This is a genomic window from Aromatoleum buckelii, assembly GCF_012910785.2.
Taxonomy (GTDB): Bacteria; Pseudomonadota; Gammaproteobacteria; order Burkholderiales; family Rhodocyclaceae; genus Aromatoleum; species Aromatoleum buckelii.
The window spans coordinates 1-57,040 of record NZ_WTVH02000001.1 but is presented as its reverse complement, the minus strand read 5'-3'; the positions used below and the strand labels follow the sequence as shown (position 1 = coordinate 57,040).

Annotated in this window: 49 protein-coding genes and 4 pseudogenes; 22 read left to right on the top strand and 31 right to left on the bottom strand. The window is 62.3% G+C overall.

All coding sequences use genetic code 11. The annotated features are described in order from the left end of the window. Positions 1-218: 218 nt before the first annotated feature. Entirely contained in the window at positions 219-1,613 is a 1,395-nt protein-coding gene (locus GO608_RS00260) for a Fic family protein (RefSeq protein WP_169200639.1), read from the top strand. Between the two features lie 70 nt (positions 1,614-1,683). Here GO608_RS00260 and GO608_RS00255 read toward each other — a convergent pair. Next, positions 1,684-1,968: pseudogene (locus GO608_RS00255) on the bottom strand (type II toxin-antitoxin system RelE/ParE family toxin). Positions 1,969-2,266: 298 nt separating this feature from the next. Between GO608_RS00255 and istA the strand changes: the two are divergent. After that, positions 2,267-3,826, top strand: coding sequence for an IS21 family transposase (gene istA / locus GO608_RS00250; RefSeq protein WP_169200634.1), 1,560 nt, complete (start codon positions 2,267-2,269; stop codon positions 3,824-3,826). 22 nt (positions 3,827-3,848) lie between these two features. Further along, entirely contained in the window at positions 3,849-4,583 is a 735-nt protein-coding gene (istB, locus tag GO608_RS00245; RefSeq protein WP_169200633.1) for an IS21-like element ISAzo4 family helper ATPase IstB, read from the top strand. A 556-nt stretch (positions 4,584-5,139) separates the two neighbouring features. Here istB and GO608_RS00240 read toward each other — a convergent pair. After that, positions 5,140-6,357: an RNA-guided endonuclease InsQ/TnpB family protein gene (locus GO608_RS00240; protein ID WP_169200651.1), complete on the bottom strand. Its 1,218-nt coding sequence runs from the start codon at positions 6,355-6,357 to the stop codon at positions 5,140-5,142. 21 nt (positions 6,358-6,378) lie between these two features. On the opposite strand from GO608_RS00240, the gene tnpA reads away from it, so the two are divergent. After that, positions 6,379-6,795 carry an IS200/IS605 family transposase gene (tnpA, locus tag GO608_RS00235; RefSeq protein ID WP_169200650.1) on the top strand — a complete coding sequence of 139 codons (417 nt, stop codon included), beginning with the start codon at positions 6,379-6,381 and terminating at the stop codon, positions 6,793-6,795. Between the two features lie 73 nt (positions 6,796-6,868). Here tnpA and GO608_RS00230 read toward each other — a convergent pair whose 3' ends face one another. Genes GO608_RS00230 through traJ form a run of 7 tightly spaced genes read right to left on the bottom strand, consistent with a single transcriptional unit; the run spans position 6,869 to position 17,888 of the window. Then, positions 6,869-10,474: a zincin-like metallopeptidase domain-containing protein gene (locus tag GO608_RS00230; RefSeq protein WP_169200206.1), complete on the bottom strand. Its 3,606-nt coding sequence runs from the start codon at positions 10,472-10,474 to the stop codon at positions 6,869-6,871. A 4-nt stretch (positions 10,475-10,478) separates the two neighbouring features. After that, the gene (locus tag GO608_RS00225; RefSeq protein ID WP_169200207.1) at positions 10,479-10,718 is read right to left on the bottom strand and encodes a conjugal transfer protein TraD; all 240 of its coding nucleotides are present in this window, start codon (positions 10,716-10,718) and stop codon (positions 10,479-10,481) included. Positions 10,719-10,720: 2 nt separating this feature from the next. Then, positions 10,721-12,805 carry a DNA topoisomerase 3 gene (locus tag GO608_RS00220; protein ID WP_169200208.1) on the bottom strand — a complete coding sequence of 695 codons (2,085 nt, stop codon included), beginning with the start codon at positions 12,803-12,805 and terminating at the stop codon, positions 10,721-10,723. 14 nt (positions 12,806-12,819) lie between these two features. Next, positions 12,820-13,359 carry a conjugative transfer signal peptidase TraF gene (traF, locus tag GO608_RS00215; RefSeq protein WP_169200209.1) on the bottom strand — a complete coding sequence of 180 codons (540 nt, stop codon included), beginning with the start codon at positions 13,357-13,359 and terminating at the stop codon, positions 12,820-12,822. Then, positions 13,356-15,260: a type IV secretory system conjugative DNA transfer family protein gene (locus GO608_RS00210; RefSeq protein WP_169200210.1), complete on the bottom strand. Its 1,905-nt coding sequence runs from the start codon at positions 15,258-15,260 to the stop codon at positions 13,356-13,358. Before GO608_RS00210 ends, traF begins: the two co-directional genes overlap by 4 nt. Further along, positions 15,257-17,479: a TraI/MobA(P) family conjugative relaxase gene (gene traI, locus GO608_RS00205; protein ID WP_169200211.1), complete on the bottom strand. Its 2,223-nt coding sequence runs from the start codon at positions 17,477-17,479 to the stop codon at positions 15,257-15,259. Before traI ends, GO608_RS00210 begins: the two co-directional genes overlap by 4 nt. Before the next feature lie 34 nt (positions 17,480-17,513). After that, a complete protein-coding gene (gene traJ, locus GO608_RS00200; RefSeq protein WP_169200212.1) occupies positions 17,514-17,888 on the bottom strand; it encodes a conjugal transfer transcriptional regulator TraJ in 375 nt (124 codons plus the stop codon). Between the two features lie 375 nt (positions 17,889-18,263). Here traJ and GO608_RS00195 point away from each other — a divergent pair, with 375 nt between their 5' ends. From GO608_RS00195 to GO608_RS00180, 4 genes and pseudogenes are all read left to right on the top strand, one after another. Next, positions 18,264-18,671, top strand: a complete 408-nt coding sequence (locus GO608_RS00195; protein WP_011255043.1) for a TraK family protein — start codon at positions 18,264-18,266, stop codon at positions 18,669-18,671. Continuing rightward, positions 18,671-19,396 carry a nucleotide-binding protein gene (locus GO608_RS00190; RefSeq protein WP_011255042.1) on the top strand — a complete coding sequence of 242 codons (726 nt, stop codon included), beginning with the start codon at positions 18,671-18,673 and terminating at the stop codon, positions 19,394-19,396. The genes GO608_RS00195 and GO608_RS00190 overlap by 1 nt, the downstream gene beginning before the upstream one ends. Further along, the gene (locus GO608_RS00185; protein WP_011255041.1) at positions 19,396-19,830 is read left to right on the top strand and encodes a conjugal transfer protein TraM; all 435 of its coding nucleotides are present in this window, start codon (positions 19,396-19,398) and stop codon (positions 19,828-19,830) included. The genes GO608_RS00190 and GO608_RS00185 overlap by 1 nt, the downstream gene beginning before the upstream one ends. 203 nt (positions 19,831-20,033) lie before the next feature. Beyond that, positions 20,034-20,801, top strand: a pseudogene (locus GO608_RS00180) (IS5-like element ISAzo36 family transposase). Positions 20,802-20,934: 133 nt separating this feature from the next. Here the strand turns inward: GO608_RS00180 and GO608_RS00175 are convergent. From GO608_RS00175 to GO608_RS00100, 16 genes are all read right to left on the bottom strand, one after another. Continuing rightward, on the bottom strand, positions 20,935-21,510 hold the full coding sequence (locus GO608_RS00175; protein WP_011255039.1) for a putative antibiotic biosynthesis monooxygenase: 576 nt from the start codon (positions 21,508-21,510) through the stop codon (positions 20,935-20,937). A 34-nt stretch (positions 21,511-21,544) separates the two neighbouring features. Beyond that, complete coding sequence (locus GO608_RS00170) at positions 21,545-23,476, bottom strand: TRAP transporter permease (RefSeq protein ID WP_241762892.1); 1,932 nt, start codon at positions 23,474-23,476, stop codon at positions 21,545-21,547. A gap of 235 nt (positions 23,477-23,711) precedes the next feature. After that, positions 23,712-24,692 (bottom strand): TAXI family TRAP transporter solute-binding subunit, encoded by a 981-nt coding sequence (locus GO608_RS00165; protein ID WP_011255037.1) that lies wholly within the window; start codon positions 24,690-24,692, stop codon positions 23,712-23,714. Positions 24,693-25,000: 308 nt separating this feature from the next. Next, the gene (locus tag GO608_RS00160; RefSeq protein ID WP_011255035.1) at positions 25,001-26,221 is read right to left on the bottom strand and encodes a CaiB/BaiF CoA transferase family protein; all 1,221 of its coding nucleotides are present in this window, start codon (positions 26,219-26,221) and stop codon (positions 25,001-25,003) included. Beyond that, positions 26,218-27,405, bottom strand: coding sequence for a CoA transferase (locus GO608_RS00155; RefSeq protein WP_011255034.1), 1,188 nt, complete (start codon positions 27,403-27,405; stop codon positions 26,218-26,220). Before GO608_RS00155 ends, GO608_RS00160 begins: the two co-directional genes overlap by 4 nt. Positions 27,406-27,434: 29 nt before the next feature. Next, a complete protein-coding gene (locus GO608_RS00150) occupies positions 27,435-29,018 on the bottom strand; it encodes a UbiD family decarboxylase (protein ID WP_011255033.1) in 1,584 nt (527 codons plus the stop codon). Between the two features lie 49 nt (positions 29,019-29,067). After that, entirely contained in the window at positions 29,068-29,667 is a 600-nt protein-coding gene (locus GO608_RS00145) for a UbiX family flavin prenyltransferase (protein ID WP_169200214.1), read from the bottom strand. Positions 29,668-30,002: 335 nt separating this feature from the next. Continuing rightward, positions 30,003-30,926, bottom strand: coding sequence for a DMT family transporter (locus GO608_RS00140; protein ID WP_169200215.1), 924 nt, complete (start codon positions 30,924-30,926; stop codon positions 30,003-30,005). Positions 30,927-31,118: 192 nt separating this feature from the next. Further along, entirely contained in the window at positions 31,119-32,267 is a 1,149-nt protein-coding gene (locus GO608_RS00135) for a porin (protein WP_211159581.1), read from the bottom strand. Positions 32,268-32,743: 476 nt separating this feature from the next. After that, positions 32,744-34,258 (bottom strand): UbiD family decarboxylase, encoded by a 1,515-nt coding sequence (locus tag GO608_RS00130; RefSeq protein WP_169200216.1) that lies wholly within the window; start codon positions 34,256-34,258, stop codon positions 32,744-32,746. Positions 34,259-34,318: 60 nt separating this feature from the next. After that, positions 34,319-35,128, bottom strand: coding sequence for an ABC transporter permease (locus GO608_RS00125; RefSeq protein WP_211159582.1), 810 nt, complete (start codon positions 35,126-35,128; stop codon positions 34,319-34,321). Beyond that, entirely contained in the window at positions 35,125-35,982 is an 858-nt protein-coding gene (locus tag GO608_RS00120) for an ABC transporter ATP-binding protein (protein ID WP_011255027.1), read from the bottom strand. Before GO608_RS00120 ends, GO608_RS00125 begins: the two co-directional genes overlap by 4 nt. Further along, positions 35,979-37,025 (bottom strand): ABC transporter substrate-binding protein, encoded by a 1,047-nt coding sequence (locus GO608_RS00115; protein ID WP_169200217.1) that lies wholly within the window; start codon positions 37,023-37,025, stop codon positions 35,979-35,981. The genes GO608_RS00120 and GO608_RS00115 overlap by 4 nt, the downstream gene beginning before the upstream one ends. Before the next feature lie 539 nt (positions 37,026-37,564). After that, on the bottom strand, positions 37,565-39,148 hold the full coding sequence (locus tag GO608_RS00110) for a UbiD family decarboxylase (protein ID WP_011255033.1): 1,584 nt from the start codon (positions 39,146-39,148) through the stop codon (positions 37,565-37,567). Positions 39,149-39,197: 49 nt separating this feature from the next. Then, a complete protein-coding gene (locus GO608_RS00105) occupies positions 39,198-39,797 on the bottom strand; it encodes a UbiX family flavin prenyltransferase (protein ID WP_169200214.1) in 600 nt (199 codons plus the stop codon). A gap of 438 nt (positions 39,798-40,235) precedes the next feature. Continuing rightward, positions 40,236-41,024 carry an IclR family transcriptional regulator gene (locus tag GO608_RS00100; protein ID WP_169200218.1) on the bottom strand — a complete coding sequence of 263 codons (789 nt, stop codon included), beginning with the start codon at positions 41,022-41,024 and terminating at the stop codon, positions 40,236-40,238. A 245-nt stretch (positions 41,025-41,269) separates the two neighbouring features. Between GO608_RS00100 and idi the strand changes: the two genes are divergently transcribed. Together idi and GO608_RS00090 are read left to right on the top strand one after the other, a co-directional pair. Further along, on the top strand, positions 41,270-41,839 hold the full coding sequence (gene idi, locus GO608_RS00095; protein WP_169200219.1) for an isopentenyl-diphosphate Delta-isomerase: 570 nt from the start codon (positions 41,270-41,272) through the stop codon (positions 41,837-41,839). Positions 41,840-41,938: 99 nt separating this feature from the next. Beyond that, the gene (locus GO608_RS00090; protein WP_247002679.1) at positions 41,939-42,976 is read left to right on the top strand and encodes an IS5 family transposase; all 1,038 of its coding nucleotides are present in this window, start codon (positions 41,939-41,941) and stop codon (positions 42,974-42,976) included. Between the two features lie 262 nt (positions 42,977-43,238). Here GO608_RS00090 and GO608_RS00085 read toward each other — a convergent pair. Beyond that, a pseudogene (locus GO608_RS00085) lies at positions 43,239-43,935 on the bottom strand (IS5 family transposase). A 493-nt stretch (positions 43,936-44,428) separates the two neighbouring features. Between GO608_RS00085 and GO608_RS00080 the strand changes: the two are divergent. The 3 genes from GO608_RS00080 (at position 44,429) to GO608_RS00070 (ending at position 46,602) form a co-directional block, all read left to right on the top strand. After that, positions 44,429-44,818 (top strand): HIT family protein, encoded by a 390-nt coding sequence (locus GO608_RS00080; RefSeq protein WP_169200613.1) that lies wholly within the window; start codon positions 44,429-44,431, stop codon positions 44,816-44,818. After that, entirely contained in the window at positions 44,815-45,870 is a 1,056-nt protein-coding gene (locus GO608_RS00075) for an HNH endonuclease (RefSeq protein ID WP_247002696.1), read from the top strand. The genes GO608_RS00080 and GO608_RS00075 overlap by 4 nt, the downstream gene beginning before the upstream one ends. Before the next feature lie 99 nt (positions 45,871-45,969). Continuing rightward, positions 45,970-46,602, top strand: coding sequence for an SOS response-associated peptidase (locus GO608_RS00070; RefSeq protein WP_169200612.1), 633 nt, complete (start codon positions 45,970-45,972; stop codon positions 46,600-46,602). A gap of 49 nt (positions 46,603-46,651) precedes the next feature. Here the strand turns inward: GO608_RS00070 and GO608_RS00065 are convergent, their stop codons facing one another. Beyond that, positions 46,652-47,035, bottom strand: coding sequence for an H-NS histone family protein (locus GO608_RS00065; protein WP_169200611.1), 384 nt, complete (start codon positions 47,033-47,035; stop codon positions 46,652-46,654). A gap of 293 nt (positions 47,036-47,328) precedes the next feature. On the opposite strand from GO608_RS00065, the gene GO608_RS00060 reads away from it, so the two are divergent. Next, entirely contained in the window at positions 47,329-47,670 is a 342-nt protein-coding gene (locus GO608_RS00060) for a helix-turn-helix domain-containing protein (RefSeq protein ID WP_169200610.1), read from the top strand. 16 nt (positions 47,671-47,686) lie between these two features. Here GO608_RS00060 and GO608_RS00055 read toward each other — a convergent pair whose 3' ends face one another. Then, positions 47,687-47,932 carry a hypothetical protein gene (locus tag GO608_RS00055; protein WP_169200670.1) on the bottom strand — a complete coding sequence of 82 codons (246 nt, stop codon included), beginning with the start codon at positions 47,930-47,932 and terminating at the stop codon, positions 47,687-47,689. 211 nt (positions 47,933-48,143) lie between these two features. Here GO608_RS00055 and GO608_RS00050 point away from each other — a divergent pair, with 211 nt between their 5' ends. Further along, positions 48,144-48,878, top strand: a complete 735-nt coding sequence (locus tag GO608_RS00050) for a DNA/RNA non-specific endonuclease (protein WP_247002694.1) — start codon at positions 48,144-48,146, stop codon at positions 48,876-48,878. A 229-nt stretch (positions 48,879-49,107) separates the two neighbouring features. Here the strand turns inward: GO608_RS00050 and GO608_RS00045 are convergent, their stop codons facing one another. Next, positions 49,108-49,974, bottom strand: a complete 867-nt coding sequence (locus tag GO608_RS00045) for a LysR family transcriptional regulator (protein WP_169200645.1) — start codon at positions 49,972-49,974, stop codon at positions 49,108-49,110. A 64-nt stretch (positions 49,975-50,038) separates the two neighbouring features. Here GO608_RS00045 and GO608_RS19475 point away from each other — a divergent pair. From GO608_RS19475 to GO608_RS00035, 3 genes and pseudogenes are all read left to right on the top strand, one after another. Next, positions 50,039-50,386 (top strand): annotated as a pseudogene (locus tag GO608_RS19475) (YbfB/YjiJ family MFS transporter); the annotation flags it as partial. Between the two features lie 88 nt (positions 50,387-50,474). Continuing rightward, positions 50,475-51,245 (top strand): YbfB/YjiJ family MFS transporter, encoded by a 771-nt coding sequence (locus GO608_RS00040; protein WP_281505618.1) that lies wholly within the window; start codon positions 50,475-50,477, stop codon positions 51,243-51,245. Positions 51,246-51,258: 13 nt separating this feature from the next. Then, positions 51,259-52,296, top strand: coding sequence for an NAD(P)H-dependent flavin oxidoreductase (locus tag GO608_RS00035; protein ID WP_169200335.1), 1,038 nt, complete (start codon positions 51,259-51,261; stop codon positions 52,294-52,296). Positions 52,297-52,397: 101 nt separating this feature from the next. Here GO608_RS00035 and GO608_RS00030 read toward each other — a convergent pair whose 3' ends face one another. Next, positions 52,398-52,736 (bottom strand): response regulator, encoded by a 339-nt coding sequence (locus tag GO608_RS00030; RefSeq protein ID WP_169200334.1) that lies wholly within the window; start codon positions 52,734-52,736, stop codon positions 52,398-52,400. A gap of 121 nt (positions 52,737-52,857) precedes the next feature. Here GO608_RS00030 and GO608_RS00025 point away from each other — a divergent pair, with 121 nt between their 5' ends. From GO608_RS00025 to GO608_RS00015, 3 genes are all read left to right on the top strand, one after another. Next, the gene (locus GO608_RS00025) at positions 52,858-53,982 is read left to right on the top strand and encodes a sensor histidine kinase (protein WP_169200333.1); all 1,125 of its coding nucleotides are present in this window, start codon (positions 52,858-52,860) and stop codon (positions 53,980-53,982) included. Between the two features lie 183 nt (positions 53,983-54,165). Then, positions 54,166-54,489, top strand: a complete 324-nt coding sequence (locus GO608_RS00020) for a transposase (RefSeq protein ID WP_247002692.1) — start codon at positions 54,166-54,168, stop codon at positions 54,487-54,489. Between the two features lie 5 nt (positions 54,490-54,494). Then, positions 54,495-54,890 (top strand): IS5 family transposase, encoded by a 396-nt coding sequence (locus GO608_RS00015; RefSeq protein WP_343316730.1) that lies wholly within the window; start codon positions 54,495-54,497, stop codon positions 54,888-54,890. Here the strand turns inward: GO608_RS00015 and GO608_RS00010 are convergent. After that, the gene (locus GO608_RS00010; protein ID WP_169200332.1) at positions 54,881-56,098 is read right to left on the bottom strand and encodes a glycosyltransferase; all 1,218 of its coding nucleotides are present in this window, start codon (positions 56,096-56,098) and stop codon (positions 54,881-54,883) included. The genes GO608_RS00015 and GO608_RS00010 overlap by 10 nt on opposite strands. 56 nt (positions 56,099-56,154) lie before the next feature. On the opposite strand from GO608_RS00010, the gene GO608_RS00005 reads away from it, so the two are divergent. Further along, on the top strand, positions 56,155-56,796 hold the full coding sequence (locus tag GO608_RS00005) for a TetR/AcrR family transcriptional regulator (RefSeq protein WP_169200331.1): 642 nt from the start codon (positions 56,155-56,157) through the stop codon (positions 56,794-56,796). Positions 56,797-57,040 lie beyond the last annotated feature (244 nt).

The following is a 57,040-nucleotide window of genomic DNA, read 5'->3' as shown; positions in this document are numbered from 1 at the left end:
TGCACTTCCTGATTGGGCCCGATGAGGAAGGATCGGTCGAACCGCCGCGAGTCGCTCCGGACCCGTGGCGCGCCGCGAACCGCGGCCGGCAATCTGGCAGTCGTAAGGGCCAGAAGCGTTACTTGGCGCGAAAGCGGCCATCAAGTGGCACGACTGCTTATTTGCGCGCCACATAAAATGGCGCGATACTGTCTGTCGCGCCACATAAAAGCGATTTCATGCCAAAAAAAATCCTCGACGAGGAGCTCCAACCCATCCTCGAGCTGATCGCCCGGCATCCGGGCGGAATCGGCATCGACGGGCTGCTCAAGGAGATCGGCCCGGCCTTGCCGCGCCGCACCCTGCAACGCCGTCTGGCCAGCCTGGTTGCGCAACAACGTGTGCGAACCGAAGGCGAGGGGCGCGCCCTCAAGTATCGATTCCCGGAAACCGTCGGCTCATCGGACGTCGAATTGCCTAACCTTCAGGCCTCCGGAACAGGTGAAACGTACGTACCTCTGTCCACCGAGGGGACAGCAATCAAGGCCTACGTTCGCCAGCCGCGCCAGCAACGCAAACCCGTCGGCTACCAGATTGGCTTTCTGGAGCAATACCACCCCAACCGGACAGCCTATCTGCCTGCCGACTTACGCGCCCAACTGCACAGCATGGGGCGCTCGCCCGCCGAGCAAGCGACCGCGGGCACCTTCGCGCGGGACATTCTCAACCGCCTGCTCATCGACCTCTCCTGGGCTTCCTCGCGCCTCGAAGGCAACACCTACAGCCGGCTCGATACCGAGCGCCTGATCGAATTCGGCGAGGCTGCCGAAGGCAAGGATGCACTGGAAACCCAGATGATCCTGAACCACAAGGCGGCCATCGAATACCTGATCCGCGACGTCGAACGCGCCGGCCTGTCAGCGGAAACCGTCATCGCCCTGCACGCCTTCCTGTCCGACGGTCTGATGCCCGATCCGCTCACGTGCGGCCGCCTGCGTGCGCGCTCGGTCGAAATCGGCGGCAGCGTCTATTTGCCGATCGCCCTGCCTCAGCGGCTGGAGGAGTTGTTCGGCATCGTGCTGCGCATCGCCGCCGAGATCGACGATCCCTTCGAGCAGGCCTTCTTCCTGATGGTGCATCTGCCCTATCTGCAACCGTTCGAGGACGTGAATAAGCGCGTCTCGCGGCTGGCTGCCAACATCCCGCTGATCCGGCACAACCTCTGCCCGCTGTCCTTCATCGACGTGCCGCAGCAGGCCTATGTCGACGCAATGCTCGGCGTGTATGAATTGAATGACGTCGCCCTGCTGCGCGATGTCTTCGTCTGGGCCTACGAACGCTCCTGTCAGCAATACGTCGCCGTGCAGCAGCAGCTCGTCCCGCCCGACACCTTCCGCCTGCGCTACCGCAACGAACTGGCCGAAACCGTCGCCGCCATCGTGCGCGGCGGGCAGCGCGCTGACGAAGCGGCGATCCACGCCGTCATGCCGGCCACGGTGGGCAAAGACGACCGGCCGCGTTTCGTCGCCCTGACGTTGGCCGAGTTCAACACGATTCACCCCGGCAACGCGATTCGCTTCGGGTTGAGGCCGCTGGAGTTTTCGGCGTGGCTAGAGCAGCATGGCGCTTCGTGAAGCCACATAAATCTCACGCAGGATTTCAGGCCTGTCGCCAGGCAGCGATGCAGGAGCGGCGCGGCAGCGGTCAACCCGGCTTCCCGCTTCGGGGCCGCGCCCCCCATGCCTGGGTGGACTTGTCGCCGCCCGCCAGCACGATCACCACTTCCAGGCCGCGCTGCGTGAAATACACGGGTTAGCCTGGCCCATAATGGATTCACATCTCCGAGACCCCCTCTCCCACCGATTCACAGTCGCCAAAGTTGCCCAACTCTGCCCGGCGGATTCGCAACTTAATGCGTGCTGCCGCCTGCGGGTCCCGGAGATCGGCAAACCAGGCGTCGAAAGATTCGGTGGTGAGCATGGTCTTCATGCTATCAAGGCGACTACCCCCTACGTGCAAGAGGAACTGCAAGCACGGGAAGAGGGCCGGCAGGGTGCGGATTCCGACCCAACGTGACCGGTGAATCCGAAATAGTGTGACCGGTGATTCCGCGGGTCGTGACCGCGGATTCCGATTTGATCGTGACCGATTTCGGCCAGTTGTCGGAATGGGCGGTCACGATGTCGGAATCAATGGTCACGATCAAATCGGAACGGGTTTGTGAGGCCAAGCGTGGCAACGTCGTTTGTCAGGCCGGCTACCCTCGCGTGCTTTGCGCGGAGACGGGATGCCGGCGGAGCGGATTGCCATGCACAAGATCAGGGAGCTGTTACGGCTCAAATACGACTGCGCGCTGTCGCACGAGCGCATTGCCCGCGCGCTGTCGATTTCAAAGGGGGTGGTCGCCAAGTATGTGAAGGCGGCCGAGGAGTGCGGCCGGCCATGGGCCGAATTGTCCGCGGCCGACGAGGCGCAGCTGCGCGGGTGGCTCGGAGGGACGATGCGCCCGCGCGGGGCGACGGCGGGCTACGTGCCGCCGGATCTGGCGGCGGTGCATCAGGGGCTCAAGCGAAAGAACGTCACGCTGGCGTTGCTGTGGGAAGAGTACGTGCAGACGGCCGACGGGCCGAGCTATCAGTACTCGCGCTTTTGCGACCTGTACCGCGCGTTCGCCCGCACGCTCAAGCGCTCGATGCGCCAAGTGCACCGCGCCGGCGAGAAACTCTTCATCGATTACGCGGGCCACACGGTGCCGATCGTCGACGCCGACACGGGCGAGATTTCGCGCGCGCAGATCTTCGTCGCGGTGCTCGGCGCCTCGAGCTATACGTTCGCCTGCGCCACGGCGACGCAGTCGCAGGCCGACTGGCTGGGCTCGCTCGCCCGGGCGCTGGCCTTCATCGGCGGCGTGCCCGAGCTCGTCGTGCCCGACAATACGCGCTCGCTCATCGGTCAAGCCGACCGGTATGAGCCGCAACTGCAGCGCACCACCGCCGAGTTCGCCGCGCACTACGGCGTGGCGATCCTGCCCGCGCGCCCTTACAAGCCGCAGGACAAAGCCAAGGTCGAAGTCGGCGTGCAGATCGTGCAGCGCTGGATTCTGGCGCGGCTGCGTCACCGGCGCTTTTTCTCGCTGGGGGAGTTGAACGAGGCGATCGCCGCGTTACTCGAGCCGCTGAACACGCGTGCCTTCCGGCGCCTGCCAGGCTCGCGCCACGAAGCGTTCGAGACGCTCGATCGGCCGGCGCTGCGCCCGTTGCCCGCCACCGCGTTCCAGTTCGCCCAGTGGAAACGGGCCAAGCCCAACATCGACTACCACGTCGAGTTCGACGGGCATTACTACAGCGTGCCGTATGCGCTCGCCGGCCAACCGGTGGAGTTGCGCCTCACCGCGAGCAGCATCGAATGCTTTGCCGCAGGCCGTCGCGTTGCGGTGCATGCGAGAAGCCACCGGCACGGGGCTTTCACCACGCTCACCGAACACATGCCCGCATCGCATCAGGCGCACCGCCAGTGGTCCCCGGGCAAACTCATCGGCTGGGGCGCCACGGTCGGACCTCACACCGAGCAGGTGGTCAGCCACCAACTCGAACGCATGCCGCACCCCGAGCAGGGCTACCGGGCATGCCTCGGGCTGATGCGCCTCGGTCGTCAATACGGCAACGAACGCCTCGAAGCCGCGGCGACCCGCGCCGTCACCCTCGGGGCGATGCGTTACCGCAACGTCGCCTCGATCCTCAAGAGCGGGCTCGACCGCGCGCCGCTGCCCGCATCCACTGCGCAGCAAAGCGAGCTTGCGCTACCGGCCGCTCACGAGAACCTGCGCGGTGCGCGCTACTACCACTGATTCCACCCACCGGAGAACATCGATGCTGATGCAACACAGCCTGCAACAACTGCGCACCCTGCGCCTGGAAGGCATGGCCCGCGCCTTCGAGGAGCAGCTCACCCAGCCCGCCATCACCGCGCTCAGCTTCGAGGAGCGTTTCGCCCAGCTCATCGATCGCGAGATTCTGCTGCGCGACGGCAAACGCATCGAGCGGCTGCTCAAGGCCGCCCGCATCAAAGCCGCTGCCGCGTGCCTGGAGGACGTCGACTACCGCGCCGGGCGCGGCCTCGAGCGCAGCCAGATCGCCGCGCTCGGCACCGGTCAATGGATTCGTCACCACCAGAACTGCCTCATCACGGGCCCCACCGGCAGCGGCAAGACGTGGCTCGCCTGCGCGCTCGCCAACGCGGCGTGCCGGCAGGGCCTCGCGGCCTACTACGTGCGTCTGCCGCGGCTCTTCGAGGAGCTGCGCATCGCGCATGCCGACGGCAGCTTCAGCCGACGCCTCATGCAGCTCGCGCGCATGGATCTCATCGTCATCGACGATTGGGGCCTGGCCGCGCCGTCGGCTCAGGAGCGAAGCGACCTGCTGGAGCTGCTCGACGACCGGGTCGGCACGCGTTCGACCGTGATCACCAGCCAGCTGCCGATCGAGCACTGGCACACCTACTTGGGCGACCCGACCTTCGCCGATGCCATTCTCGATCGCGTCGTGCACGCCGCGCACAAGCTCGCCCTCAAGGGCGAGTCGATGAGAAGAAAGGAAAAGGCATGAGGCCGTGCGCGCGAGACGCCTTACCCACAGGCGCCCGCCCGCCAGCGTATGAGGCGCGCTGGCGGGCGCCTGTGGATAAGCCTGCATCAGCCCTCGAATCGAGCATCATCGTGACCGACGCGGTTAGAATCTGAACACCACGCTTCGCGCGCAGACCCCACCGGTCACGTTCGTCGGTGCAGGCGGTCACGTTCGTCGGAATGCGCAGCAGGGGAAGTGATGGCCGCTAGCTCCTACTGCAAGAGGCGAGGTATCTAGCTCCTCGCGGCCTCGGCCTTCGCGGTTCGAGGAAGCAGCAATATCAGGCGCTGCCCGGCTCGCGCAACATGGGCGCGAGCCGGAACGATCAGACGTCCAAGGATTAGCTGCTGGTGGGCTGGCAGGCCGTCTATGACTCGGTGCGCAATGGTGGCTATTTCGGCCTCTTCAGATCGGTTGGAAGCCATGAACCTGGCCGTGCCAAGCGAAAAAACCGCCCCAGGGTGAGGCGGTTTAGCGGGGAGCTACAACTAGTTGACATCCTCCCCCGCCTGAAGGCGGGGGATTCCTACGGCGCTCAGGCGCGGCATTGAGCCGCCCCTGAGTCGCTTCGGCGGGTTCCTGCTGCTGGCGGCCTTACCTCACCGCTCACTTCACAGGCGCAACGGGCGTGCCCCGCCCTGAGAACGTTGATCGCGCCGACCACATCGGCGTTCTCCTCGAAGCCGCATTCGACGCACCGAAACCGCGCCTGCGTCGGGCGATTGTCCGCCGACACATGCCCGCACGGACAAGTGCGACTGGTGTTGCGGGGCGGCACGGCGATGAGGTGTCCGCCGTTCCACGCCAGCTTGTAGTCCAGTTGTCGTCGGAACTCGGCCCAGCCTTGATCGAGGATGGTTTTGTTCAGGCCGGATTTGGCCCGAACCTGTTTTCCCGGTTGCTCGCTACTGCCTGCCGCCGACCGGGACATGTTCCGTACCTGCAAGTCCTCGATGCACACCATCGCGTGGTTTTGGCTGATCGTGGTCGTGGCTTTGTGCAGGTAGTCGCGGCGGGCATTGCCGATGCGGGAATGGATGCGCTGGACGCGGGCTTGCGCCTTCTTCCAGTTGTTGCTGAACTTGGTCTTGCGGCTCATCGCTTGGCTAGCACGGCGCAGCGCGGCCTCATGCCGCTTGAAGCTGTTGAGCGGCGCGTAGAACGTGCCGTCCGAGAGCGTGGCAAAGCGCGCCACGCCCATGTCGATGCCGACCGCGCCGCCGTGCGGAAGGGGCTGCTCGAGCTCGCGTTCGGTCTGAATACTGACGAACCATTTGCCGCAGGACTGGCTGAGGGTGACGTTTTTCACCGTGCCCAGCACGTCACGGCTGTGGCGGAGCCGCAGCCAGCCCAGCTTCGGCAGGAACAGGCGGAAATTGGCCTGATCGAGCTTGATCTGTTTCGGGTCGGGATAGCGAAAGCGGTCCTGCTGCCCCTTCTTCTTGAAACGCGGGAAATCCGCCCGCTTGGCGAAGAAGTTGGCGTAGGCGCGCTCCAGGTCCTTGAGCATCTGTTGCAGCGGGTGCGTCGGCGCATCCTTGAGCCAAGGCGTCTCGGCACTGTTGCGCCATTCGGTGAGCAGCTTGCACAGCCCGGCGTAGCCGAGCTTCTTCTCGCCTTGCGCGTGGCGCGTCTTCTGCAACGCCAGCGCCTTGTTGAACACGAACCGGCACGAGCCCGCGAAGCGGCGCATCTGGCGCTGCTGGCCGCCGTCCGGCATGAGTTCGTATTTGAAGGCTTGGAGGCGTTGCATGTGGATAATATAGTTTGGTCTATGAGCAACGACAACGATGTTCGGCACGGAAGACATTGCGTCTTCCTGATGCATGTGCACTTGGTCTTCGTAACCAAATATCGCCGCGAAGTGTTCACCCACGAGATCCTCGATGACCTCTGCGCCATCTTCGCCAGCGTTTGCGCCGACTTCGAGGCGGAACTGGTGGAGTTCGACGGCGAGGACGATCACGTCCACCTGCGGGTGAACTACCCGCCGAAGGTGGCCGTCTCGGCGCTGGTGAACAGCCTGAAAGGCGTCTCTAGCCGGATGATCCGCAAGAAGAACCACCCGAGCCTCCGCAAGAAGCTGTGGCGCGGTGCGCTGTGGTCGCCGTCCTACTTCGCCGGAAGCTGCGGCGGCGCACCCATGGAGATCATCCGCCACTACATCGAACAGCAGCAAACGCCGTACTGACCGCCCAAAGGACGCCTAGGGCGTCCGCGCTATCCTTCCCCGCCCTGAAGGGCGAGGCTTGCCGCGCACCGGGTCAGGCGATCCGTGCCGCGCGCCTCGGCTGCTGTTCCTGGATCTGTTTCTTCTCCTGTCCCTGGGTGCGCTCGCGCTTCTCTTCGATCTCGCGGATCACGCGGCCGACCCCTGCCTTTAGCTGGCGTTCAACTCCTTCTCGACCCAGCTCGCTCTTCGTAGCCAGGTCGTTGAAGTCGGTGCGCCCCTTCATCTGATCGAGGGCCGCCAGTTGCTTGTCACTTAGCTGGGCGCGTTTCAGCTCCGCCGTCTGCTGCTCGGTGAGCGTCGCCCCCTCGGGGTCCTGCTGCGCGTCTTCCAGGGCTTTCGTGGCTCGCAGGTGCTCCCGGTAAGTCCGCGGGGTAACGGGTTCCAGGTTAGCCGGATAGGCGTTCTCGCCCGGCGCGAAGATCGGGAAGATAGCTTTCCCGCCCACGGCTTTCGCGGCCTCCTGGGCCTTCACGCGGCCAGAATTGACGCCCTGCGTCAGCTCCAATTGCCGGTCGTCGTCGCCCAAGATGATGACCGGCTTGTCGGGGAACTTCTCGTGCAGAGCGTGGGCCACGGCGGGCAGGTTCCCGGAGTCGAACGCGGCGACGGTGGCGAAACCCAGCGCCTCGGCGTTGGTGGCTGCCGTCGCGTAGCCCTCTGAAATGACAAGCGCCGGGGCCGTGGCTAGCGCGTCCATGCCGCCGACAGGATGGAAGCAGCCTTCCTTTTTGCTGTCTTTCGCGAAGCGTTTGGTGCCGTCCTCCTGGATGTACTGCATCGTCCACTGCTTGCCATCGACGTCGAAAGCCGGAATGTAGGTCTTCTGCCCTTCCTTGTCGGTAAACGCACCCGCATGGGCTTGGATGCCCTTGTCGCGCATGTACGGTGTCAGCTCGGCAACCGGCGCCAAATCGGCCATTTGCTTGCCGACGCGCTGGGCGCTCGCTTCATGCAGGCGGTCTTGCTCTTCGGCACGTGCCGCCAGCTTGCTCGCGGCCTCGGCCGCCAACTTCGCCTTCTCCTGGGGATCGAGGGAATAGCCTTTCGACTTCCATTTCATCTCGATGCCGGTGCGGTTGTTCTTGATATAGCCGGCCGGGTGGCCGTCCAGGTGGCCGACGTAGAAACCAGCCTGTTCGCCCTTCTTGTCGCCCTCGACGCCGATCCGGTGTTTCTTGCCGTCCATGATGGGGTGCTCGTCGGTCACGTTGCAGCCCATCGAACGCAAGGCATCGGCGAACTCTTCACGCGGGTTCATCGCCGGGGCTTGCTGCGCCGGCACGTTGTCGGGCAACCAGCGTTGCAGCTTCTCCATGTCGGCCTTCGGTCCGGCATACCAGGACTTTGCGACCTTGTCCCAAGCTGCGCCGGCGGCCTTCGCCGCGCTGCGCTCGCCATACGGAACGGCCAGATAGACGCGCTCCTGGGCGGCCTTCTGACCGGCGCCGTAGTCTAGGGCGGGCATGTCGGCTGTGCGGGCCTGGGCGGGCTGCTGGGCGGTGCCTTGCGTCCATTTGGCGAAGGGGGTCGCATCGGCGCCCGGCGGGACATACCAAGACTGTTCCTTGCGGTCCCAGCGCGCCCCGAGGGCCTTGGCGTCGTCCTTCTCCTTGTATGGGACATTAAGGTAGGTCCGTTCGTCCGGGGCGGAGCGATCCGCCGTCTGCTTCTGCTGCTCTTCCAACTCGGCAATGCGCTTCTGCATGTCAGCGTCGTTGAGCATGACATTCATTTCCGCCGACTTTCGCGCCTCTTTAGCCGCTGAAATGACCTCGTCCGTGCTGGTGGGATCACGGCGAACGCGGTCCTCATGAGCGCGGGCAAGGATCGCGCTGCGCTCATGCTCGTTATCGGTCGAATTGGCGCCAACCACGGCCAAACGGGACGCCAGATGCTCGGCCTGCTGGGCGTTCTCGAAGTCGTGCACGAACTCATAGCGCCCATCTTCGCGCTGGGCGTACACGCTCCAGAACTGCGGTTCCACGCCAAGATCCGCGGCCGCCGCGACGTGGGTTTCCCCGTCGACCTGGTACTCGGCGCTGGCCTGCACCTGGACGTTGCCGTTCCAGTCGTGCGGCAAGGTCGCCTCGAAGGCTTCATTGGCCGCTGCATCGAACGCCGCCACATCGCCGACCTTCCGCGCCTCGGCAACCTTCGCCTCCTCCCGGAGCTGTTCCAGCGGCTCGATGGCCGCCTGGATCTTCGCCTCCAAGGCATCAACGGCTTCGGGCAGCTCATGCCGCGTCCAGAACTCGTTTTGGAAACTGAGGGGCTGAATCTGATCGAGTAGATCGAGGGCCTTGTCGATCTGCTCCAGCCGCGCGGTATCGAGGACACCGGGCAAGGTGCCGCGCTCCAAGTGTCCCAGCATCCAAGCTTCGGCCTTCACCGCCTTCGCGGCCCGGTCGGTAGCGTCATCGGGTCCGGCTTGCATACTGACCTCCTGTGTCGGAATGGCCTGCTGCGCCTCGTCACGCTCGGCCACGGTTTGCCTGGCTAGGGTCATCGCTTCGCGCCACTGAGATGCGGCAATCGTGTACATCTCCTTGGCCTCCCGCACGGCAGGATCGGCATGGTGAAGCGGATAGCGCCGCTCGCTGGCATCCTTCTCGCCATAGACACGCACAAGCTCGGCTTGGAAAGCTTGGTCTGCAAGTTTCATGGCCTCGTGCTGGGTGACGGTCAGCTCGGCTACGGTCGGCTGCGGCTGCGCTTCCTGCTCCTGTGCCTCGCCCTGCTCCTGTACCTGCTTCTGCTCGAAGGCCATCACATAGTTTTTGATCTTCTCGGCCTCGGCCGCCGCCCGGAAGATCTCCAGCGAGTCATCCTCCAGGGCCTTGATCCACGAAGCGACATACGCGACGTGCTGTCCGGGATCGTGGCCAATGCCCAGTTCGTCGCCGATGATCATCGACGCGATTTCCGCCCGCAGTTCTTCCTTGGCGTACCCCTCGCTGCCGAACGGGTGCACCAGGTCGCGGTCAAGCCGGGACTCGTGCCCGGTCCAGTGCCCGAGCTCGTGCAGCGCCGTCGCATAGTAGCTGTCGGCGGTCGGGAATCGGCCCCTGTCAGGAAGGTGGATGCTGTCGGTCGCCGGCCGATAGAAGGCGCGATTGTTCTCGCCGTGGCGGATGACGGCACCCGAGGCTTTCACGATGTGCTCGGCCCGCTCGACAGCATCCCACGTCTGTTCCTTGCGCTCGATGGGCGGAAGACCCTCGATCTGTTCCGCATTGAACACGGTGGCGAAGAACACGCGTGGCCGCTCCAGCATCACGGTTTGCTTGACCGGCTTGCCGTCGCCATCCAGGACGGGCTTGCCGTGCTCGTCCCGCTTCTCCTGCTCTTCGCTGAACTTCCAGTATTGAACGGGGGTGCCCTTCTCACCCTTGCGGACCTGGGCGCCGGCCGCCGTCGCCTGCTTGTAGGTCATCCAGCGGTTATCCGTGCGCCGCTGGCTCATCAGATAGATCGCGTTGATGCCCTTGTACCGCTTGCCAGTCGTTGGATTGACCGGCAGGAAGCCGCCAGGCTCTCCAGGCTCCCAAGGCCGTTGCCACGGCGCCGTGCCTGCCCTGAGCTGTTCAATCAGGTTCTCCGCGACCGTTTCATGGAACGGTTTCTTGGCCTCTGCCATGGCCTTAACCCTCCTGCCGCTCGGTCGGAACGGTCGCGTCCACCAGATCGACATCGCTGTCGACCGCGTCTTGTTCACTCAAGGCGTCTTCCGCGAAGGCGCCCACGCGCTCGGCCTCATCCGGATCGAACTCGGCCTGGTAACCGGGCGTCTGGGCGTCGATCAACTTCTCGCGGATCGCATCCGTCGCATTCGTCACGTCATCGAGGATCGCGGCTTCAGGATTGGTGATCTGCTCGGTCATGGTCATTGCTCCTGTTCGTGAGTGTTGTTGCGGCCGGTGCTGTAGTCGGGTCGGCCCTTGAGCTTCGGGTTCTTGCTCTCGGGATAGCTCTGCTTGCAAGTCGGGAAGTTGCTGCACGCCCACCAGAAGACGTCGGCCTTCTTCGTCGGCCGGCGAATCAGCCCATGCCCGCACGCCATGCACTTGTAGAGGGTGGAAATCGGCAAGACTTCACGGCCGCCGGCAATGGCGACGGCGCCATCGTTGGCCTTCGCCACCTGGTCACGGATGAACGTCTCTTGCTTGGCAATGAAGACGGCCAACTCGGCCGTGCCCTGCTCGATGCCTTTCAACATGCGTTCGTAAAGGGCGGTCAGCACGGGGCTTTTCACGACTTCGGGCAGGGCGTCGATCATGCTGCGCCCCAATGTCGTGCCGATAATCTGCTTGCCCTTGGTTTCCAGGAACCCGCGGCGTTTCAGCTCGGAAATGATGGATGCGCGGGTGGCAGAAGTGCCGATACCGTCCCCCTCGCGCAGCATCTTCTTGTGCTCCGGCTCGGGCACAAACTTATGGATGTTCTCCATCGCACGGATCAGCGTGCCCTCGGTGAAGCGGGCCGGTGGCTTCGTCTTGGCGTCCTTCCGGGTGGCCTGCTTGCAGGTCACGCCATCGCCCGTCTGCATAGCCGGAAGGCGTTGATTCCCGCCTTCGTCCGCGTCCTTCTCCGTGTCCTGCTCGTCGACTTCCTGGTAGACGTCGCGCCAGCCGTTGCGCGTAACAACCTCGCCGGTCGCAACGAAGGTTTCCTCCTCGACCTCCACGCCAACCGTGGTGCTCATGTACTCATGGACGCAGTAGAACTGCGCCAGGTACGCCCGCACGATCAGGTCATAGATGTTGTGCTCCTTCTCGCTCAGGCCCGCCTTGCTGCCCTTGTGCACGGTCGGGATGATTCCGTGATGCGCGGTGATCTTCGAGTCGTCCCACGTCTTGGACTTCAGGCGCGGATTGGCGCAGGCCACCAGGCCGGCCAGCTCCGGGTTGACGTGCTGAATCGCCTTAAGAACGCGGGGCGAATCGGCATGCTGAGACTCGGGCAGGTAGGCGCAATCGGTGCGCGGATAGGAAGTCAGCTTGTGGGTTTCATAGAGCGCCTGGCAGGCGTTCAGCACGTCCTCGGCGCTGTACCCGAACTTGTTGGACGCAAGCAATATGATGTCGGACAGGGCAAACGCGAGCGGCTGGTTCTGCTTCTTGGCCTCCTGCTTGTATTCGGCGACGGTGCCGGGCTTGCCCGTGACCTTCGCCACCAGCGCGTCCGCCACGGCGGTATCGACAAGGCGCCCCTCGGCATCGAGGCCCGCCTGATCGACCTTCGCTCGCCAAGAGGCGAGGAAGGCACCGCCCGGATGCTGAATCGCTGCGCGGATGGTGTGATACGGGACCGGCTTGAACGCCTCGATTTCCCTGTCTCGCGCGACAACGAGCGCGAGCGTCGGGGTCTGCACACGGCCGACCGTGAGCAGTACCCGCGAACCACCGCGCTGTGCGCGCAGGGTATAGGCGCGACTGAGATTCATGCCGATCAGCCAGTCGGCCCGCTGCCGTGCCCGCGCGGCATCGGCCCAGCCGTGATAGGTGCCGTTGTCCTTGAGGGCGGCAAGGCCACGCTTCACGGAAACGGAATCCTGCGCGGACACCCAAAATCGCCGCGCGGGCTTGTTGCAGCGAAAGTGCTTCAGGACCTCATCGACCAGCAATTGACCCTCGCGGTCGGGGTCGGCGGCGTTGACGATTTCCGCCGCCTCCTTGACCAGTTTGCCGATCACGGCGAGCTGCTGCTTGACATCGTCCTTCGCCTTGAGCATCCAGTCGGTCGGAATGATGGGTAGCTCATCGATCCGCCAGACTTTCTTGCCGCTGTCGTTGCGGGGTACGTCGTCGGGGGTGTACTCGTCGGGTTCGGCCTGTTCGAGCATGTGTCCGAAGCACCAGGTCACGGTATCGGTGCCGCACTCGATGAAGCCGTCGCCTTTTCCGCTCTGGCCCAGCTCGCTTGCGATGGCCTTTGCGACGGATGGCTTTTCCGCGATGAACAATCGCATCGTTCTTTCCTCCCTTACCAGGTGATGACCGGGGAAACGACTGTCACGATTTGGGAACGATTGATGGGGCCGAAGTAGCGGCCATCGAACGATGTGCCACTCATGTCGGACATGAGCAGTAGTTCGGCGGCGCCGAGGATGTAGCGGGTGGCATGGAACCGTGGCAGTGGTCGGCCGCCAGCATCGACAGCTTTGGGAGCACTGAAAGGCAGCAGCACGCCGTTCACGCGCACACCATCGGCGGATACGGCAACGTCATCGCCTTTAGCGGCTAAAACGCGCTTCATCAGATAGCCGTAACCGCCGGCGCAGAAGCCGGCGCCAATGTAACCGCGTTCCCGTGCCTCGTTGAAGACTTGGAGTTGCGGTGGGCAGAAGAGGACATAAGCCCCCTTCTCCACCGCTAGGCTTGGGCTCGTCCAGTACAGGCCGACCGGAATGCTCCTGGTGGTATTGATGCGTGCGCCGACCGAATACGCGAGGGCGGCGCCGGTGAGCCCCGCCGCGCCTGCCAAGGCCACCCCGACGCTGATCTTCTTGAAGAGCTGCTTCATATCGTGATCCGCTCCCCAGCTTCCGCGAACTGGACCAGGCGATCACTGACCTTGGGCGCGGGCACCGCAGCGCGCGCCAGGAAGATCGGATCTTTGAAGTAAAGCGGCTGCTTGCCGTAAATCGCGGGATAGCCGGCCACGTACACCACCATGTCGCCAGGCTCTTCGATGTTGCCGTCTGCGTTCTTCCGAGGACCAGGCATCCGCAAGCACTCATCCGGTGTCAGCAAGGGGCGCTGCACTTCTTGGAACGTGCGGGAAACCTGCCCGAGCATCGCCGCCGTGCGGCGGCCGCTGGTCGTGATCTGCTCCTTGACTACGGTGGTCTGTCCGGTCAGCCGAGACAGGTGTTCGGCAGTCTCCACGCGGTTCGGGGGATAGGCGTTCTGCACATGGCAGTTGGAGGTGATGGTTTCATCTGGCCCGTACCCCGTTTCACGGCTCTTGAGTTGGTTGATGTCCTGGCAGATCAGGTAGCACTTGATGCCGTAGCCCGCCACGAAGGCCAGTGACTCTTGCAGGATCTGCAACTTCCCAAGGCTGGGAAACTCATCGAGCATCATGAGGAGCCGGTGCTTGTAATGCGCCACCGGCCGCCCGTTGTCGAAGTCCATCTTGTCCGCGAGCAGACGGACAATCATGTTCACCATGACGCGGACCAGGGGCCGCAGCCGATCCTTGTCAATGGGCTGCGTGACGATATAGAGCGTTACGGGTTCATCTGAATGCATCAGGTCGCGGATGCAGAATTCGGAGCGACTCACGTTGCGGGCCACGACTGGATCGCGGTACAGGGCCAGGAAGGACTTGGCCGTGGACAGCACCGATCCCGCTTCTTCCTCCGGCCGATCCATCATGTCGCGGGCGGCGGAACCAATGGCATGATGGTTCTGCCCGGCGACGTGCCCATAGGTCGCCATCTCCATCCAAAGCTCGCCGATATCGCGGTCCGGACTGGCCAGCATCGCATCAACCGATGGGAGCGTGGCCGTCGTGTCGTCGTCCTTCGCCTTGTAGAGCGCGTGCAGGATCACGCCGACCAAGAGTGCGAATGCCGTTTTCTGCCAATGCGAACCCAGGCCCTTCCCGTCCGGATCGACAATCAGGGTCGCCAGGTTCTGAACATCGCCAACCTCGTGTTCAGTACCCATCCGGATTTCGTCCAGCGGATTCCAGCACACGCTACCGTTCGCAGTAGCCGGCTCGAACCGCAGCACCTTGTTCTTGGCGTGCTTCTTCCTCCACCCGGCAGTCATTGCCCACAGCTCGCCTTTCAGGTCGGTGACAAGGGCGCTGTCACCCCATGACAACAACGTCGGAACAACCAAGCCGACACCTTTGCCCGAGCGGGTAGGGGCATAGGTCAAGATGTGCTCCGGGCCGTTATGGCGCAGATAATGAAATTCCCCCTCCTTGTCCTCCCAGCCGCCGACATAGACGCCCGTCGACGGAGCCGCGTCCTTGCCCGTGACAACATCCAAGAGGCGGCGAGGCCGGGGCAGTAGCCCGGCGGTCTGGATGTCTTTCTTCCCGGCCCAGCGCGCGGAGCCGTGCAGGTACTCGTTCGCCTTCGACGAGTTCGAGGACACGACTTTCGCCACCGCCACGCCCAGCAGCCCGACCGTTGAAATCATCATGCCGATACTGCCCGCCTGCATGATTTCGTTCGGATAGTGTGAATACCACTTCGAAGCCCACTCGAGGATCGACCACGGCGCATAGACGTGGTTGAAATGGACGCCGAGGTTCGCCTGGTAATCGAAGGTGTGGGCGAAAAATTGGGTAGCAGACTGCAATCCGGCCCCAAGCGACACCGCCCCGAGCACGGGCAACAACTTGCCGCCCGCGCCTTTCTTGGTGCGGACTTGAGGCCCGACCGCATTGTCCATCTTGATCTTCATCGACTCCTTCCCTTCGACGTTTGGATCGAACCCCGAGGCGTGACGGTGACTGGATCGCCGACCGCTACACGGGACAAGCGCCGGGCCGTGGCGTGGTCGATGGGCAGAACCATGACAACGTCAGCATCGTCTCGCCTGAGAAGAGCCAACGTCCGACCTTCGAAATGACGAAGACCAGCAAATAAAAAACCACGGGCATTCTCATTATATAAACTATTTTTCGATATATCGAAATATTTTAGGCGCTTATCTTCGCGCTCGGCGAGATATTCTTCCGCTGCAGCCTGTTGCGCGGGCTTCAGTCGTCCTACCCCAACAGCGTCCCGTCGCAATGCGTGATCTGATTGGGCGCGTTGCTGCTCCACGTGACGAGGAACATCACGCGGCAATAGCACTTCACTTCCGCCGGCGATGCGAACCACACCGAGTTCGGACATTCCTCGCAAGCGGTGCTGGCTTTGGGGCGGCGGGACTCGCCCAATGCGCCCAACGTTGGGCTTGCGGCCGACATGGGCGGGGGGGTCCATGCCGGCCCCGCCTCTGTCGTCGCTGCCTCCTCGGCCGGCTCCGGCGCCGGTTCGGGCAAGGTTGTCGTCGGCAGCGGCGCTTGATCCAGCGCCGCCAAGGCGGCGTCGATCAGTTCGTCCTCGCTCGGTTCGTGCTGCTCGCTCATGTGCTTTCTCCGTGCTCAAAAGCTGTTGCCGCCGCAATTCCAAAGCGGGATCGGCAAACGTGATAGGCAGCTGGGAATCGACGGCAGTCCTGATGATTCGAGCCTTGAAGTCGGGGGTGCCGTTGACGGTAATCTGACTGCCATACCGCTCCATCGCTAGGCGCAGGGCGGCTTGCACGCCTTCGCGCGTGGCTTCGCGGGAGACCTGAAGCTTGTCACCATCGTCGCGCACGGCCGACTGGCCGATGCGGAAGATGATCGTGCCCTTCTTGGTGATGTTGTCCTGAACGTGGGCACGCTCGGACTTCGTTGCACCCTGTCCGGCGACGGTGTTGCCCTTGAGGCCTTGGGCCGCGGCACGGCCCCGCAGGGCGGCTAGCGCGTCTGCATTGCCCTGTAGGGCCTCCTGCTTCAACCAGTCAGCCCACGCCCGCCGCTGGAAGCCTTGGTAGAGCTTTTCCCGCTCATTCGCATACTCCTTATGGATCTGGGCCAGTTGATCGCGCAGGGCGGATCCGGCCTGCGAATAGAGCGCTTTCTTGCCAACGCCCTTGCTATCGACAACCTTGATAGTTGCGCGCCAGAGCCGGTTGGCCCGCTTCGCACCCTCGACAGCACGATCCTTGCGGCGCCGTGCTTTCGCCAGCGAATCGGTGCGTGCCGCTGTGAGGGTCTGCTGCTCGTCCTTGTACCGGGCATAGAGCTCGACCGTATTGACGCGCAGGCCGATGGGGGATTTTTCGTATTGCCGCCGGATCTTCGGTTCCGCAAGCCGATCCGGCGACGGCTCGAAGGGACCAAGCCGCGCCTCAAGACCGGGCTTGGAAAGCTCGCGGGCGATGGTGCTGGCTTTGACCCGCGTGCCGTCTGCCGCCTCCACAACCAAGCCATTGCCGCGCTCGCGCAGCTCAAGCCCGTTTTTCCTCATGACTTGGTGCAATTCGGCCCAAGATTGCGCCCCGCGCATTTCCTCCAAGCATTCCCGCCGTACCCAGCCGACGAGGCTTTCGACCCCCGCATGACGCTCCATGTCCGCTGCGCGCCCCTCAGCCACGGATCGCCGCGATTGGTGGTTGTCCCGCTCCAGCCCGCAATCCCGCTCGAGTACGGCGCACAGTTCCGCGAGCCTGCGATAGGACTGGAACGGCTCATGCATCGTGTGCCGCTCCGGGTGGATCTTGTTGATGGCGATGTGAAGATGAAGATTGTCGGTGTCATGGTGTACCGCGCTGACACGCTGGTGCTCGCCGTAACCGAGGCCGGCACAGATACGTTCCTCAATCACTTTCAACGTATCGGCACTCGGGTGCTCACCGGGCCGAAAGCTGACCAGCAGGTGATAGGTCTTGTCGCCGGCAGCACGGGTGTTCTGCCGCTGCGTAGCAAGCACTTCCCCGATGACCGCCTGCAGGGTGCCGGCCTCGCAGTGCGTAGCTGTGACCCGCCCGAGGCGTTCCGTTTTACCTTGCTCATCGGTGATGTACTCCACCAGTTCGGCGAAGTCGCTCTTGGCAAGGGAGCCCATTGGGACGTGCTTTGCGATCACGCGCGAGCCCCCGGCGTTTTAGCCGCTAAAAGGATCATCGCTCGGCCCTCGACATGACGACGGCCATCATGACCTGCCCCATCTCGTCCTGTGTCGCGTCGATCCGGGACAGGACCGCGCGAATAGTCGCCTCGCCAAACTGGGCGGTGCGCTCGTCGTCGGTGAGCCAAAGCTTCAGCAGCCCGCCGAGCCGGCCAAGATCGCCGTTGATCCGCGCGAGTTCGCGCACCTGCTCGCAATCGACCACACCCCCGAAGCGGTAGCCCTGCCCGACTTCGCGCAGAAAACGGGCGACGCTCATCCCGGCCCGCTGGGCCTGATCTTCGATCAGCTGCTTCTCTTCTGCGAACACAGGCACCCGTAGGTGGTGCTTGCGCTTCCCGGCGGTTGGCCTTGCGGTTTTCCCCATCGTCCAAGGCTCGCTTGTCATGTCGGCGGTAGCCGGCCCAGCCTCGCAGAGCAGGATGCCCGTTGAGCGCCCCCGGCGCGAATAAGGGATAGCGAAGGTAGATAACCGGCTCCGCTGGTTAGCTAACTTCGCCCATCCTGCCCGCCTTTCGGCGTTCATTACCCCAGGGAAAGTCTACGCCATCACTTTTGATTTATCCGCAGCGAGGCGCAAAACAAGTGTAAATATTTTAATGGATATAGCGAAATTTAGTGAACGCTCCCATAATCCCTGTGTCGTAAGGATATGGACCCGATGTAGTTGCACCTTTTCGCGGTCTTGTTACACGCGGCGTAGCGCAAGAATTGAAGCGACGGGACCTATGGAACGAGCACGATGGCGAAGAGCTACACCGAAGAACTTGCCGGGTGGGTGAGCAAACGCACGACACAAAGGCTGCGCCAGGACAAAAACATCGTTGCGTTCTTGGCCGTGAAGGGCGACGTGAAGGCGGCGCTCGATGCAGGCTACTCGATGAAAACCATCTGGGAGCACCTGCACGAAACGAAGCGCATCGAGTATCGCTATGAGACTTTCACGCTGCACGTGAAGCGGCACATCCGGACCAAGCCTCGAGCCGAACACCGGGTCGAGCAGCAGCTACCGCAGGAGCAGAGCAAGCCACAAGCTCTGGCGGCCACAACGCGGCCAGACCAGGCGCAAAGCGAACCCCGAAAGACCCCGCCGCCCTCCGTGGGGGGCTTCACATTCACCGCAACACCGAAGAAAGAGGACTTGTTCTAATGGCCAAGATCCACATGGTTCTGCAAGGGAAAGGCGGCGTCGGCAAATCGATGATCGCGGCTGTTATTGCGCAGTACAAGGCAGGGAAGGGACAAAAGCCGATCTGCATTGACACCGATCCGGTCAACGCGACGTTCGAGGGATACAAGGCCCTCGACGTGCGGCGCCTCAACATCATGGACGGCGATGAGATCAACACCAGGAACTTCGATACCCTGGTCGAGCAGATCGCCACGGCCGAGGTCGACGTCATCATCGACAACGGTGCCAGCTCGTTCGTGCCGCTCTCGCACTACCTCATCAGCAACCAAGTGCCGGCGCTACTCCGGAACATGGGACATGAGCTTGTGGTGCACACCGTCATTACGGGTGGGCAGGCTCTCCAAGATACAGTGAGCGGTTTTGCCCAGCTGGCCGGCCAATTCCCCGCCGAATGCCTGTTCGTCGCCTGGCTGAACTCCTATTGGGGCGCCATCGAGCACGAGGGCAAGGGGTTCGAGCAGATGAAGGCGTACACCACGAACAAGGCCCGCGTGTCGGCCATCATCCAGATTCCGCCGCTCAAGGAAGAAACTTACGGCAGGGACTTTACGGAAATGCTCCAAGCTCGCCTTACCTTCGATGAGGCCTTGGCGATGAGCTCTCTCACGATCATGACGCGGCAGCGGCTCAAGATCGTGAAAGGCCAGCTCTTCGCCCAGCTCGAGAATACGGCGGTGCTGTGATGTCGGACAAGATCGAGTCCATCATCAAGGAGATCGCGGCGAAACACGGCATCGCCGTTGGCCGCGATGATCCGATCCTGGTCCTGCAAACGATCAATGAGCGACTGATGCAGGACAGCGCGGTCGCTCAGCAGGAAACGCTGGACCGCTTCAAGGAAGAACTGGAATCCATCGCACAGCGGTGGGGCGAGGACGCCAAGAGCAAGGCGGAACGGACGTTGAACGCGGCGCTGACAGCGAGTAAGGAAACCATGATGAAAGGGATGCAGGAGGGCACGAAAGCGGCCGCCGAATCGGCACGCTGCGAGGTGGAGGCGGCCGTCGGGCGGCTCGCCGGCTCAGTGCGGGCCAGCCAGCGGATCGCGATCATGAACATGATCGCGGGCGCCCTGGCTGTCTTTGCAGCAGCCATGGCGCTGCTCTCGACGTTATGAAGCCGGCGGATAGGGAGATCCAGACGGGTTTTTTATGGCTCAGGTTGACGCTTTGACACTAAATCCGTCTTGGGTATCTCGGGTCGGGCGCCGGGCGATGACGTCATGGGCGGCGGCCGGGGCCAGTGTCGTCGTGGCCGACTCAGGGAGCCAGGCGCCTAAGAACCTGTTCAAAGTCTCTGGAGTAATGAGAACGTTGAGGGATGAGGAAGAGCTATCCGAGCGCCATCAGCCGCGAACAGTTCGAGATCATCCGTCCGCTGCTGGAGAGTGCGCGCAGGAAGACCTGTCCGAGGCGCGTGGACCTGTACGAAGTGTTCTGCGCGGTGTTGTATCTGCTCAGGAGTGGCTGCCAGGGGCGCATGCTGCCCGACGGGTTTCCCAAATGGCGCCCGGTGCACGCGTACTTTGCCATCTGGAGCGAGCCGCGCGAGGGTGGGAGCCTGCTGGAGCAGGCTTTAAAAAATCAGGTTGGCGCAGCCCGGCAGAGACTGGAGCGCAACGCCTGCAGCACGGTCGTGATCGTGGACGCGCAAAGCGTGAAGAACACGGATACGGCGGTCCAGAAGGGCTATGACGCGGGCAAGAAGGTGTCAGGGATCGAGCGCCACATTGCGGTCGACACCCAAGGCTTGCCGTATGCGAGGGCGGTGAGCACGGCTGAGGTGACGGACCGCAAGGGGGGGCTGCAGGCGGCTGCGTCGTTGCAAGCCTGGGCTCGAGCGGGTGCAACGCGTGCTGTGCGACAGCGGCTATAGGGGCCAGCCCTTCGCGCAGGGCGTGACGGTGCAGATCGCCAAGCGCCGCGAACCACCGCGTTCAAGGTGATGCCCAAGCGCTGGATCGTCGAGCGCAGCTTTGCCTGGCTGGAAAAAAACAGGGGACTATGGGAGAAGTGCGAGCGGCTGCTCAACACCAGCTTGCAGTTCATCCACCTCGCATTCCTGGCCCTTTTGCTCAATAGACTTTGAACAGGTTCTCAGGAATTCTTCCATTTTCCTGAAAACAGCTGCTGGCCAGGTGCATCGCATTTCTCCCGTGTTGCGAAATTCGAATCGACGATTTATACCTGCCTTCCCTGGCCTTCAGGGGGCACACATCCCTTCACTCCCCTCGCAGCCAGCGGCGCAGCAATTTCGTGATAACCGGCATCACAACGTACGTCAGCAGGACCACCGCGATCGGAATCAGCACCATCGTAGCCATATACACCGGCAGCCCTTCGAGCACGGGTCGCAAGATCATCAGCAGGGGCGTGATCGTCAGATACACGCCCAGTCCGCTGGCGATCATCATCTTGTGGCGGGGCGGTGGAATCATCGGCTGGGGCGAGCCGGCGTTTGCCGGCAACTGAAACCATGTTTCCAAACCGACGGCCTGCTCGATCAGCACCGGTGCGCTCTCCACTGATTCGAGTTGCCTCACCAGTTCCAGCCGTTGCGCCGAGTCCTCCCATCGCCGCAGGCTTGCGAAGCTATCGAAACTCATGATGATTCGGTATGCACGTTCCCCGGTCCCGGTGGGTTTGAGGATAGTGGCACCCAAGTTTCCCGGGAATTGGCGCGCCGCCCGAACGCCTCCACCGATGAGGACTTCCCACTCCGTCTCCCGCCCAAGTTTCGGCACCCGCGTAACCATCAGGGTTACAGGATCCTTGAGTACCTGCTCTTCAGCAATCAATCACGCTCCCTCCTCTGCTGCTGAGTTTCGTCCGTCAAGGCGTCGATGTTCCGTGACGGTCGTCCACCCCTGAACTGACACGTATCGCCATCCATGCTCCGAATACTGCGGCAATTCCCCCAGCTACCTGCACCTGAGGCGAGGGAGTCAACAGGCCGAGTCCCGCGACCAGGAAACACAAGCGCTGCACAATGCCGAGCGGCCGTTTCCAGAAACCTTCGGCCGCCAGACACAGGCAGGCGACGGCAAGGATCACCGCCAGACAGGCAAATGCAATCTGCAGCGGCGCTCCCGAGAGCAGAATGCCGTTGTTATACACGAAGGCAAACGGAACCACGAACGCGATCATCGCCATTCTCACCGCCGCCAGGCCGACGGCAAGAGGGTTGGCGAGCGCGATCGGGGCAGCGGCAAACGCGGCAACGGCGATCGGCGGTGTCATCGCCGACAGGCTAGCGTAATAGACAAGAAACAGATGCGCAGCGATCAGCGAAACGCCGAGCTTCGTGAGCGCCGGCGCGACCAGCACCGCGGCGAGGATGTACACGCTGGGGGTCGGCATCCCCATGCCCAGCACCAGTGTGATGACTGCGGCGACCACCAGCGACAAAAACAGATCCGTGCCGGCAAGGAGGAAGATGAGTTCGGTCACCTTTGCGCCGAGTCCGGTCATCGACAGCCCGCCGACGACCAGCCCCGCGGCGGCACAGGCGGCCACGACCGGCACAACTCGCAGAGTCGCTTCCGCGAGAATCTCATAGAACCCCTTGAAACTGAGACGGGTCTCGCGCTTGTACATGGCCACCGCGATCACTGCGAGGGTGCCGAATGCGGCGACGAAATTGGGGGAATAGCCAATCAGCAGCGCCACCACCAGAGCGATCAACGGGACCAGGAACATCCCTCCTCGTCGCATCGTGTCGCCGAAGGCTGGCACTTTGTCGAGACCGGCGATTCCCAGTTTGAGGGAGTTGAGGTGCACCTGCAGATAGACGCAGAAATAGTAGAGGAATGCCGGCAGGATCCCTGCAAGTGCGATATCCGTATATCGGATACCGGTGAACTCGGCCATGATGAAAGCAGCCGAACCCATCACAGGAGGCAGGATGCTGCCGCCCGTGGATGCGGCAACTTCGATTCCGCCGGCAAGGGCGCCCGAGTAGCCGAGCTTTTTCATCATCGGAATAGTGATCGACCCGGTCGTGACCACGTCAGCCGTGGGGCTTCCGGAAATGGTCCCGTAGAGTCCGGACGAAACCACCGCGATTTTCGCGGGACCGCCGGGGCTCTTGCCGCTCACGGCGGAAGCGGCATCGAAGAAGAAATCGCCGCCTCCCGTACGCGACAGAAAGGTTCCGAACAGGCCGAACAGAAAGACATAGGTCAAAGCGACTCTGATCGGCGCACCAAAGATGCCGTCGGTCGTGAACGCGAGGATATCGAGAAAGTGGAGGTAGTCGATCGAACCGTGGCCAAGCACTCCGGGCAATCGGTCGCCCCACAGATTGTAGCCAAGAAACACCAGCACGATCGTCGTCAGCCCCGGGCCGACCGTGCGTCGTGTCGCTTCGAGAGTGATGAGCAGCAGCCCGCTTCCGCAAATAATGTCCCACAAAGTCAGCTCGTCGAGGAGCGTGATCCGGGTCACGATGCGCTCGTTGTGAAACCAGAAATACGCGGAAATTCCCATGCTCGCCGCTGCGAATAGCAGGTCGCATAGCGGAACCCGCTCCCGGCTCGAGGCTGCGGTCGCCCCGGTTGTCAGAAAGACCAATGCCAGCATCAGACCGAGGAATACGATCGTCATCGCATAGATCTGGACAATCTGGATGGTCGTCACCCAGACGATGCCCAGCGCGACCAGCGCAGCAAAGGGTTTGAGAAGTTTGCCGGCCCAGCTGGCGGGATCTCGGCGCGCACCGGTTGTGAAAAACTTGCTAAAGAAATCGAGGCTCATACTGGACATGCTCGGCTCTCCCCAATGCAAGGAGCGTCTGCAGACCATTCGTGCAGAATGGACCTCCGGTCGCGCGTCGAAGATGAACGAACGCGCGAGATCTATAAACCGGAGCTGCAGGCAGGGACGATCAGACAGACCTATTCGGGTCCGCCCAAGAGCAATCAATGACCTTGCCGCAATTCATCTCGACAAGGACCGGAGCGCGGTGGAATTTATCCGCCGCCGCTCTGATTGGTCATATCTATTTCAGTAGTCCAGCTTCACGGTAGTAAGCTTCGGCCCCCTTGTGGTAGGGGACAGTTTTCTGGCTCGTGAGGAACTCTGGAGTTATGGCTTTCAGGCTGCCATGCGCTCCCTGAAGTTTTCCAATGTGCTTGTGCAAGGCTTCCGCCAGATCATGGGCGACCTTGTCGTCCATCTTGTCATTCACTACCAATATCGCGCTGAGTGCAAGGGTCGCGACATCGGTGGGTTGCCAGGAATAGCTTCCCGCCTTCACGACAAACGGGGCGACACTCAGCTCCTGGGAGATTTTTTTGATGACGCTGTCCGACACTGGGAGCAGAACGAGGTCGACCGCGTCGCCGGCCTGGACGATGAAACTTGTTCGCACGAATACTCCGTTTGTGAACATATCGATCCGCTTGTCCTTCATCAGATCGCCCTGTTCGTCCGATGCGGCATAGATGACATCGCCGCCCCATTTCTTGATATCGTCCAGGCTCACGCCGATCGCCCTGAACATCTCGACTGCGACATATTCGGTGATATTGCCCCGCTTGTTGAAAGCAATCCTGATCGGCGGTTTCTTCACCGCAATATCGTCAAAAGTTCGGATCCCGTGCTCCTCCGCAAATGCCTTCGTGATGACCATCTGCATTGGCGCCCAGTCATACAGCATCGCGATCGCACGCAAATTGGTGATAGGTTTCCTGAAAGGTTTGGCGCCGAGGGTGGCAATATGCAGTTCGGCGTCGTGCGCGATTCCCAATTCAACTTTTCCCTGATCGAGGAGGGCAATATTAGCGAGTCCTCCACCCGACGTCTGATAAGTGATCGTCGATCCAGGAAAGGCGTCTTTCACGGCTCCGTCTATACCTACGCCGATCATCGTCCACAACCCGCTGGGGCTCGCCCCCGAAAGGGTCATCTTGTAGGATTCCGCCGCTGCACCGAGGCTGAAGAATGCAATGGCAAGTCCACAAACGATGTTTCGTAACATGGTGTCTCCTCCTTAGTAATGATTACCAACAACGTCGGAGTGAGGTCCTGGCCAAGGACTTATAATTTGTTTTCCTACAAGCAGTTCGGCTTCTTATGTTCAGATTATCATTGCAGTTTCCCTGCAACAAGGACGCGCGGCTCGTCCGATCCAAGTAAACGTCCACCACTCGGACGCTCGATCCCTTAGGGAAATTTTCATCTCGACTCGACGCTTGATCAGCGAAAGTGAGGCGCGAGCGCTGGAGATTCGGCCCTTTCGGGAATCATGACCGCGGACGTGGTGATCGGCGCGCAACGAGCAGAGCGTCACTGGAACGCTCCTTCGATCTGATATTCCGCATACTCGACGTCGGTCATGGCGAGAAATTCCCGGAATACGAGTTCGTTGTCCTGGCCGAGGCACGGCGCTGCAGCCATGACATCGCCGGGCGTGACCGAAAGATCGAATGCCGAGAAATAACACGCGACATCCCCGATTTCGCCGTGCAGACGACGGCGCCAGATCCGGCGATACGCGAGTTGCGGATCCCGGAACAGGTCAGCAATCGTGTTGACCGGATAGGCGTGAACCTGCGCTGCCTGGAGCCGAACGGCAGCCTCATCGGCATCCTGCGTGACTAGATACGATGAAATGATTGCATCGAGCTCCGCAATATTTGCCTTACGCGCCGCCAGCGTCGCGAAACGTGGATTGCCCGGCAAATCGGGGCGCATCAATGCCACGGCGAGGCGCGCGAACTCCTCGTCGGACCAGCACGAAAGCGCGAGCCAGGTGCCGCCGCCGCACTGATAAGCGTCATGTGGTGCTGCGCCGGGGTCGGTGTTGTTCGCCCGTTCCGCCACGCGGCCGTTGGTGTGGTAATCGAGCAGCGCGCCGGCGACAAACATCAGCCCGCTTTCGTACTGCGCCAGATCGATCCACGCGCCTTGGCCTATCCTTCGCTGACGGTCGAGTGCCGCGAGGACCGCGCTGGCGCCGAGCGTCGAAGCGATGAAGTCAATATACGGCCCGTACAGCAGCATCGGTGGGCCGTTGGGATCACCGGTCAAGCCGCAAAAGCCGGCAAGCGCCGACAGCTGCGAGCCGAAGCCGGGCGTCTGCGCGCGCGGACCGGTTTGCCCCATGTTGCAGCTCGAGATCATGACGACGCCCGGATTCAGCTCGCGTGCCGTCTCGTAGCCAAGGCCGAGGCGCGACATGACGTCGGGGCGCATGTTCTCGATGACGACGTCGGCCCACGTGATCAGTCGCTGCGCCACCTCGACTCCGGCGGGAGTCTTGAGGTCCAGCGTAACGTCAAATTTAGAGTCATTGAAGATCGCGAAGCATCCGCTCCGATCGGGTCCGGGGCGGCCATCCTTGTACGGCGGGTACTCGTTGCGGAACCCGTCGGGACGCTGACGGGATTCTACGTGCACGACCGTTGCGCCGAAGGTCGCGAGCATCTTGCCGATATGTGGCCCCGCGGCATACGCGCCGAATTCCGCCACTTTCACGCCCGACAGGGCTTGAGAGATCGCGCTCATACGAATTGCCCCTCCTCGGCCGTATCGACAGCTCGGCGGGCAGCGGCGAGGCCGAGTTCGGCCAGCAATGCGCCGAGATCGATTTCCGCGCCCGCCTCATGGCGAAGCGGCGCACGTAGCTGGTCGATAATCGCAAAACTGCCGCAATGCCGCTGCGACTCCCCGTTCGGCGTCTTCATGTCGTGCCAGAATTCCCGGGCCGCCAGTTGCGGGTCGTCGGCAATGTCATGCATCGTCGACACCGGGTAGCCGAGCATCTCGCGGCGACTCGCCTGATCGAGGAATTCCCGCTTTGTGAGTCCGAGAAAGAATGCGGCGATCGGCCGCTCCAGCCCGTCGACCTCTTCCTGCGTCGCAAGCCTCGGGTCAAATCGTTTCCAGTCGATTTGCGCGAGATCCCCGAGTTCGGCGCCGCGCTCGCGCATCCACGCGATCAGTTGCGCATTCGTGCGGCGCCCTGCGGGGCCGCCGTAGAGGACGAAGTTCAGATAGCCGTCCGCACAGGGCCAGAACGCGCGATAACGTGCACCCTTGATCGAGCGCCCGGTGACATAGGCTCCGGCGCGTGTCGGAACGGTGCCTTCCATGTCCCAGAAGGCCGGCGCGTGCGACAGGGCAAGGATTACCGCGGCCTGCGCCGATACGTCCACGTGCTGCCCCTCACCTGAGGCAGTGCGATGGAGGAGCGCGGTCAGCGCGCCGACGGCCGCCTGCGCCCCCGCCCAGCAGTACGACTGTGGCACGGTCACGCGCTTGGGCGCATCGTCGGGCTCGCCCGCAAGCGACATCGCGCCGCCGGCGGCCATTAACTCGAGGTCAGACGCGAGCCAGTCGGAGCGCGGACCGGTCGAGCCGAACGGCGTGACCGATACGTGGATCAGTCGTCGGTTGAGGTTGCGCAGCCGGGTCGGATCCAAGCACCGGGCGCGCTCGCCCGGCGTTGCCGATTCGATCAGGATATCGATGCCGCCTATCAGCCGATCGAAGCCCAACCGGCCTTCAGGCGTTTCGAGATCGAGACGCAACAGCCGCTTGTTGACGTTGTAGGCCTGCCAGTCCGGGCTGTCGAGGGTGGCCCCCCGCGCCTCAACCTTGATCACGTCGGCCCCGAGATCGGCGAGCAACCGACCGGCGAGCCAGCCGGTGCGGTTGCTCAGATCCAGGACCCGGTATGCGTTAAGCATCACGGACTCCTTTGTGTTGGCAGCAGCGGTCAGCGTCCCGTGCGTGCCAGGGACAGCACCCAGCCTTCCATGCGCGAGCGCATCTTCTTGATGTCGCCCTCGCCGAAGAAGGCTTCCGGCTTGACCAGATCGACGCCGTACACCGGGCGGTGGAAGTCGCTCTCGTAGCCGAACGGCACGGTCGCGTCGATCCCCATGCCGCCTTCGAACTGGGTGTTCGAGGCGGTCCATTGCTTGTCGCCCGAGGTCATGCGCTCGGCCGGCATGAAGGTCTGGCCTCGCCCGCCGGGGATCGGGTTGAGGATGTCGGTGCGCGGATTCACGCGAGTGGTCAGACACCACATGATGTCGTCCATCGAGTAGATGTCGACGTCTTCGCTCACCGCGATCGCCAGGCGCATCCCTTGCGAGCACGACAGGATCGCGGAGAGGAAATTGCGCTGCCAGCCTTCCTCGATCTGGTTGCGCTTCTTGACCTGGATGATGCAGCCGCCCCAGTCGGTCATGCAGTACGGGATATGCACGTTCTGCACGATGCCGGGCTGCAGCCGCTCGCACAGCGCGAAGATCGCCGACTCGCGCACCGAGGTGTCGATGTTGGCGTCGTCGGCCGTATGCACGCCGAGCGGGAAGATGATCGGCTTGCTCTCGCGCCGGCGCATCGTGATCGCGGTGACGTGGAACGTCGGCGCCTTGTACGCTTTGCCCATGTAGCCCGCCCACTCCGGGTGGAAGTGAAAGCGCCCCTGGACGTCGGCCGCTTCCGACTCGGCCGTCTCGTAGCGCTTGTCGCGCGGGTGCAGATAGCCTTCGAGTACGTACTCGGCGTCGGCGAGCGTGTAGGCGTCGATCGTGCGGCACTTGACGAGGCGCACCGGCGAGCCCTGGATCGCGCCGGCGATGCCGATCTCGTCGCAGCCCTTGGGCAGGATCGCGTAGTCGAAGCCCGAGCCGGCAACGAAGGTGCACGACGGGGGCACGCCGAAGCACATCGTCAGCGGGATCGGCTCGTCGTCCTTGTAGTGCTCGGTCATCACCTGCCACATGTGTGATCCGGGCGAGATCTGGAACGTGCCGACGTTGCCCCAGCGGAAGTTCATGCGGTTGTAGCCGATGTGGCTGCCGCCGTCGAAGTACGGGCCGACGACGCACGAGATGCCTGAGCCGATCGTCAGCTCGGTCTCAAGCGGCGTGTGGCGGATCGCGGTCAGCCACTTGTTGACGTCGAGGTCATCGGTGATGACCTCTTCCTGCACCGGCGCCTCGTCCTGGCCGATGATGATCGGCGCGAGCGGATGGTCGATCGCACGCGCGACCTTCTTGACCCGGTCGAGCGAGTTCTCCCAGCCGAAGAGGCCTTCGACGACACGGATGTCGCCAAAGAGGTTCGTGATCGCGCGGGCATGGGGCATGCCTTTGACGTTGTTGAAGAGCATCGGCAGGCTGCCGTCGAAGATCTTCTGCAGACCGGTGATCTCGAGGTCAGGATTGACTTCCTTGTCGGTCTCGACCAGGTAGCCTTGGGTGCGGAACCACTCGAGCGCTTCACGCAGGTCCTTGACCCCGGCCCGCAGGGCCACCGCATCGATTTCTTTCGTTGCCAGATCGTTCATCGTGTTGCCTCCAGGTTGCTTTACTCGGGAATTTCTGGGGTATGTGCGATTACTTCTGCGGCTGGAGATTGGCAACCTTGCGGTTGCGCATCTCCCCCTCCCAGCGCCGCGCGAACTCGGCCGGCAGGCCGAATTGATCGAGAATCCGGGCAACGACGTGATCCACGATGTCCTCGACCGTCTGCGGGTGGTTATAGAACGCCGGCATCGGCGGCATGATCGTCACGCCCATCTTCGAGAGCTTGAGCATGTTCTCGAGATGGATGTCGGAGAGCGGCATCTCGCGCGTCACGAGCACCAGGCGACGCCGCTCCTTGAGGATCACGTCGGCCGCCCGATGCACCAGGTGGTCGCCCGTGCCGTGGGCGATCGCCGCGAGGCTCCTCATCGAGCACGGCGCGATCACCATCCCTTCGGTCACGAACGAGCCCGACGAGATCGACGCGCCCATGTTGCCTTCGACGTGATCGACCGCGGCGAGCGCCCGCACCTGCTTGGCCGTGTAGGACGTCTCGTGCTCGATCGTCTGGATCGCCCACTTGCTCAGCACCAGGTGCGTCTCCACGTCGGTGCCCTGCAGCGCCTCGAGCAACCGAACCCCGAACACCACCCCCGTCGCCCCAGTGATCCCCACTATCAGTCTTTTCATATGCCCCTCGCTCAAGGAATCAGTACAACTCCAGATGATTGTTGATAGTCCGTTATATGGACATTTATGCTAGAGATTTCGCCCCTCAAATAACGTTGCTGCGCCTCACTTGCTGATTACTCTAATTACCACTTGCAAGACAGGCAATCCATCTAGCCGAATTACTATTTCAATATATGGACTATTGTTTTTGCTCGAATGCCACCTTGCAACCGATCAAAGAGCGAGTGAAGGCGAACCAGGAGTACCGGGGGGATACATGCGGGGGCTTGATCGAGCTTCGTGACCCCGCCCTGATGGAACCAGCGATCAGCCCCGAAAATCGCGTTAGTCAGCTATTGCCACATGATGAACGCGGTGCCGAGCGCCCCGAGCCCGGCGGCGCACAGCACCGGTGCCGTCAGCCCATCTTTGGAACGGAAGAGCGTCACCGACAGCAGGATCGTGACGAAGGTTTCCATGGAGGTGATCAGCGCCACGCGGGAGACCGTGCTGTAGCTAATCGCGGCAAAAAAGAAGATCTGCCCCAGGGAACTCAGCACGCCGGCCGCGACGATCCAGGGGTCAAAGCTCGTGAATGTGTTACGGATCGCCTGTCGGTAACTACCGAGAAAGGCCCCCGCCAGCATGAAGACGAGCGAGCCAACGACGGCACCGATCAGCGTCCCGAGCGTCGGATCGGGAAGCAGCATCAGGCCCTGCTTGCGTGCAACGTAACCCACTGCATAGGCGAGCGCCGACACCGGGCCATAGACGTAGCCCACGTTGACCCATGTGCCCAGATATTCACGCCCGGAGCTGTCAATGACCACGCCCGAGCTTTGCCTGGAGGTCTGTAGCGACTGCTTTACCAGCACGCAGAAACTGGAAAAAATCAGCAGCATGCCCGCGATCAGCGCTGCGTCCATCGGTTCCCCGAGCACCAGCACGCCAAGCAGCACCGAAAACACAGGATTGAGCCGTTTGACCGCGGAGGCGCGCACGGCGCCCAGATGCTGCACGGAGGCGAACACGAACACCCGACCGATGAACATCGTCAGCACGCCGGCTCCCGCGAACCACGCGAGTGCCGGCGCGTCGACGCGTGGCAGCGCATTTCCCCAGGTCAAGTAGATCCACGCCGCGAACGCCATCGTGCTGGTGATCAGGATGGAAAGAAAGGCGCCGTTGTCCTGTGAACCCCGCTCCACGGCGCGTCCGATTGCTACGTTCGATGACGCAAAAAAAGTCATCGATAACACGGCCAGCCACTCACCCACAACGACTTACTCCCCGATCGGTCGGAGCAGGAATCCTGAGTCCTCCTCGAATTTCGTCCGGATTCGGTGGACAGCCGTGACCTGACGAAGGTGAATCACTGGCGCGCCAGCGTCGAAAATTAAAGGCCCCGTGCCGAAGGGCCCACTGCCGCCCGCCGTGCTCCCCTACCGTACGATGCATGCCACGCCGGCTCAAAAACTGTGACTTATGCCCAAGGCCGCCTGCGTAATGTCAGCGCCCGTATCGGCACTCCCGTTCTCCATATTATTGAAGCGGGCCGACCGACCATTGGTGAGTCTGGTAGCCATCGCAAACAAGGAGGTTCTCTTGGAGAGGCTGTAGCTCCCCCCGAGCGACCACATGTCACCGTCCAGTCCGCTCGTCGAGCAGGCGGCACCGCCGACGAGCGAACAACTGTCAGCTGAGGCGCGCGCATAGGAGATCGCGGCAAGCCAGTTGCCGAAACGATGGTCAAAGCCGAGTGACCACGCGTTCTGCTTGTACTCCTTAAAGCGGTTCGGCAGGCCGTCCGTTTCCTTGTACTTCAGCATCGCGTAATTCCCTTCGATCCGGCTATTGCCGAATTTGTACCGGAGCGTCGCACGCGTCCCCGTGTCCTTCGAATTCGCGTCCGGGGCCGCTGTGAAGTTCGACAAAGCTGCAGGAGCATTGCGGGAACCACCGAAATAGTCTGTATGGATTTCGTGCGCCACCGCGACGTAGAGGCCGCCACGGCCGAAAATTACGCCGTACGACTGCAGATGCGGGTCGCGCTCATCGGTCTTTCCTTCGTCGGTCGCGTATTGCGCGTGCACTTGGAAACCAGCGAATTTTGGAGACTCGTACAGGATGGTGTTGGGTGGCCGCAAATGGAAGCTGCCGGGTTTGCTGATACCGAACGCGGGCTTGGAAAGGATATTGCTGTTGGAGACGAAGTTCCCGCTACTGATGCCGAGGAAGTTCATTCCGTCGCCCAGCGATTTGTAAACACTGTCGTGAATGCCCAGCTTTACCAGGCCGAAGTCGCCGGAGAGACCGACAAAGCTGTTACGAGCGGAGGACAAGCCGGTATTGCTATCGATCGAAACGCGCTGCTCAATCTGAAAATGCGCCTTGTAACCGTTACCGAGATCCTCCGAGCCGCGAAAACCTAATCTGGAGTTGGAAGCATTGATCTCAGTATGGCTGGCGATATTGTTACCCCCGGGCGCGCCAGTGAGTGTGCTGACGGGCGCCCCGGGGCGAGTCGCACCGGTCGTTTTTGCCTGCCCGATCTGCGGATAGAGCTTGCCGTAGATCACCACGTTCGATGAATCCGCTTGCGCAACCAGCGGCACCATCAGTCCTCCAGTTACTACTATCACATAAAGTCTCTTCTTCCTCACGGCGATTTCTCCCTGGAAATTAGGACCTACTCCTCCTGATCGACTGAATGCTCCGGCGTCCTCTTTGAAGCCATTCCGAACCCGAGGCGCCGTTTTTCTCTCTGTTACGGACAAAAAATTGCCCCGAGAGCAGGCAAACCTGCTCGCGTTTTCATGTGGATTTTTGTGGTTTCCTGCGAAAACAGTCCGCTTGCGTCGGTTTGCGCAGCGGCAGTCTCAATCGGTTCGCGCCACTTTTGTCCCCTTGCGAACCGGACCGTCTAGTTTTCCTAGTAGCGGCGGCTCCCCAGCTTTTACCAGGTGGACCGTTGCCTTAATTAATCTGGAATCGGGGGAGCTGTAACTCGCGAACTCGTTTTCTAAAGTCACTGGCCCTGCCCGCGCCGCCCGGAGGATCCTCAATTACGCGTGGCGGCCGGGCGAGCACAACTTCAGCTAAGCAAATAACCGAATTTCTCGCGAGCCTCGCACAAGTCCTTCGGACTCAACCGATTGACCAGTGGGAAGCGATCGCGCCAGTGGAACGGACGGCACGCGTCGATGATCGCGCGCGAGTTCGTGTAATTACCCTTTTCACGATCCTCGGGGGTGAGGCGCGGATCGAGTGGCGTGCTCCACGAGTTCGTGATGATGTCGATCGACGTCGCCGGATCGGAGCGCGTCACCACTGCCCACATCACCTCCTCCAGGTTGGACGCGTCGACGTCGTCGTCGACCACCACTACGTACTTACCCGCGTACGCTCCGACGTGGCACTGGCTGGCAATATGGCCGACCTGCTTGACGTGGCCTGGATAGCGTTGCTTGATCGCCACTGCAAGGAGCATGCGGGCGCCGCCGCACTCGTGAGCCCACGCAGCCGTGATGTCGGGCACACCGGCTTTCTCGATTTCCTGCTTCAGCAGCGCCGAGCGTGTCACCGCACGGTAGCGCGCCATTTCGTCCGGCGGGCACAGCGGGGGGCAACCGAGGATGATCGGGTTGTTGCGATGGTAGATCGCCTTGATCTCGAGAACGGGCTCCTCGCGCACGTCGCTCGCGTAGTAGCCGGTCCACTCGCCGAACGGACCTTCCTTCTTGCGTCGTGTCGGATGCACGTAGCCCTCGATGACGAGTTCGGCGTTGGCCGGAATCGGGATGCCGGTGACCTTGCCGCGCACCATCTTCTGCGCCTTGCCACGCATCGCTCCAACCATGTCGAATTCGCACACGCCGTATGGCACTTCGCTGCACGCCATCAGGAACGTCAGCGGATCGCCGCCGACGACGATCGCTGTCGGCATCGGCTCACCGCGCGCCTCGTACTTGTCGCGGTGGATACGACCATGCTTGCCCGGGGAAATGTAGAAACCGACGGTCTTCTTGTCGTGGATCATGACGCGATAAGTGCCCGCGTTGAGCCATTTCTCGTCGGGATCCATCGTGATGTTGTAGCTGCCGGTGCCGATGTAGCGGCCCCCGTCATGCTCGTGCCACTGCGGCGTCGGAAACTTCGTAATGTCGATGTCGTCGCCCATCAGCACATTTTCGAAGATCGGACCATATTCGCCGATCTCGTGCGGGAGCGGCTCCATGTCGCGCAGGCTGTTCTCGAGGAAGGCCTGCGACAGCTCCAGCCGGGACAGATCCGTTGGAAAACCGAGGGTCATGTTCTTGCGGCTTCCGCCGAAGAAGTTGACGAGCACGCGGTGGCCCTTCTCGCATCCGGGCACGTCGTCGAAAATTACACAGGGGGCCGCATCCGAATGCATCGCGAGGTCGGCTGCCATGCCGATCTCCTTTTGCCATGTCGCGCCCTTGATCACATGCACTTCACCCAGTTTCTCAGCTTCGACAATCCACTCGCGCAGATCCTCGTAGGCAATCTGGCAACGCTGTTCGAGGTCCCGTCGCCCTACGCCTTCCTGGACGCCTCCGACCGCTCTGTTCAAAGCGTTATCATTCACTTGGTCTTCTCCTGCGTTGAAGCCGCGCCGAATCCCGGCCCGACAATTTGAAAGGATTGGTTAGTGAGCCGTCTTCCATGGCACAAGCCAGCGTTCGAGCTCGGTAAGCGCGAGCGAGAACAGGAAACCGAGCAGCGCAATGACGATGAGGCCGACATACATCGTTTCCACCGACAGGATTTCCCACGCGTTCCAGATCATGTGCCCGAGGCCGCTGTTGGCGCCGACCATCTCGGCGATCGTGATCAGGATCAGGCCCAGGCCGACCCCGAGCTTGATGCCGGTCATGATCAGCGGCATCGCCCCCGGTAATGCGATCGTGCGGAACACCTGCCAGCGGCTCGCCTTGAAGTTGTGGCCGACATCCAGATAGATCTTGTTGATCTCCATGACACCGGCCATCGAGTTGATCAGCACCGGATAGAACACCCCGGTCGCGACCATGACGATTTTCGACGCCTCGCCGAGGCCGAAGATCAGCAGGATCAACGGCAGGATCGCGCTCTTCGGGATTGGGTAGGTCGCCGCGACCAGCGGATCGAATACCGCGCGGATTGGCCGATACAGTCCCATGACAATGCCGAGCAGCAGCGCCGGGATGCCGCCGAGCAGCATCCCCCAGAACAGCCTCGTCAGGCTTGCCGCGGTATCAGTCCACAGGGACCCCGACACGACCAATGCAACGAGCTTCACGGCCACCTGCGACGGCGCGGGAAAAAAGCGCGCGTCGATTGCGCCGGACTGCACGCACAGCTCCCACAACACGATCAGCGCCAGCGGCGATACGAGGCCGATCAATCGGTCTCGATTCCTTGCTGATCGCACTTTCGTACGTGTCTCGGCAACGCGCGCCTTCTTTGCGATGCTCATGACCTTACCCCCTCCTCATCCTGGGCGCGGGCACGGCGGACCTCGTCGCGCAGCTCGTCCCAGATGTTGTAGACGAGCGCGCCGTATTCGGGCCGGGCGCGAAGCTCGAGAACATGCCGGGGGCGTTCGAACGGCACGTTCACGACCATCTTCACCTTGCCCGGATGGGCGCTCATCACGAGAATGCGATCGCCAAGCGTGACTGCTTCATCAACGCTGTGCGTAATGAACAGCACCGTCTTGCGGGTCTCGTCCCAGATGCGCAGCAGCTCCTCCTGCAGAAGGAGCTTGTTCTGCTCATCGAGCGCCGAAAACGGCTCGTCCATCAGCAGAATTTCGGGATCGTTGGCGAATGCCCGTGCGATCGAGACGCGCTGACGCATGCCCCCCGACAGCTGGTGCGGAAACGCGTCGGCGAAACGCGACAGCCCGATTCGCGAAAGGTAGTGACCGACCGTCTCCTTGATTTCGGTCTTCGGCCGGCCGCGCATCACGAGTCCGTAGGCCGCGTTCTGCCACACCGTCATCCACGGGAACAGTGAGTCGCCTTGGAACACCATCGAGTTCTCGGGTCGCCCGCTGCCGGAATGCGCAATCTCAACGCTGCCGCTCGACTCGCTCTCGAGCCCGCCGAGAATCCGCAGCAGCGTCGTCTTGCCGCAGCCGCTCGGGCCGACAATCATGAAGAAGCAGCCCTCGGGAATGTCGAGGGACACCGCGTCGAGAGCGGCGAAGCGCCCGCGACGCGTCTCGAAGCTCTTGCCGAGGTTGCGGATGCGGATTTTCGGTGGGGTCTGCGCACTCGCCACACAGGCCGCCTGCGCAAGGACGTCCTGGATCGAATCGTCGCTCACTGGAGGCTCCTTTTCGCTTCATACGTGCCGAGATCCTTGAGTGCTGCCTCGACAAACGTGTGGTCGACCGCCTGCTCCACAGCGACATTGCCCTGGATCAGCCCCTCGTCCTTGAAGAACTGCAGATCGTTGCGCAAGCTTGGCTCGTGGACCTTGCCGTTCGGATTGCACCCGTTCGCGCTGAGGAGGCGGTAGGTCGCCGGATCCTTGAGCGCCGTACTCGCTGTCAGGATGGCAATGATGTCGTCGCTGCTCGGCCCGGCGAGCCTTCCGTCCTTCAACGCATCGTTGTAGTCGCGCACGCCGCGCAGGTAAGCACGCATGAATTTGCGAGCCACTTCCGGCTTCTCGCGTGCGAACGGGCCGGAATAGAGCACGACCGCGAGCTGATGATCCGGATACGCCTCGTCGTCGCCGAGCACCTTCACGGCCGCGCCGCTCTGGATTGCCCGGGTTGCGGACGGCTCGGTCGTCAGTGCCGCGTCAACCGCCGCGTTCTGCAGCGCCATCACGTGCTGAGGAAAACCCATGTAGACGCGCTCCACGTCGGCCGTCTTCAGGTCCGCCTTCTTCAGCATCTCGTTGAGAGTGGATGTCGATGCGCTGCCGGGAGCGCTACCGGCGATCTTCATGCCCTTTAGATCCTTCAGCTCCTTGAATCGCCCGCTATCGACCAGATCCTTGCGCACCAGCAACGGCTGATAGCCGTATCCCGGTGGCGTCGAGCCCTTGTCGGCAACTATCTTGATGCTGATGCCGCGAGCGATTGCGTTGTAGAGCCCCGCGGACGGCGAGCCGCCGCCGACGTCAAGGTGACCGGCGCCGAGTGGAGCAATCATCTTCGCCGCCGAGTCGAACGGAGTGAATACGACTTCCAGCCCCTCCTCGCGGAAATAACCTTTCTTGTCAGCGATGAGAAAACCGGCGTCGCTACTGGAATTGACAATACCGACGCGAACTTCGGTCGAGTCGGTGGCGACGCAGTTGAGCGCCCACACCGCAAGACAGGTTGCCGATAAAAATCTCAGACATGCTGTTTTCATCGATTACTCCTCCTTTGTCGTTCCTCGACGTTGCAACTCTGCACAAGCGATGTCCGAGCGCGACGTCTTCTTTCTGCGAACCCACACGCGGGCGAAACAACGCCTTCACCGAAACATCCGGCATTCGCCCGAACCGTATTGCGATACTCCCTTCGCCGCGCATGACATGCTGAAAGAATCTATTGTTGTAGTTGTGGCACTCCTGTTCTTCACCTTAATCCAGCCGGAAAGGCTGATATCGGGCGGGAGTTGGGCGCAGGTTAAGTCTTCCCGTCCTCCGCTCACTGGTTTCACCTGCGACTGGCCGTGCCGGGGCGGCACGAGTTGCGCGGCAGTTCCGGCGGCAGGACTGATCTCCCGCCGGCGCTCCTGTCTGACACTCCTGGGTTGATTGCAGCGACCGCTGCCGAGAATCACGCCCTTTCAACAGTTGCGGAGATCGGCGAGCAACCGACCGGCGAGCCAGCCGGTGCGGTTGCTCAGATCCAGGACCCGGTATGCGTTAAGCATCACGGACTCCTTTGTGTTGGCAGCAGCGGTCAGCGTCCCGTGCGTGCCAGGGACAGCACCCAGCCTTCCATGCGCGAGCGCATCTTCTTGATGTCGCCCTCGCCGAAGAAGGCTTCCGGCTTGACCAGATCGACGCCGTACACCGGGCGGTGGAAGTCGCTCTCGTAGCCGAACGGCACGGTCGCGTCGATCCCCATGCCGCCTTCGAACTGGGTGTTCGAGGCGGTCCATTGCTTGTCGCCCGAGGTCATGCGCTCGGCCGGCATGAAGGTCTGGCCTCGCCCGCCGGGGATCGGGTTGAGGATGTCGGTGCGCGGATTCACGCGAGTGGTCAGACACCACATGATGTCGTCCATCGAGTAGATGTCGACGTCTTCGCTCACCGCGATCGCCAGGCGCATCCCTTGCGAGCACGACAGGATCGCGGAGAGGAAATTGCGCTGCCAGCCTTCCTCGATCTGGTTGCGCTTCTTGACCTGGATGATGCAGCCGCCCCAGTCGGTCATGCAGTACGGGATATGCACGTTCTGCACGATGCCGGGCTGCAGCCGCTCGCACAGCGCGAAGATCGCCGACTCGCGCACCGAGGTGTCGATGTTGGCGTCGTCGGCCGTATGCACGCCGAGCGGGAAGATGATCGGCTTGCTCTCGCGCCGGCGCATCGTGATCGCGGTGACGTGGAACGTCGGCGCCTTGTACGCTTTGCCCATGTAGCCCGCCCACTCCGGGTGGAAGTGAAAGCGCCCCTGGACGTCGGCCGCTTCCGACTCGGCCGTCTCGTAGCGCTTGTCGCGCGGGTGCAGATAGCCTTCGAGTACGTACTCGGCGTCGGCGAGCGTGTAGGCGTCGATCGTGCGGCACTTGACGAGGCGCACCGGCGAGCCCTGGATCGCGCCGGCGATGCCGATCTCGTCGCAGCCCTTGGGCAGGATCGCGTAGTCGAAGCCCGAGCCGGCAACGAAGGTGCACGACGGGGGCACGCCGAAGCACATCGTCAGCGGGATCGGCTCGTCGTCCTTGTAGTGCTCGGTCATCACCTGCCACATGTGTGATCCGGGCGAGATCTGGAACGTGCCGACGTTGCCCCAGCGGAAGTTCATGCGGTTGTAGCCGATGTGGCTGCCGCCGTCGAAGTACGGGCCGACGACGCACGAGATGCCTGAGCCGATCGTCAGCTCGGTCTCAAGCGGCGTGTGGCGGATCGCGGTCAGCCACTTGTTGACGTCGAGGTCATCGGTGATGACCTCTTCCTGCACCGGCGCCTCGTCCTGGCCGATGATGATCGGCGCGAGCGGATGGTCGATCGCACGCGCGACCTTCTTGACCCGGTCGAGCGAGTTCTCCCAGCCGAAGAGGCCTTCGACGACACGGATGTCGCCAAAGAGGTTCGTGATCGCGCGGGCATGGGGCATGCCTTTGACGTTGTTGAAGAGCATCGGCAGGCTGCCGTCGAAGATCTTCTGCAGACCGGTGATCTCGAGGTCAGGATTGACTTCCTTGTCGGTCTCGACCAGGTAGCCTTGGGTGCGGAACCACTCGAGCGCTTCACGCAGGTCCTTGACCCCGGCCCGCAGGGCCACCGCATCGATTTCTTTCGTTGCCAGATCGTTCATCGTGTTGCCTCCAGGTTGCTTTACTCGGGAATTTCTGGGGTATGTGCGATTACTTCTGCGGCTGGAGATTGGCAACCTTGCGGTTGCGCATCTCCCCCTCCCAGCGCCGCGCGAACTCGGCCGGCAGGCCGAATTGATCGAGAATCCGGGCAACGACGTGATCCACGATGTCCTCGACCGTCTGCGGGTGGTTATAGAACGCCGGCATCGGCGGCATGATCGTCACGCCCATCTTCGAGAGCTTGAGCATGTTCTCGAGATGGATGTCGGAGAGCGGCATCTCGCGCGTCACGAGCACCAGGCGACGCCGCTCCTTGAGGATCACGTCGGCCGCCCGATGCACCAGGTGGTCGCCCGTGCCGTGGGCGATCGCCGCGAGGCTCCTCATCGAGCACGGCGCGATCACCATCCCTTCGGTCACGAACGAGCCCGACGAGATCGACGCGCCCATGTTGCCTTCGACGTGATCGACCGCGGCGAGCGCCCGCACCTGCTTGGCCGTGTAGGACGTCTCGTGCTCGATCGTCTGGATCGCCCACTTGCTCAGCACCAGGTGCGTCTCCACGTCGGTGCCCTGCAGCGCCTCGAGCAACCGAACCCCGAACACCACCCCCGTCGCCCCAGTGATCCCCACTATCAGTCTTTTCATATGCCCCTCGCTCAAGGAATCAGTACAACTCCAGATGACCGCTGATAGTCCATAATACGGACCTTTTTAACAATCTGGCTCTGCACTTAATTCGTGATAACTGTGGCCTTGAAGCAACTTTAGAGAGGAATACCGCAGCAGACAATCCATATTTCGGACTTTTTATTCCATATTTTGGACTGCTGTTATCGGACGCCTTGCAGGGGAAATGAGAGGCGGAGTTGAATTGCGCAGGTTCTGCGAAGGAACCTGCCGCAGTCGGCCGGCCGGATTACGAGGCCGGCCCGTTGGGCGACCCACCTCCCTGCACAAACAGGGAACGCAAGCGCATTCAACGTCGGCAAGACTATCGACGGACGCGAAAATGATGGGCGAATGGATTCTCGGGTGTCGCCAGGACACCCGGGAATCCGGTTGCTTACGTGTGTAGAGCGTGCCTCAAGGGCGGGCCGTGTCGCTTACGGCAGCCTCGAGATTGATGATTTCGGCCCGAATCAGCGCAACCAGCTCCTTCTGGCGCTCGTCGGTCATGCGGCTGGAGATCGCGCCGATGCTGATCGCAAGGAAAGGCTCTCCCGAGCGGGAGCGGATCGGCAACCCGACCGAAGTGGCGCCGGGCGTTATACGGGCGTCGTTAAGCGCGTAACCCAGCTCCCTGCACCGCTTCAGCAAACGCATCAGCGCGGGGACCGTGAGGTTGTTGTACGCCCCCAACCTGAGAGCGTTGGCGGAAACGACGTCGTCAATGGCCTGATCCGGCAAGGACATCAGCAGCGCCAGGCCGCCCGCCCCCACCCCCAGAGGGCGTCGAGTGCCGACATCGAGAGTGAGCGTGCGGATCGGAAAGGAACCTTCGGCGCGATCTATGCATACCGTATCAAACCCGCTTCGTATCGTGAGGAATACTGTGTCGCCGGTCTTTTCGGCGAGCCTTGCGAGGACCGGCCGACAAACATCGCGCAGATTGAAACTCGATGAGGCAGCAAGTCCAAGCTCGAAAACCAGATGCCCGAGAAAATAGCGGCGCGTCTGCGCATCCTGCTTGACCAGGCCTTCGGCAATCAGGCATTTCAATATCCGGTGGGCAGTCGGCCGCTCAAGCCTCGAATGCGACGAGATGTCAACCAGACGTAATCCCGTGCCATTGCGGGAAGCGAGGATCCGCAAGACGTGCGCGGCGCGCTGGATGCTTTGGGTCCCCGTGCCAGGGCCATTGCTGTCGCTCATCGGGAAGTTCCCTTTCATAATTCCACATTTTGGAATTTTATCGGTCACTTCCGCCTTGTCAACGCTGACTTCGAGACATAGATTTGTTGATATGCAGCGTTCTATTGCCAGTATCACTGCCAAAAATCAGTTCATATTCCGGACTGTTGCATTAGGCACGGAGTCTGATGGTGGCGCCTCGAATTCCGGTGATGCCGGATTCCCGGTAGGCACTGCATTTCTCTATCCTGTATGCAGGAGGCCAAATGGAAGATCAAGTGATTCTGGTGGACGAGCATGACAATAAGGTCGGCTTCGCAGGCAAGATGGCGGCCCACCAACGCGGTGCGCTGCACCGCGCCATCTCGATATTCGTGTTCGATTCCCATGGCCGGCTGATGCTGCAACGGCGCGCGGCAGCCAAATATCATTCGGGCGGACTGTGGAGCAATACCTGCTGCAGCCATCCCCGCCCGAACGAGGAGAGCGCCGATGCCGCGCGTCGTCGCTTGCGGGAGGAAATGGGCGTCGATTGCGAACTGAAGAAGGCGTTCAGCTTTGTATACAGGACAAAGTTCGGCAGCGGTCTCATCGAACACGAATTTGATCACGTGTTCTTCGGCAACCATGACGATCGTCCGGTATTGAATCCGGACGAGGCCGACGACTGGAAGTGGGTGGACTTGACGGAATTGACGGTCGACGTCCGCAAGCGCCCCGAAACGTACAGTTTCTGGCTGGCGGCCTGCCTCGATCGTGTCATCAGCTGTCGGTCCTTGAACCGAGCCGGGGCGGCAGCACAGAAAATTGGATCAACAAGCACTTTGATGGCATGAGTGCTGCCCAGGATAAAGCTTAAGGGCGCCTCGAAAAACCTCGACTCGCCCACCCTTGGTAAAATTACAGCGTCCTCAATCTCGCCACAGCCGACATCGATGAAACCGCGCAGCGCCATCAAGACCGACCTGTTTGCCTTTGATGCCCACTGCAAGAAGATCGACACGCTGGGTGACCCGCTGGTCGAGATCGAATCGCATATCGATTTTCCCGCGCTGGCGGCCGAGGTCGATATGATTGCGCCGCGACTCGTGAGTGCGCAGGGCGGGCGCCCGCCATACCCGACCGAGACGATGGTGCGCATCCTGGTGTTGAAGCGTCTGTACAACCTGTCCGATGAGCAGATGGAGTACCAGTTGCTCGACCGCATGAGCTACAAGCGCTTCTGCGGACTGGCGAATGCGACGAACGTTCCGGATCGCACCACGGTGTGGACCTTCGAGAACCGGATTGGTGAAGCGGGGGCGAAGGCCTTGTTCGACGGGGTCTCGACGCAGCTGCTCAAGAAGGGGTTCATCGCGCGCGGCGGTCAGATCATCGACGCGACGCTGGTGCCGGCGCCCAAGCAGCACAACCGCCGCGGCGAGAAGGAACTGATCGAGCAAGGCGCAATGCCCGCCTCGTGGCGCCCGGCGAAGCGGCGCCAGAAGGATACTGAGGCGACCTGGACCAGGAAGCACGGCAAGAGCTACTTCGGCTACAAGCTGTCGATCAACATCGACAAGAAGTACAAGATCATCCGCCGAATCGAGACCGATACTGCCAGCACGCACGACAGCCAGCACTTTGACAACGTCTTCGACACGCGCAACACGAGCCGCGATGTCTATGCCGATCGGGGCTACCCGTCCGAGCAGCGTGAAGCCAGGCTCAAGGAGAACGGCTTTCGCAACCAGATCCAGCGGAAGGGCAAGCGCAACAAGCCGCTGTCCGAGTGCCAGCAGCGACGCAACAAACGCATCGCCAAGACGCGTGCGCGGGTCGAGCACGTGTTCGGGGCCATCGAGCAGATGGGCGGCAAGCTGCTGCGCACCATCGGTCAGGCGCGGGCGAACTTTGCGATGACGATGATGGCTGCCTGCTACAACCTGAAGCGGCTGGTCTATTTCAGGAAGGCCGGAATCGAGGCCTTCTGACGCCCGAAATGGGCCGCATCGCCGATGTCCGAGGCGATTCGAGGCAAAAACTGAGCGACACCGCGGGAAGAAGCGGTGATTTGCCGAAGGAACTGAACCGAATTCGGTCGCGGTCATCGTGTCGCACCGGGGTTCATTGAAAACCTCGGGTTATTCGAGGTGCCCTTAAGTCCAACCGTGTCGCCGGGGCGGGGACGCCACTAGACGTCCGAATCGGGCGCGGCATCGGCCCGAGAGGCACCGTACGTCGCCGAGAACCTGTTCAAAGTCTATTGAGCAAAAGGGCCAGGAATGCGAGGTGGATGAACTGCAAGCTGGTGTTGAGCAGCCGCTCGCAGTTCTTCCATAGTCGCCTGTTTTCTTCCAGCCAGGCAAAGCTGCGCTCGACGATCCAGCGCTTGGGCATCACCTTGAACGCGGTGGTTCGCGGCGCTTGGCGATCTGCACCGTCACGCCCTGCGCGAAGGGCTGGCCCCTATAGCCGCTGTCGCACAGCACGCTTTGCACCCGCTCGAGCCCAGGCTTGCAACAACGCAGCCGCCTGGAGCGCCCCCTTGCGGTCCGTCACCTCAGCCGTGCTCACCGCCCTCGCATACGGCAAGCCTTGGGTGTCGACCGTAATGTGGCGCTCGATCCCCGACACCTTCTTGCCGCGTCATAGCCCTTCTGGGCCGCCGTATCCAGTCGCCAACCTGATTTTTTAAAGCCTGCTCCAGCAGGCTCCCACCCTTGCACGGCTCGCTCCAGATGGCAAAGTACGCGTGCATTGGGCGCCATTTGGGAAACCCTTCGGGCAGCATGCGCCCCTGGCAGCCACTCCTGAGCAGGTACAACACCGCGCAGAACACTTCGTACAGGTCCAGGCGCCTCGGACAGGTCTTCCTGGGCGCACTCTCCAGCGGCGGACGGATGATCTCGAATTGTTCGCGACTGATGTCGCTCGGATAGCTCTTCCTCATCCCTCAACGTTCTCATTACTCCAGAGACTTTGAACAGGTTCTTAGGGCTCAAGCGCCCTGCCCTCGGGTACGAACCACTTGCACGCCCCGCGGTTCCCAGCGCGACCCGAGCGCCTTGACGGCGTCCTTGTCCCGGTAAGCGACTGTCAGACAGGTGTCAGGCAACCGTTTCTCCTCCGCTTCATAATTTCTCGTGAGGGCTAAGGACGTTAGCCCGGCCACCCCTGCCGCCTGATCGCGATCAGCGCATCGTGGAGGAAGGACAAAACTGTCATCGCCTCCTCCGAAGAGCGATCCGTGTCCACGCCCTCCCGTGCATGCCTTGCGGTTAGCCCTGTAAAGGAAGGTATGGCTACCGTCCAACCGTCTCAACCGGCACGCCTGCCGCGTTCGTCACTCTGGCCGCCGGAGCATTTCAGCCAGCGTGACCAAACGTGATTGAACTGCCTCGCGTCAAGGTGACCCGGGACGTCTTCGACGGTATGCTATCAGGATGAAAATGCCCGCCTGCCCATTCTGCACCCTGCCCCCCGAGCGCATCGAGTTCTCCAACATGCACGGGGTGGTGATCCGCGATGGCTATCCCGTTTCCCCCGGCCACACCCTCGTAATCCCGCGCCGGCACATCGCCTCCTACTTCGATCTCGAAGGCGTGGAGCGGGACGCCCTGCTTGCCTTGCTCGACGAGGCGAAGCGCCGCCTGGACAAGGCGCTGCATCCCGACGGCTACAACATCGGAATCAACGACGGGGCGGCGGCGGGCCAGACCATCCCGCATCTGCACATCCATCTCATCCCGCGCTATCACGCGGACCGGAACGACCCGCGCGGAGGCGTGCGCTGGGTCATCCCCGACAAGGCCGACTACTGGACACCCCGATGAGCGTGCCTTGCGCCGAGGCGCAGATCCGGTTTCTGCAGCAGATCCAGCGCCTCTTTGGCGAAGGGGAGTTTTCCGCCACCTACAAGTTCGCGCTGCTCCTGTCCTTGGCCGAGCTCGCGGTCGAATGGGGCGACGACAGCGGCGCGGCGCTCGAACTGCCGCTCACGGCCGTGGCCGAGAAGTTCGCCGAGCTCTACTGGCGGCAGCTGGCCGTCTACAGCTCGGGGCAGGCAGGCGCGCAGGCCGCGGTGCTACACCAGAACCATGGCGCCCAAGCCGCCATCGTCCAGCACCTCGCGCCGATCCACCGTGAGGTCCAGGGCCAGTATGGTGCCGCCCGACAACACCCGGAGTGGGAGGGGATGCTACGCACGGTGGCAAACATTGTGCGCGCCATGCCGCTGCGCCATCTGCAGATGCTCGGCGGCACGCTCGAGCCTTTTCTCTACGATTACCCGTGTCCACGAGGACTCGTCCGCCTCAAGCCCGGTGTCGCCTTCAACCTACGGCGCTACCACGTACTCATCCAGCAACTAGCCCGGGCGGGCTGGGTCGAGCACGTGCGAGGCAACCGGCTCAACGCGCCCATGTTGGGCTGGCGGGACGATCTCGAGACGTTCATGTTCGGTGCCCCCCGCGCGCCGCTTGCCGAGGTGGCCCGCGTGCTCGGGCCGCTGCAGTCGCATCGCTGTTTCTACTGCCGTGAGCGGATCACGAGCCAGGCCGAAGTCGATCACTTCATTCCGTGGTCGCGCTACCCACGGGACACGGCCCACAATTTCGTGCTGGCTCACCATGGCTGCAACAACGACAAGCGCCAGATGCTCGCGGCAGGCCGCCACCTGGAAGCCTGGATGGAGCGCTTCGGGCGCTACGGCAACGAGATCGGGCAGGCCTTGTCCGACAAAGGGTTCGTGGTCGATCCGCAGTGCTCGATCCGGGTCGCGCGCTGGGCTTACGAGGAAGCCTTTCGCATGGGCGCTTCAGCCTGGAAGGAAAAAGGCATGACGGAGCTGCTCAGGCCGTCGAGCCTCGCGGTGTTCGCGGACTGATTGGGCGAGACGCTCGCCCGGCCCCTCCGGGGCCGTGCCATGCGGGCCGGCGGATCGCAGCGGTGCGTCCCGATCCGCCATGATGGGAGGATTCCGAACATGTGTTCCAACTATCGACCTGCTCGGCGTGCGGAGCTTGCGCATTTTGGCGTCGCACCGCCTGAACTCCCGCTGGAGGACAAGGACGCCTATCCGGGCAGTGCCGCGCCGATGATCTATCAGCCGCCCGAAGGCGGCGGCTGGTCGTGCGTGGCCGGCACCTTCGGACTGCTGCCCATCTGGGCCAAGGAGCGGGCCTTGGCCAAGCGCACCTATAACGCCCGGGTGGAGACGGTCGCCGAGAAACCCTCGTTCCGAAGCGCCTGGCACAAGCGCCAGGTGTGCATCGTTCCGGCCGCGGCGATCTACGAGCCGTGCTACGAGACCGGCAAGGCCGTCTGGTGGCGCATTGCCCGGGCCGATGGCGCCCCCATGGCGATTGCGGGGTTGTGGGAGCGCAAATCGTGGGAGGCAGGCGTGCCGAGTTGGTCCTTCACGCTGCTCACGGTGAATGCCGAGACGCATCCGCTCATGCGCCGCTTTCACAAACCGGATGACGAGAAGCGCACGGTGGTGGTGCTCGATGGCGACGCCCCCGAGGCGTGGCTCGCGGCCGAAAGTAAGGCCGATCTGCGGGCGCTGCTTAGGCCGTGCGCGGAGACGCTTCTGGTTGCCGCCCCGGGCAGGCTCTAGCGTAGGGAGAAGCGAGTCGGAGGGTCACCGATCCGGTCTCGCAGCAAATTCAGGCGACATCAGGCTGCTGCCGCGCGAGCTTTTGCGCCGCCACTGCCAGCGCATCGAGCGAGCCGCCGTTCGCAAGCCACGCTTCGACCCAGTGGGGTTTTCGCCCACGTCCGGACCAAGCCAGTTCCCGGTTGTTCGGGTGGCGGAACTTCACCGGCAGGGGCGCCTTGGCGGGTGCAGCCGTCTTCGATCTAGCTTTCCGGGGTGTTGCGACCACGGGGCTTGCCATCACCTCGTCGAGCGACAGGCCGTGCTCGCGGACGAGCTTCTGCAGTTTGCGAAGGACGACGGCCTTGCTTGCGGACTGGCGCTTTCCGATTTCCTTGTCGATACGCCCGCTCAACTGCTTGAGCTGGGGGAGCGTGAGCTGGTCGAGATTCATGACGTATTTGCAATGACTTCGTGATGAGGGCATGAGCGACGCATCATGCCACGGCAGGCGGCATCCAGATACGTGCGAGTAGTACGAAAGTAATAATTCGTCCCGCCCTAGGTTCGGCGCTTGCCGGACTGTCGTCGCACGTCCCACCACAGCAATGCCCGCACGACGCTTCCCATGGCCATGGTCAGATCGTTTGCACGAAAAGAGCCAGGGGAGATCGTCGATGTCGCAACGACGCATCAAATGCCGATAGAATATCCGACGATTCGACATCCACCAGCTAGGACCGCCACATGCCGCCTGCGAAGACCAGCAATTTTTGGTTCCAGACAAACGCCGACGTTGTCGCTCGACGCAAAATGCTCGGCCTGAACCAGAGTGAATTCTGGATGCGCCTCGGCATCACGCAGTCAGGGGCATCTCGCTATGAATCCGGGCGCACTATCCCGAATCCGGTGAAGATCCTGCTTCAGGTGGCATACGGTTCCGACGCGCAGATGATCGTGACAGTCGCAGAACTGCGGGAGATGCCTAAACAGCCGGAAAAGCAACCTGAAAGGCGACCGCAGAAGCTGGCTGCCAAAAAAGCTCCCCGCACGAACGATCAGCCGAGGGGCTTCGGCTACCTGCCGTAAGTTGGCTCAAGGCAGCTCAGTTCCCGACGGCATCGCGCGCGCACTTCTTGGTGAAGCTGGCACGTGCAGCGCCCGCGAGTTTCTTCTCGGTCGCCGCGACTTCGCAAGCCGCTTGTGCGTCCCGCGAACACTTCTTCATGAAGCTCGCTTTGGCGGCGCCTGACAGCTTCTTCTCGGCAGATCGAGCACTGCAAGAGCCTTCTTCCGCATGGCTTGCGAGACTGACGAGTGCCATTAGAAGAGCCAGAATCAACGCGCGCATTTATATCTCCGCAGGGGGCTCGATCACGCCAATAGCGCAGCCAAGGTACCCCATCATCATGACGTCTTCAAGTTGAATTCTCCTGGGGTACACTCAGATCGCGATGCCGCAGAACACTTAGCCCGTTTGTAGGCGGCACCTCTCGTCGACGCTGCGGTCGTCCAGTGGGTTATGGTGGCGCCCCCCGCCCAAGACTGACCCACGAAAACGTATGCGAACGCGTTCCGTCGTTGCCCTAGCCGCCCTGCTGCTAACAACCACTAACTATGCCGCAGGCAACGGCTTTCGCAGTTGCCCGGACGCTTTCCCGGGCCCCCCTCCGGTCATCAAGCGGTCCGCGGATTGGAAGCTGCGCGAACTGTGCTACGACGCGTTCGCACTTCTGCATTCGGGCAAAACCCGCACGCCGCTGTTCGTGGTGGAGAAGCTCACCCGCGCAAGCTTGACCGACGCGGACGACGAGGAACGGACCAATCGGTTCTTCGCCGACGCCCGCCTGCCCAGATTAGAGCGCGCGCACCTCGACGATTACCACCGGTCGGGCTTCGACCGTGGTCACATGGCGCCGGCAGCTGACATGCCAACCGCTCAAGCGATGGCGCAGAGTTTTTCGTTGGCGAACGTGGTTCCCCAGGCGCCGAACAACAACAGGCGGACTTGGGCCAAAGTCGAGCGGGATACCCGGGCCTACGTGAAGCGCAGCGGCTCGACCGTTCACGTGTTTACAGGCCCGGCATGGCAAGGGCACCAAGCCACCATTGGCTCCAGTCCCGTCGCGGTACCGACCCATGTGTACAAGCTCGTGTATGACGCTACCAAGAACCGTGCGTGGGCGCACTGGCTGCCCAACACTGATGAAGCTCGCTTGGGCAGGCCCATCTCATACGACGCGTTGACGCAGCACCTGGGGTTTGAACTGTTGCCGGGGAAGCGCCCTTCCCCCTAAACCCGGTGGTCGTGCGGCGGGAAGCTACGATCAGGAATGGCGGCCGTCGAGTAATGGTGACGGAGTGCTTCCGAACCTGACCTGCCTGATGATGTTTGCACGGTCGAAGTCGGCTTTCGGATCATCAATCTGCCGGACGCCTGCAGGCTGACCACCTCATCCTCTGCCGATGCTGTCGATCAGCGCTCCCCGGTCGAATGCCCTGGATGCGCCCACTTTCCGACACCGGCTACGTACCGACTTGCAGCATTTCAAGCAACGCTCTCAGTTGCCCGCTTGGATCGCCTGACCACACCAGGTGCGTTCGGTTAGTCCGGATCGCCTTCGGCAGAGCGTGTCGCTGGACGGATGTGCCGATGACTGCATGGTCGAGGACGCTCGTCGGCATGATGGCAACACCCGTTCCGGCTGACACACAGGCCACGATGGCGTGGTAGGAGCCGAGGTCGAGGAATCGACTCGGCGTGACGCCCGCTGCAGAGAACCAGTCGACCAGCAGACGCCGGTATGAGCAGCCATGCGGGAAGGCCACGACGGATTTGTCGGCGAGATCCTGTGGGCTGCTGATGGTAGGACTGCCTTGTGCCGTGATGAGGACCAGCTCTTCCTCGAAAGCGACGACCGAAGAGAGGCTAGCCCGTTCGAATGGCTCGGATACGAAGGCTGCCTCGATCTGGTGATTGTCGAGCTGGCGAAGCAGTGCCCCGGTCGTTCCAGTCTGAAGTTCCACGTGTGTCTCGGGGCGCGCCGCGTGGCAACGCGAGAGGATGACGGGCAGCCGCACGCTGGCAGCACTCTCCAGTGCACCCAGGCGCAGGGAGCCACGTATCACCCCATGGCAGAGTTCCTGCTCGGCCTCGTCGGCCAGTCTCAACAGACGCTCAGCGTGCCTGAGCAATAGACGACCTGCATCGGTCAGCACCACGTTCCGCCCCTGTCGGCGGAAAAGTTGCGTACCCAGTCGCGCCTCGAACTGCTTGAGGCGGGTCGTGACGTTCGAGGGCACCCGATTGAGCTGCGCTGCCGCACGCAGCACGCCGCCCTCGAGGGCTACACAGCGGAAGATGTGCAGATCTTCGAGGTTGATTATTCTCATAACGTGAACGTTTGTTTCGTTAAATTCACTTTTCGATTCTAGCCCACGGGAGTCTAATCTCGCCATGAATACACGCTCTTCATCATCGATCCAGGCTGGATCGGTCGTCTTGATCGGCCTCGTCGCACTGGCCATTGCAATGGGTATCGGTCGGTTCGCGTTCACGCCGATGATGCCGCTGATGGTGCGGGATGGCAGCCTGGACGCTGTGACGGGGACGGAATGGGCGACCGCGAACTACGTCGGTTACCTCCTCGGCGCAATCAGCGCGTCGTGGTTTGCGCGCAGTCCTCGGCATGGCCTGCAGATTGGGCTGGTCGGTGTTGCCGCGACGACCCTCGCGATGGCTTGGGGCAACGTTGCGTTGCCGTGGCTGGGCATGATCCTCCGGGGTAGCGCAGGCATCTTCAGCGCCTGGGTGCTGGTATGCGCCAGTAGCTGGTGCCTGCCCGAGCTGGCGCGTCGCAACTCGACGTCGCTGGGGGATGGATCTACACGGGGTGGGGCTGGGGATCGCGGTAACCGGCGTCATGACGTGGCTGGGCGGTACCCAAGCAGCCGGGGTGCTGTGGGTGGAGCTCGGGTTACTGGCCATTGCCGGAGGGCTCTACGTCATGTGGCATCTGCCGAGGCATTCCGCCGCGTCGGCGCCTTCCGCCATCGCTGTCGTCCGAAAGCGCCCTGCGCCGTCGGTCGGAAGCGGAAATCTTGGTGTGGTGCTCTGCTACAGCGCGTTCGGCTTCGGCTACATCGTTCCCGCGACCTTCCTGCCCACGATGGCGCGGCAACTGGTGTCCGATCCGCTCGTGTTCGGGCTCACCTGGCCCATCTTCGGTACGGCGGCGGCACTCTCGGTAGCCTTTGCCGCGCACAGGCTGCATGGCTGGTCGCGCAGAAAGGTCTGGGCGATCGCACAGGGCGTGATGGCGGTGGGCACCCTGCTACCGCTGCTGCAGCCCGCCTTGTGGGTGCTGGCGGCCTCTGCGGTTCTGGTGGGCGGCACCTTCATGGTCACCACCATGGCGGGTCTTCAACTGGCGCGTGAACGCATGCCCGCGAACCCGACGCCGCTGCTGGCCCGCATGACCGCCGGCTTTGCAGCGGGACAAATCGCCGGCCCGCTGCTCGTGCGCCTGATCGGTGACACGCGCGTTGCCGGATGGGACGCGCTGAGCCTGGCTAGCGCAGCAGCCAGCCTGCTGCTGGCAACCACCTCCATCTGGCTCTGGCGTGATGGCATTGCGTCGGCGCCGAAGCAGCAATCAACGTGAAGGGACATGGAGCATGTCGTTACAAGAACTTCTTGGCATCGAACTTCCGATCATCCAGGCGCCGATGGCCGGCGTGCAGGACAGTGCGCTGACGATTGCCGTCTCGAATGCCGGCGGCCTGGGCTCCCTCCCCTGTGCGATGCTCTCCAAGGACATCTTGCGCAAGGAACTCGATACCCTGCGCGCACGGACGACTCGCCCGTTCAACCTCAACTTCTTCAGCTATCGCCCTCCCGAGCCTGACGAGATCAAGACCCGAGCGTGGCGCGCCCTGTTTGCAGGCTACTACGCCGAGTTCGGGATGGACCCCGCCGACGTTCCAGCCGGTCCTGCGCGGATGCCGTTCAACCACGAGATGGCGGACCTTGTTTGCGCCTACCGGCCGGCCGTGGTGAGCTTCCATTTCGGACTGCCCGCTCCGGAATTGCTGACCCGGGTTCGCGCGGTCGGGGCCAAGATTCTGTCCTCGGCAACGACCGTTGAAGAGGCGCTTTGGCTGGAAGCACAGGGTGTCGATGCGATCATCGCGCAAGGTGCCGAGGCAGGCGGGCACCGTGGAATGTTTCTCACGGAAGACGTCGATACCCAGGTAGGCACCTTCGCGCTGGTGCCACAGATTGTTCGTGCAGTCCGGCTCCCGGTCATCGCCGCGGGGGGCATTGCCGACGCGCGAGGCGTCCGGGCGGCGATGGACTTGGGTGCGGCTGGCGCGCAGGTGGGTACGGCTTACATGCTGTGTCCGGAGGCGACAACCAGCGCGATTCATCGCGCTGCGCTGAAGAGCGACTCGGCCCGCGTCACCGCGCTGACAAACGTCTTCACCGGCAGGCCTGCGCGGGGCATCGTAAATCGCCTGATACGAGAGCTCGGTCCGATGAACCCGCAGGCGCCGCAATTCCCAATGGCAGCATCGGCATCGGTTCCGTTGCGGTCGAAAGCGGAAAGCTGGGGGAGCGGTGATTTCTCTCCCCTGTGGGCCGGCCAGAATGTTTCGGGTTGCAAAGAGACAGCCGCCGGCGAGTTGACCCGAGCGCTGGCGCTTCTGGCGTGACCCGCGCTCGCGGGGAGGCGGAAGTTTCCTTGCATATGGCTTGCAGCCACCGCGTTCCGGCCGCAATACCCTGAGGAATTATCGACCCTCGTGTGCGAGTTTCAACCTTGCAGGGCGGCGGAAATGTCGGTGAGGCTTGCGGGCTTTCGCAGGTAACCGTCGAAATCAATCTGGACGCGTCGCTTGGTTGCATCGTCATCGTGACCCGAGAAAGCGATCAAGCGCAGGCTGGCTCCATACGCGTCCCGCAACCTTCGCGCGAGCTCGAAGCCGTCCATGCCCGGCATGGTCAGGTCCACGATGGCCGCCTCTGCCGCGAAGGACAGACCGAGCGCTTGAGTCCCCTCATAAGCGACCTTGACGTCATGGCCAGATTGCGTCAGCAGGGCCGCCAAGGCGTCCGCTCCGTCTACGTCGTCATCGATCACGAGGATACGCATTGCCGCTCCTGGGGAGTAAACTGGCCTCCCTCTGTACAGGCAAGGCACGTACCTGCCATCGTCGACGCCGGCCACTGATTTCGTTCACGCAGAAGGCGAGTGCTTTGGCGAGGTTTGCAGCGTGAAACTTTCGACCTTCATCCTGGATAACATCGAGCCCATCTTGAAGCAATGGGAGGAGTTCGCACGCTCGTTGCAACCGGGGCGGCTCATGACAGTGACGGCCCTTCGCGATGACGCAGAGCGGATGCTCCAATTCATTGCGGCAGACATCGAAACGCCTCAATCGCGGGCGCAGCAGCGGCAAAAGTCGATCGGTCGGGGACTGCAACTTGCTGACCGAGCCGACAGCGCGGCACACGACCACGGCAAGGCGCGTGCCGTTGATCACTTTACGTTTTCGGAAATGGTTTCCGAGTACCGCGCGCTGCGCGCTGCGGTCACACGCATGTGGCTCGACTCGGCCGGCGTCGACGCCGAGAGCGTCGCCCAGCTCGTGCGCTTCAACGAAGCGGTAGACCAGGTTCTCGCCGAGTCAGTGGTCCGCTTTGCGACGACGCTCGAAAGGGAGTCGGACCTGTTTACCGCGTCGATCGGCCACGATTTGCGTAACCCCCTGAACTCGATCGTGTCCTCGTCGGAAATGCTGGCGCAGTCGACTTTATTGCCCGACCCCGAGCGCGCCGCGGCAAAACGGATCGCCAACTCAGCGTTGCGCATGGCGGGCATGCTCGCCGAGCTACAGGATTTTTCGCGCAGTCGCCTCCACGGACTGATCCATCTGTCGCTCGAGCACGCCGACGTGGCGCAGATTTGCAAAGATGTTATGGCCGAGATTGCTGCGACCCATCCGACGTATTCGCTGGGGTTCGTCGAATCGGGCGATACCGCCGCCATCGTGGATCGTAAGCGTATCGGTCAGCTGATTTCGAACCTCGTCGGAAATGCCGTGCAGCACGGAACTCCATCTGGCACGATCTGCGTGAGCGCACAGGGGGGCGAGCAGCATGTGCGCATCGAGGTCCATAACGAGGGTCCCAAGATTGATCCGGCCCGTCTTAAGGACATCTTCGAACCGTTGCATCGTGCCCCATCCGAGGCGCCAAGGGCACCGGGAAGTCTGGGCCTCGGGCTTTACATTGTCCGCCGAATAGCGGTGGCGCACGGCGGGACCGTCAGCGTCACGTCGACTGAAACGGACGGGACAACTTTCGTCGTCGTGATTCCGCGGACGCCGAAGAATTGATGAGTGCGGTGAAGTCGAAGGCGTCGTGGCTTCAACACCGTCGACGGCCATCCAACGGCATTTACTAACCTTCTCGTAAATATTGTCTCCTGGCATGACAATATTTACGAGAAGGTTAGGGGCTGTTCATTTGCTGATTTGTGTTTACATCCTGATCTTTGAAGGGAGATCAGGATGCTTCGGATGGTGCTGACGGATGAGCAGTGGCAAGCAATCGAAGAGCGGTTGCCGGGCAAATCAGGCGACCGGGGGGCACAGCCAAAGACAATCGGCTGTTCGTCGAGGCGGTGTTGCGGTTGGCGCGCACGGGCAGCCCGTGGCGCGATCTGCCCCCCGGAGTTCGGCAACTGGCATTCGACATACATGCGCTTCGCGCGCTGGCGCGATGCGGGCGTGTGGGACCGGATCGCCTTTGCCTTGGCCGGTGAGCGCGATCTGGGGCAGGTGTTCATCGATTCGACTATCGTTCGTGCCCACCGGCACGCCTCGGGCACCCAAAAAAAGTAGGACCGCTGGCGCTGGGTCGCTCCCGTGGAGGGCTGACGAGCAAGCTTCACTTTGCCGTCGATGCGCTTGGCAAACCTCTGGGCATGATTCTGACTGCCGGTCAGATTGCCGACATCGAATGTGCGCACGACCTCATCACCGGTATCGCCTGTGTCAGTCTCGTGGCCGACAAGGGCTACGATGCTAATGCCCTGATTCACAGCATCCATACTGCAGGGGCGAAAGCAGTCATTCCACCTCGCTACGACCGCAGCGCTTACCGTGCGCGCAACCTGATCGAGCGCTTCTTCAATCGCATCCAGCATTTTCGACATATCGCCACCCGCCACGACAAGCTCGCAGCGACCTACATGGCCTTCGTGCGCGTCGTGTGTGCTGTGATTTCATATCGCTATATGTGAACAGTACCTAGTAGTTTCTCAATCTCGCCCATGGCCGCACCCAGCCCATCTTCCTTTTCCATCTGCTCGCCAAGCTGCGCTGCCCGCTTCTGGACCCCCTTGCCTTCAACAAAGCCTATCGCCTTCCCCAACAGCCCGGCCTCCAGCTTCGCCGCATCGAGTGCTGGCGGCGCGACGCCCAGACGATTCAGGCGTTCGGCCCAGAAGGCTTGATCCCCGGCAAATGGAATGACGACCGAGGGCTTGCCAGCGCGGGTGGCGGAATGGGTCGTACCGGAGCCACCATGATGGATGACGGCGCTAGTGCGCGGGAGCAGCCAATCGTGCGGAGTGGTACCGATGCGCAGGATGTTGTCAGGCAGCGCGATGTTGTCCATGCCGCTCCAGCCCGGGTAGAAAAGTGCGCGGCGACCGGCCAACGCAGTCACCAGCGTTTTTGCCATGTGTGGCCCATCTATCCCGGCCATGCTGCCGAAGCCGACATAGACTGGCGGCGGGCCGGCGTGGAGAAAGTCGGCAAGTTCCGGTGGTGGCGTGAAGTCGGCGATCGACGTCTGCCATTGGCCGCACAGACGCGCGTGGGCCGGCCAATCCCCAGGCTGTGGCAGGATCGTCGGTGAAATGCCGTAGAGCATCGGATGTTCAATCGGCAGATCTCGACGTGGCGGTAGCCCAAGCACCCTCTGGCGCGCTTCATTCAGGGTTTTTCTGAAGGCAAGCCATAACAATTGGTTCGTTACCCGGAGGCTGGCATGGTTGAGCCAGCGCGGCACCAGACCTGCGGGCAGGAAGGGTGAAGGAAACTCGCGCGAAGGCGTGAGCGGAATCATTCCACTGCCGATGACCGGGATGCTCAGGCGTTCGGCCACCGATAGACCGATGAAGCCCGCCAAGCCGGACGTGAGGATGGCGTCGCAGCCTTCGGCAGCCGCCAAGGTTTGAACCGTCCAAGCGCGGGTGTTGGCGTTGGTCAATTCCACCAGTGCCTTGGCCGTGCCTTTTGGTCCGTGGCGGCTCCATTCGGAGAACAACTGGCGGACGTCGCCGGGCAGCGCCGAGTTGGCCAGGCCGAGTTCTTTGGCCGAGCCGAGGGCGCGCGCATCGCCGAGCAGATGGACAGCGTGGCCGCTCCTGCGCAGCGCGTGGCCAACAGCGACGAGCGGCCGGGTGTCGCCTTCGGTCCCGTACGTGAGGATCAGCAGTTTCATGGAAACGCCCTAAAAGTATACGTCGTATACTTTAACATTCTCTATACTCCCCGGCGATGACCTCCCCGATCGACTTGGAAAACCAATCCGACGCGCTCGCCGGTGGCCTGCGACCGCTGAAGAAGGCGCGCCTGATGGAACGCATTGCCGCTGCTGCGGGGGAATTATTTCAAGCCGCTGGTTACATGACCGTGACGATGGAGCAGATTGCCGCCGCCGCCGAGGTCTCCAAGCGCACGTTGTACAAGTATTTCCCGGCCAAGGAGGCGGTGCTGGCGCATCTGCTGGAAGGCGAACTGGCGCGAGACCTCGCTCGCCTCGATTTCCGCTTTGATTTGAACGCCTCTTTCCGCGCCAACGTCTCCGCACTACTGGCGGAGTCGGCTGCGTGGTGCGAGCGTCATCCCGACTATCTGCTGCCCTATATCCGCTACAAGTTCGCCAGCTTCGAGCCGAATGCCGAAACCGCCGACAGCGGTGACATGGTGCAGATGTGGACGCTGCTGATCGCTGCGGCCCAGCAGCGCGGCGAACTCGATGCGACACGCCCGGCCGAACAACTGGCGACCTATTTCCACTACCTGTACTTCGGCGCGCTGATGCGCTGGATCACGAATCGGCGGCTCGACCTGAAGCAGGAGTTCGCGACAGTGGTATCGCTGTTCGTCGAGGGTGCCTGCGCTGCAGGGCGACAGTAGTAGTCCCCGAAAAGCTGCGGAATTCACATTATGAGCATATCAAAGCGGCAATTCGGGGGCTAACGTGATCCCCGTCCTTTATGGCAACTTTTAAAGGTTATCGATCACCGCACGGGTGATGCGGGCCCAGTCCGTCGGAGGCGGACAGAGCGGCCGTTCGAACGAATTTGGGTACTGGCTGCCGCGTCCAGTGCCGGCCGAACGCCAAGTCCCGGCCACAGCCGTTCGGTCATCTTCTCTCGAC

What these genes read in the sequence shown, in the direction of transcription:
- GO608_RS00045 (WP_169200645.1), bottom strand. Translation starts at nt 49,974, where the DNA reads ATGAGAATAATCAACCTCGAAGATCTGCACATCTTCCGCTGTGTAGCC.
- GO608_RS00110 (WP_011255033.1), bottom strand. Translation starts at nt 39,148, where the DNA reads ATGAACGATCTGGCAACGAAAGAAATCGATGCGGTGGCCCTGCGGGCC.
- GO608_RS00105 (WP_169200214.1), bottom strand. Translation starts at nt 39,797, where the DNA reads ATGAAAAGACTGATAGTGGGGATCACTGGGGCGACGGGGGTGGTGTTC.
- GO608_RS00165 (WP_011255037.1), bottom strand. Translation starts at nt 24,692, where the DNA reads ATGTTACGAAACATCGTTTGTGGACTTGCCATTGCATTCTTCAGCCTC.
- GO608_RS00155 (WP_011255034.1), bottom strand. Translation starts at nt 27,405, where the DNA reads ATGCTTAACGCATACCGGGTCCTGGATCTGAGCAACCGCACCGGCTGG.
- idi (WP_169200219.1), top strand. Translation starts at nt 41,270, where the DNA reads ATGGAAGATCAAGTGATTCTGGTGGACGAGCATGACAATAAGGTCGGC.
- istB (WP_169200633.1), top strand. Translation starts at nt 3,849, where the DNA reads ATGCTGATGCAACACAGCCTGCAACAACTGCGCACCCTGCGCCTGGAA.
- GO608_RS00080 (WP_169200613.1), top strand. Translation starts at nt 44,429, where the DNA reads ATGAAAATGCCCGCCTGCCCATTCTGCACCCTGCCCCCCGAGCGCATC.
- GO608_RS00090 (WP_247002679.1), top strand. Translation starts at nt 41,939, where the DNA reads ATGAAACCGCGCAGCGCCATCAAGACCGACCTGTTTGCCTTTGATGCC.
- traJ (WP_169200212.1), bottom strand. Translation starts at nt 17,888, where the DNA reads ATGGGGAAAACCGCAAGGCCAACCGCCGGGAAGCGCAAGCACCACCTA.
- GO608_RS00210 (WP_169200210.1), bottom strand. Translation starts at nt 15,260, where the DNA reads ATGAAGATCAAGATGGACAATGCGGTCGGGCCTCAAGTCCGCACCAAG.
- GO608_RS00150 (WP_011255033.1), bottom strand. Translation starts at nt 29,018, where the DNA reads ATGAACGATCTGGCAACGAAAGAAATCGATGCGGTGGCCCTGCGGGCC.
- GO608_RS00240 (WP_169200651.1), bottom strand. Translation starts at nt 6,357, where the DNA reads ATGCAACGCCTCCAAGCCTTCAAATACGAACTCATGCCGGACGGCGGC.
- GO608_RS00230 (WP_169200206.1), bottom strand. Translation starts at nt 10,474, where the DNA reads ATGGCAGAGGCCAAGAAACCGTTCCATGAAACGGTCGCGGAGAACCTG.
- GO608_RS00185 (WP_011255041.1), top strand. Translation starts at nt 19,396, where the DNA reads ATGTCGGACAAGATCGAGTCCATCATCAAGGAGATCGCGGCGAAACAC.
- GO608_RS00170 (WP_241762892.1), bottom strand. Translation starts at nt 23,476, where the DNA reads ATGTCCAGTATGAGCCTCGATTTCTTTAGCAAGTTTTTCACAACCGGT.
- GO608_RS00035 (WP_169200335.1), top strand. Translation starts at nt 51,259, where the DNA reads ATGTCGTTACAAGAACTTCTTGGCATCGAACTTCCGATCATCCAGGCG.
- GO608_RS00160 (WP_011255035.1), bottom strand. Translation starts at nt 26,221, where the DNA reads ATGAGCGCGATCTCTCAAGCCCTGTCGGGCGTGAAAGTGGCGGAATTC.
- GO608_RS00190 (WP_011255042.1), top strand. Translation starts at nt 18,671, where the DNA reads ATGGCCAAGATCCACATGGTTCTGCAAGGGAAAGGCGGCGTCGGCAAA.
- GO608_RS00100 (WP_169200218.1), bottom strand. Translation starts at nt 41,024, where the DNA reads ATGAGCGACAGCAATGGCCCTGGCACGGGGACCCAAAGCATCCAGCGC.
- tnpA (WP_169200650.1), top strand. Translation starts at nt 6,379, where the DNA reads ATGAGCAACGACAACGATGTTCGGCACGGAAGACATTGCGTCTTCCTG.
- GO608_RS00030 (WP_169200334.1), bottom strand. Translation starts at nt 52,736, where the DNA reads ATGCGTATCCTCGTGATCGATGACGACGTAGACGGAGCGGACGCCTTG.
- GO608_RS00225 (WP_169200207.1), bottom strand. Translation starts at nt 10,718, where the DNA reads ATGACCGAGCAGATCACCAATCCTGAAGCCGCGATCCTCGATGACGTG.
- GO608_RS00060 (WP_169200610.1), top strand. Translation starts at nt 47,329, where the DNA reads ATGCCGCCTGCGAAGACCAGCAATTTTTGGTTCCAGACAAACGCCGAC.
- GO608_RS00115 (WP_169200217.1), bottom strand. Translation starts at nt 37,025, where the DNA reads ATGAAAACAGCATGTCTGAGATTTTTATCGGCAACCTGTCTTGCGGTG.
- GO608_RS00065 (WP_169200611.1), bottom strand. Translation starts at nt 47,035, where the DNA reads ATGAATCTCGACCAGCTCACGCTCCCCCAGCTCAAGCAGTTGAGCGGG.
- GO608_RS00220 (WP_169200208.1), bottom strand. Translation starts at nt 12,805, where the DNA reads ATGCGATTGTTCATCGCGGAAAAGCCATCCGTCGCAAAGGCCATCGCA.
- GO608_RS00260 (WP_169200639.1), top strand. Translation starts at nt 219, where the DNA reads ATGCCAAAAAAAATCCTCGACGAGGAGCTCCAACCCATCCTCGAGCTG.
- GO608_RS00070 (WP_169200612.1), top strand. Translation starts at nt 45,970, where the DNA reads ATGTGTTCCAACTATCGACCTGCTCGGCGTGCGGAGCTTGCGCATTTT.
- GO608_RS00125 (WP_211159582.1), bottom strand. Translation starts at nt 35,128, where the DNA reads ATGAGCATCGCAAAGAAGGCGCGCGTTGCCGAGACACGTACGAAAGTG.
- GO608_RS00145 (WP_169200214.1), bottom strand. Translation starts at nt 29,667, where the DNA reads ATGAAAAGACTGATAGTGGGGATCACTGGGGCGACGGGGGTGGTGTTC.
- GO608_RS00050 (WP_247002694.1), top strand. Translation starts at nt 48,144, where the DNA reads ATGCGAACGCGTTCCGTCGTTGCCCTAGCCGCCCTGCTGCTAACAACC.
- GO608_RS00020 (WP_247002692.1), top strand. Translation starts at nt 54,166, where the DNA reads ATGGTGCTGACGGATGAGCAGTGGCAAGCAATCGAAGAGCGGTTGCCG.
- GO608_RS00055 (WP_169200670.1), bottom strand. Translation starts at nt 47,932, where the DNA reads ATGCGCGCGTTGATTCTGGCTCTTCTAATGGCACTCGTCAGTCTCGCA.
- GO608_RS00010 (WP_169200332.1), bottom strand. Translation starts at nt 56,098, where the DNA reads ATGAAACTGCTGATCCTCACGTACGGGACCGAAGGCGACACCCGGCCG.
- GO608_RS00075 (WP_247002696.1), top strand. Translation starts at nt 44,815, where the DNA reads ATGAGCGTGCCTTGCGCCGAGGCGCAGATCCGGTTTCTGCAGCAGATC.
- GO608_RS00135 (WP_211159581.1), bottom strand. Translation starts at nt 32,267, where the DNA reads ATGGTGCCGCTGGTTGCGCAAGCGGATTCATCGAACGTGGTGATCTAC.
- GO608_RS00195 (WP_011255043.1), top strand. Translation starts at nt 18,264, where the DNA reads ATGGCGAAGAGCTACACCGAAGAACTTGCCGGGTGGGTGAGCAAACGC.
- GO608_RS00005 (WP_169200331.1), top strand. Translation starts at nt 56,155, where the DNA reads ATGACCTCCCCGATCGACTTGGAAAACCAATCCGACGCGCTCGCCGGT.
- traF (WP_169200209.1), bottom strand. Translation starts at nt 13,359, where the DNA reads ATGAAGCAGCTCTTCAAGAAGATCAGCGTCGGGGTGGCCTTGGCAGGC.
- istA (WP_169200634.1), top strand. Translation starts at nt 2,267, where the DNA reads ATGCCGGCGGAGCGGATTGCCATGCACAAGATCAGGGAGCTGTTACGG.